The sequence below is a fragment of the Pseudomonas sp. A214 genome (genome assembly GCF_900156295.1).
Lineage (GTDB): Bacteria > Pseudomonadota > Gammaproteobacteria > Pseudomonadales > Pseudomonadaceae > Aquipseudomonas > Aquipseudomonas rhizophila.
The window spans coordinates 978,903-1,035,990 of sequence record NZ_LT707062.1; the positions used below are offsets into that span (position 1 = coordinate 978,903).

Here is a 57,088-nt window from a genome sequence, read left to right on the forward strand (position 1 = left end):
TTGGCTTACGAGCCGGGCTGGTGGTGGCCTGCTCGATTCCGCTGGTATTGGCGATGGTCTTTGTGTTCATGGAATACAGCGGCATCACCATGCAGCGGATTTCCCTCGGTGCGCTGATCATCGCCCTCGGTCTGCTGGTGGACGACGCGATGATCACCGTGGAAATGATGGTCACGCGCCTGGAGAAAGGTGAAACCAAGGAGCAGGCCGCGACCTTCGCCTACACCTCAACGGCCTTCCCGATGCTCACCGGGACCCTGGTGACCGTGGCCGGGTTCGTGCCCATCGGCCTGAACGCCAGCTCCGCCGGCGAGTACACCTTTACCCTGTTTGCAGTCATTGCCGTGGCGATGCTGGTGTCGTGGATCGTCGCGGTGCTGTTCGCCCCGGTGATCGGCGTGCACATCCTCAGTACCCATGTGAAACCCCACAGCAACGAGCCAGGACGGATCGGCCGGGCTTTCAATGGCGGCTTGCTGTGGGCGATGCGCAATCGCTGGTGGGCCATTGGCATCACCGTGCTGCTGTTTGCGTTGTCGGTGTTTTGCATGCGTTTTGTGCAGAACCAGTTCTTCCCGTCTTCGGACCGCCCGGAAATTCTGGTGGACTTGAACCTGCCGCAGAACGCTTCGATGGACGAGACCCGCAAGGCGGTCGATCGCCTGGAGGCGACGCTCAAGGGCGACCCGGACATCGAGCGCTGGAGCACCTACATCGGTGAGGGCGCGATTCGTTTCTACCTGCCGCTGGACCAGCAGTTGCAGAATCCGTACTACGCGCAACTGGTGATCGTCAGCAAAGGCCTGGAATCGCGCACGGCCCTCACCGAACGCCTGCAAAAGCGTCTGCGCGAGGACTTCGTCGGCATTGGCAGCTACGTGCAGGCCCTGGAAATGGGCCCGCCGGTGGGGCGGCCGATCCAGTACCGGGTCAGCGGCAAGGACATCGACCAGGTGCGCAAGCACGCCATCGAACTTGCCAGCGAACTGGACAAGAACACCCACATTGGCGAAATCATTTATGACTGGAACGAGCCGGGCAAGGTGCTGCGTATCGACATTGCCCAAGACCGGGCGCGGCAACTGGGCTTGTCTTCGGAGGACGTGGCCAGGCTGATGAACAGTATCGTCAGCGGTTCGCCGGTGACCCAGGTCAATGACGACATATACCTGATCAACGTGGTCGGTCGTGCCGAAGACGCCGAGCGCGGTTCGCCGCAGACCCTGCAGAACTTGCAGATCGTCACGCCGAGCGGCACCTCCATTCCGCTGCTGGCGTTCGCCACAGTGCGCTATGAACTGGAACAACCCCTGGTGTGGCGTCGCGACCGCAAGCCCACCATTACCATCAAGGCCGCGGTGCGCGATGAAATCCAGCCCACCGATCTGGTGAAGCAACTGCAACCGGCCATCGATCAATTCGCTGCCGGTCTGCCGGCGGGCTACAAGGTCGCCACCGGGGGGACGGTGGAAGAAAGCAGCAAAGCCCAAGGGCCGATCGCCAGCGTCGTGCCGCTGATGCTGTTTTTGATGGCGACCTTCCTGATGATCCAGCTGCACAGTGTGCAGAAGATGTTCCTGGTGGCCAGCGTCGCGCCCCTTGGGTTGATCGGCGTGGTGCTGGCGCTGGTGCCGACGGGCACGCCCATGGGTTTTGTGGCGATCCTCGGGATACTGGCACTGATCGGCATCATCATCCGCAACTCGGTGATCCTGGTGACCCAGATCGATGAGTATGAACGTGACGGGTACGAGCCCTGGGATGCGGTGGTGCAAGCCACCGAACATCGGCGTCGGCCGATTCTGCTCACCGCGGCCGCCGCGAGCCTGGGGATGATCCCGATTGCCCGGGAAGTGTTCTGGGGGCCGATGGCCTACGCGATGATCGGCGGGATCATCATCGCCACCCTGCTGACGTTGTTGTTCCTGCCGGCGCTGTATGTGGCCTGGTACAAGATTCGCGAGCCCAAGCGCGACTGAACAGGCGGTGAATCATTGGGGCTGCGGTGCAGCCCCATCGCGAGCAGGCTCGCTCCCACATTGGATCTCGGTTGTACACCACGTGTGGCCGCTGAGATCTACTGTGGGAGCGAGCCTGCTCGCGATGCGGGTGCCTCATCACCTCTATTTACGCAACAACCGCAACCCATTGAACACCACCAGCAAACTCACCCCCATGTCGGCAAACACCGCCATCCACATGGTGGCAAACCCGGCAAAGGTGAATCCCAGAAAGATCGCCTTGATGACCAGCGCCAAAGCGATGTTCTGTTTCAGGATGCTCGAAGTCTGCCGCGACAGGCGGATGAACGCCGGGATCTTGCGCAAGTCATCGTCCATCAGGGCGACATCGGCGGTCTCAATGGCGGTGTCGGTGCCCGCCGCCGCCATGGCGAAGCCGATCTCCGAGCGCGCCAGGGCAGGGGCGTCGTTGATGCCGTCGCCCACCATGCCGACCCGGTGACCCAAGGCATACAGATCCTCGATGGCTTGCAGTTTGTCGCCTGGCAACAGATCGCCTCGCGCCTGATCCATGCCCACCTGTGCGGCAATCGCCTCGGCGGTATGAGCGTTGTCGCCGGTGAGCATCAGGGTCTTGATGCCCAGCTCATGCAACTGCTGGATGGCTTCGCGGCTGGAGTCCTTCACCGTGTCGGCGACGGCAAACAGCGCCAAGGGGCCTGAGTGGTCGAGCAACAGCACCACGGACTTGCCTTGTTTTTCCAGGGCGAAGAGCTTCTCTTCCAGCTCGGCAGAGCACAGGCCCAGGTCTTCCACCAGACGGTGATTGCCCAAATGATAGGTCTGGCCGTTGATATCGCCGCGCACCCCGCGTCCCGGCAGCGCTGCAAAGTTATCCACAGCGTGCGGCGCCTGCTGTTTATCCACAGCTGCGTTGGCGATTGCGTGGGAGACCGGATGGTCGGAACGGGCGGCAAGACTGGCGGCCAAAGCGGGTGCCGTCGCTTCCACTGTCGGGTCGAGTGGAACGTAGTCGGTCTGCACCGGCTTGCCATGGGTGATCGTGCCGGTCTTGTCCAGGGCCAGATAGTCGAGCTTGTGGCCGCCCTCCAGATACACGCCGCCCTTGATCAGAATGCCTTTGCGCGCCGCTGCGGCGAGGCCGCTGACAATGGTCACCGGGGTGGAAATCACCAGCGCACACGGACAGGCCACCACCAGTAACACCAGCGCCCGGTAGATCCAGTCGAACCAGATCGCCCCCATGAACAGCGGCGGGATCACCGCCACGGCCAACGCCAGGGCGAACACCGCCGGGGTGTAGATTTTCGAGAACTGATCGACGAAGCGCTGGGTCGGAGCGCGGGAGCCCTGGGCCTGCTCCACGGCGTGGATGATTCGCGCCAGGGTGGAGTGGTCGGCTGCGGCGGTCACGGTGTACTCCAGTTCACCGGCCTGGTTGATGGTGCCGGCGAAAACCTTGTCGCCCACGGTTTTTTCCACCGGCAGGCTCTCGCCGGTAATGGGCGCCTGATCGATGGTAGAGCGACCGGCGACGATGTCCCCATCCAGACCCACCCGTTCGCCTGGACGAACCCGCACCCGTGCACCGAGGTTGATGGCCTTGACCGCTTGCACCTGCCAGGTGCCATCGGCCTGTTGCACGGTGGCCTGTTCCGGGGCCATCTGCATCAGGCCGCTGATGGCGTTGCGCGCCCGGTCCAGGGACTTGGCCTCGATCAATTCAGCCACCGTGAACAGGAACATCACCATCGCCGCTTCCGGCCATTGGCCGATCAGCACCGCACCGGTCACCGCGATGCTCATCAGTGCGTTGATGTTCAGGTTGCGGTTTTTCAGAGCGATCCAGCCCTTCTTGTAGGTACCGAGACCGCCGCTGAGGATCGACACCAACGCCATTAGCGCGACCACCCACTCCGGTGCGGCGCTGGTGAAGTGGATCACCTCGGCACCCAGGGCGGTGACACCCGACAGCGCCAGCGGCCACCAGGGCTTGGCCGGGGCGGGCAATTCGCTGGTTTCTTTTTCCTGGCCCGGGGCCAACGGCTCGGCCTGCATGCCCAGGGACTGGATCGCATCAATGATCGGCGAGTCGTTGGGCAAGTCGTGAGTCACGCCCAGCACGCGATTGATCAGGTTGAATTCCAGTTGCTGCACGCCTGCAAGTTTGCCGAGCTTGTTCTGGATCAGCGTCTGTTCGGTGGGGCAGTCCATGGCCTGGATGCGAAAACTGCTCAGCCGAGCGCCGTCCGTCGGCGCCTTGCCGAGCTTGACCACCGACGGTGCCGCTTTGGCTGAGCAGCAGGAATGCCCGTGGTCATGGCCGTGGTCGGGCTTGTGGGTATGAATGGAATCGCTCATCGGGTTACGTCCGTGAAAAGTGCCTGTTGCACAGTAAAGACCCTGTAGCCACTATAGGGTCAAGCACCTGTTTTGGAGGTAACGCCATGAAGATCGGCGAACTGGCAAAAATCACCGACTGCCAGGTCGAAACCATTCGCTACTACGAGCGCGAAGGCTTGCTGCCGGAGCCGGCCCGCAGTGATGGTAATTATCGGGTCTACACCCAGGCTCATGCCGAGCGGCTGACGTTCATCCGCAACTGCCGCACCCTGGACATGACCCTGGAAGAAATCCGCAGCCTCCTGGCTCTGCGCGACAGCCCTCAGGATCAGTGCGAAAACGTCAACGCGCTGATCGACGAACACATCCACCACGTCAAGGCGCGCATCGACGGTCTGCTGGCCTTGCAGACACAACTGATCGACCTGCGCCATCGTTGTGGCGAAGGGCCGGACCTGGATCAATGCGGGATTTTGCAGCGCCTGGAAGTGAGTGGCGCGGTGGCGCCGGAGGTGGAGCATTCACATGTGGGCAGGAGTCATGGGCATTGAGCCGATCTTGAACATATGAAGATCCAATGTGGGAGCGAGCCTGCTCGCGATAGCGCAGTGTCAGTCACATGGATTTCGCATGTGAAGACGCTATCGCGAGCAAGCTCGCTCCCACAGGGGGAGAGGTGGCGTGGCTTAGACCGCCATCGGCGCCGTCATCGGCGCGTGGTGCTGGTAGCCCTCGAGGGAGAAGTCGCTCGGCTCTACTAGCTCCAGCCACTCAGGCTGGTACACACCGGTCTTGGCGAACTCCGGCACGCGCTCGGAAATCACCAGTTTGGGCATCGGGAACGGCTCGCGCTTGAGCTGCTCGTTGAGCATGTCCAGGTGGTTTTCGTAGACGTGGGCGTCGCCGATGAAATAGGTGAACCAGCGTGGCGTGTAGCCGGTCAGGCGACCGATCAGGCTCAGCAGCGCGGCGCCTTCGGTGAGGTTGAACGGCGTGCCCAGGCCCAGGTCGTTGGAACGGATGTAGAGGGTCAGGGAGATTTCCTTGGTCTCGACATTCGGGTGGAACTGGTAGAGCAAATGGCACGGCGGCAGGGCCATTTCATCGAGCTGGGCGCAGTTCCAGCCGTGGAACAGGATCCGCCGGCTGCCCGGGTCCTTGATGATGGTGTCGACGCACTGGCGCACCTGATCGATGGCTTTGTACAGCACCACGTAGGCCTGACCGTTTTCTTCGCCTTCGGCGATCTGCCGGTAACCCTGGGCCAGGGTCTGTTCGATGGCGGCCGGGTTGCTCAAAGGGATTTGTTTGTAGGCCGGCCACTTGCGCCATTGCACGCCGTAGATCTCGCCCAGGTCGTCTTCGCCCTGGCGAAACGGGTTGGCCAGCCATTGGGCGTTTTCGTTGGCGTTCTGATCCCAGACCTTGCAGCCCAGGGCACGGAATTCGGCGGCGTTGTTGACCCCACGGAGGAAACCGCACATCTCACCGATGGCTGACTTGAAGGCCATTTTGCGCGTGGTGATGGCCGGGAATCCGTCCTTCAGGTCATAGCGCAACATGGCGCCGGGAAAGCTGATGGTGTTTACACCCGTGCGGTTGGCTTGCTTGGTGCCGTTCTTGATGACGTGGGCCACCAGATCGAGATATTGCTTCATGGGTTACCTGTGTCCTTGAACCCAGGGCCAGCGCCCCGGGGTTCGAATTTAAATCTTGGCCGCCGCAGCCGGCGCACGATGATAGGCCAGCCAGATCAGCGCCAGGCCACCAATGATCATTGGCAGGCACAGCAACTGGCCCATGGTCAGCCAGTTCCACGCCAGATAGCCGAGTTGGGCGTCTGGTACGCGGACGAATTCAACGATGAAACGGAAGATCCCGTAGAACAGCGCGAACATGCCCGACACGGCCATGGTCGGCCGTGGCTTGCGCGAGAACAGCCACAGGATGGCAAACAGTGCCACGCCTTCGAGCGCGAACTGGTACAGCTGCGAAGGATGACGGGGCAGCTGCGCCGGGTCGCTGAACGGCGGGAAGACCATCGCCCATGGCACGTCGGTGGCCTTGCCCCACAATTCGGCGTTGATGAAGTTGCCGATGCGCCCGGCCCCCAGGCCAATCGGCACCATTGGCGCGACGAAGTCCATCAGCTCGAAAAACGACTTGTTGTTGCGTTTACCGAACCACAGCGCTGCCAGCATCACGCCGATGAACCCGCCGTGGAACGACATGCCGCCCTTCCAGACTTCGAAGATCAGCGTCGGATTGGCCAGGTACGCGCTCAGGTCGTAGAACAAGACGTAACCCAGGCGTCCGCCAACGATCACGCCCATGGATAGCCAGAACACCAGGTCCGAGAGCTTTTCCTTGTTCCAGGTTGGATCGAAGCGGTTGAGCCGGCGCGACGCCAGCAGCCAGGCGCCGCCGATGCCGATCAGGTACATCAGGCCGTACCAGTGGATTTTCAGCGGGCCGATGGCCAGGGCCACCGGATCGATCTGCGGGTAAGGCAGCATTGATATTCCTCGTAAACGTCAAAAATATCCGGGCGACGCTGCCACCTCGGGATTAAGCCAGGATTGCGTCAGAGCAGAAAACTCAAGCCCACGCTGAACAGCAAAGCGGCGAACAGCCGTTTGAGCAAGCGCGGTGACAGGCGATGGGCCAGTCGCGCGCCGAAGCGGGCGAAGACCATGCTCGTCAGGGCAATGCCCAGTAGCGCCGGCAAATAAACAAAACCGAGACTATGAGCCGGCAGCCGCGGATCTTGCCAGCCCAGAATCATGAAACTTAATGCACTGACCAGGGCAATCGGCAAACCGCAGGCCGATGACGTCGCCACCGCCTGTTGCATCGGCACGCTGCGCCAGGTCAGGAACGGCACGGTCAGCGAGCCGCCGCCGATGCCGAAAATCGCCGAGGCCCAGCCGATCACCGTCCCCGCCACCGTCAACCCGACCTTGCCCGGAACTGTGCGGCTGGCCTTGGGCCTCAAGTCCAGGCCCAGTTGTACGGCGACAATCAGGGCGAACACGCCGATGATTTTTTGCAGGTTCGGACCGGAAATCGCTTCGGCAGTGACGGCACCGAAACCGGCACCGATCAGGATTCCAACGGTCATCCAGGCAAAAATCGGCCAGCGCACCGCGCCTTTGCGCTGATGCTCGCGCACGGCATTGACCGAAGTGAAGATGATCGATGCCAGGGACGTGCCGACCGCCAGGTGCGTCAACACCAGTGGGTCGAAGCCCTGCAAGGTAAAACTGAATACCAGCACCGGGACGATGATGATCCCGCCACCCACGCCGAACAGTCCGGCCAGCACGCCGGCACAGGCGCCGAGCAGCAGATAGAGCACAAATTCCACCAGCGTCCCTCGCCCATCCTAGAAACAAGAGCGGCATGGTAACGGATCCATGGCCTTGGGCTCCACTCAAGGCGATGGATGCCGGGGCGATGTCTGGGTAGAGTGAAACCCACAACAGCTGTGCTCGGCTTTATTTTTAATGGGACTATCTGATGTGCCTGATCGTATTTGCCTGGCGCCCCGGCCACGCCCGGCCACTGATCGTGGCGGCCAACCGCGATGAGTTCTACGCGCGCCCGACCTTGCCCCTGGGGCAATGGCCTGACGCCCCTGATGTCCATGCCGGCCGCGATCTGGAAGCCGGGGGGACCTGGCTTGGCGTCGGCGCCGATGGCCGTTTCGCTGCCCTGACCAACATTCGCGACCCGGCCCAGCCACCCGGCTTCAAGTCCCGTGGTGAACTGGTGGCGCGATTTTTGAGCGGAAATCTTTCAATTGCCGATTATTTGAGCGAAGTGGTGCCCCGTGCCGGTGAGTACGGCGGGTTCAACTTGCTGTTGGGCGATGGCACCGAACTGTGGCACCACAATGCCCGCGATGCCCGGCCACAGCGACTGGCCGAGGGTGTCTACGGTTTGTCGAACGCCGGGCTGAACACGCCATGGCCCAAGCTGCTCAAGGCCCGGGCGGCGCTGGTCGAGGTACTGGACGACCCGCAGCCCCAGGCCTTGTTGGCGCTGCTGAACGACCCGCAGCCGGCCCCGGTAGCCGAACTGCCGGACACCGGCGTAGGGCTGGCGACCGAGACACTGTTGTCGAGTGTGTTCATCGCCAGCCCTGCTTACGGGACGCGAGCGAGTACCGCGCTGATTGTCCATGCCGATGGGACGCGGCATCTGGTCGAGCGCAGTTATGGGCCGCTTGGGGGGCATTTGGGGGAGGTAGATGTCAGGGTTTAGTCTTGTGGTGCTTGTGCCGGCCCCTTCGCGAGCAAGCCCGCTCCCACAGTAGATCTTCAGTGAACACAAACGTTGTGAACAACCGAGATCCCCTGTGGGAGCGAGCCTGCTCGCGATGAGGTCGCTAAAGATTCAGAGCGTCTTGTTCGAAGCCGGATTGATCATCCGCGCCAACCCAAGGTTCTTCAGCGCCAGTTGCAAGGAGCTGTGGATCACCTGCGGATTATCGATCGTCATCACTTCGGCCAGCAGTTCCTGGGCCTTGCTGAGGTTGATCTGACGCAGCATCCATTTCACTTTCGGCAGGTTGGTGGCGTTCATCGACAGGCTGTCAAAGCCCATCGCCATCAGCAGCACCGCCGCCGCCGGGTCCCCGGCCATTTCACCGCAGATGCTCACTGGCTTGCCTTCGGCATGGGCGTCGCGGACCACATTCTGCAGGGCTTGCAGCACCGCTGGGTGCAGATAGTCGTACAGGTCGGCAACCCGCGGGTTGTTGCGGTCCACGGCCAGCAAATACTGGGTCAGGTCGTTGGAGCCGACCGACAGGAAGTCAACCTGGCGCGCCAGTTCCTTGGTCTGATACACCGCCGCCGGGATTTCGATCATCACCCCCACCGGCGGCATGGGCACGTCGGTGCCTTCGTCGCGCACTTCGCCCCACGCCCGGTGGATCAGGTGCAAGGCTTCTTCCAGCTCATGGGTGCCGGAAATCATCGGCAACAGGATGCGCAGGTTGTTCAGACCCTCGCTGGCCTTGAGCATGGCGCGGGCCTGGACCAGGAAGATTTCCGGATGGTCGAGCGTCACGCGTATACCGCGCCAGCCAAGGAAGGGGTTGTCTTCCTTGATGGGGAAGTAGGACAGGGATTTGTCCCCGCCGATGTCCAGGCTGCGCATGGTCACCGGTTGCGGATGGAAAGCGGCCAACTGTTCGCGATAGATCGCCAACTGTTCCTTTTCGCTGGGGAAGCGCTGGTTGATCATGAAGGGCACTTCGGTGCGGTACAGCCCCACACCCTCGGCGCCGCGCTTCTGCGCCCGGGCAACATCGGCCAGCAGCCCGGTGTTGACCCACAGCGGCATGCGGTGGCCGTCGAGCGTCACGCAAGGCAGGTCCCGCAGCGCATCCAGGCCCAGGGACAGTTGCTTTTCTTCCTCCACCACATCGGCAAACTGCTTGCGCAGCAATTCGGTGGGGTTGGTGTAGACCTCGCCGTGGTAGCCATCGACGATCATCTGGATGCCGTCGACCTTTGAATACGGCAGGTCCACCACGCCCATGACCGTCGGAATGCCCATGGCGCGGGCCAGGATCGCGACGTGGGAGTTGCCCGAACCCAATACCGAGACCAGCCCCGCGAGCTTGCCTTCCGGCACCTCGCCGAGCATGGCCGGGGTCAGTTCTTCGCTGATCAGGATGGTGTTATCGGGATAGACCAGGGTCTGCTGGCGTTCCTGTTGCAAGTAGGCCAGCAGCCGGCGACCGAGGTCCTTGACGTCGGAGGCACGCTCGCGCAGGTAGGCGTCGTCCATCAGTTCGAAACGGTTGACGTGGTCGGTCACCACCTGGCGCAACGCGCCCTGGGCCCACTGACCGGTCTTGATGACCGTGGTGACCTCGCTGCCCAGGGAGGCGTCGTCGAGCATCATCAGGTAAACGTCGAACAGCGCGCGCTCTTCGGGGCGCAGCTGCGTCGCCAGTTTCGCCGACAGGGCGCGCATGTCGGCCCGTACGCCCTCGATGGCCGTCTTGAACAGGCCCAATTCGGCGGGGATGTCGACGATGGTCTTGTCCGGCACTACGTCGAGGTCGGCGGGCGGCAACATGACCACCGCCGTACCCACTGCCGCGCCGGGTGAACCTGGCACGCCGACGAACTTGGCTTCCTGGATGCCCTTGCCCTGGCGGCCCAGGCCGCTGATCGACCCGGTGGCTTCGGCGTGGGCGATAACCCCGGCCAATTGCGCGCTCATGGTCACGAGGAAGGCTTCTTCACCTTCGTCGAACTGGCGACGCTCCTTCTGCTGGATGACCAACACGCCGACGACACGGCGGTGGTGGATGATCGGCGCCCCGAGGAACGAGGCGTAGCGTTCTTCGCCGGTCTCGGCAAAATAACGATAGCGCGGGTGATCCGCGGCATTTTCGAGGTTCAGCGGTTCTTCGCGCGTGCCGACCAGGCCGACCAGACCTTCATTGGGCGCCATGCTGACCTTGCCGATCGAGCGCTTGTTCAAGCCCTCGGTGGCCATCAGCACAAAACGGTTGGTCTCGGGGTCCAGCAGATAGACCGAGCAGACTTGGCTGCCCATGGCCTCTTTGACGCGCAATACAATAATCCCCAACGCCGCCTTGAGATCCTTGGCGGAGTTAACTTCCTGGACGATCTTGCGCAGCGTATTGAGCATGGCTCGGGGTCGAACTCCGTCGTCAGTCGCGCGTCAGCAGGCGCGGGGCAAGCTCTTTGAGGGCGCGTCGGTATACCTCGCGCTTGAATGTCACCACCTGGCCCAACGGATACCAATAGCTGACCCAGCGCCAGCCATCGAACTCCGGTTTACCGGTCAAATCCATCCGCACCCGCTGCTCGTTGGAGATCAGGCGCAGGAGAAACCATTTCTGCTTCTGGCCGATGCACAGCGGTTGGCTATGCGTTCTGACCAGGCGTTGCGGCAAACGATAGCGCAACCAGCCCCGGGTGCAGGCGAGTATTTCGACATCTTCTCGCTCAAGCCCCACTTCTTCGTTCAACTCGCGGTACAAGGCCTCTTCGGGCGTCTCCTGAGGGTTGATCCCACCCTGGGGAAACTGCCAGGCGTCTTGATTGATACGGCGAGCCCATAGCACCTGCCCTGCATCATTCGTAAGAATGATCCCCACATTGGGTCGGAAACCATCGGGATCGATCACGGCAACAACCTCGCAAACGCATGTCGCCGCATTGTTCCACAAAGGTTGTGAAAGCAGCAACGAGCCTTCCTACCTTATGTGCACTCTTGTGAAAAGTCCGTATTCTGGACGCCTTTCTTCAGATTCTTCAGCGAGTAACTGCAATGCGGCTGGCTTTATTCGACTTGGACAACACCTTGCTGGGCGGCGACAGTGACCACGCCTGGGGCGATTACCTGTGTGAGCGCGGTTTCCTCGACGCCGTTACGTACAAGGCGCGCAATGACGAGTTCTATCAGGATTACCTGGCCGGCAAGCTCGACAACGCCGAGTACCTGAATTTTTGCCTGGAAATCCTTGGCCGCACGGAGATGGAGGTGCTGGCACAGTGGCATCTGGACTACATGCGCGACTGCATCGAACCGATTGTGTTGCCCCAGGCGATCGAGCTGTTGAGTAAACACCGTGAGGCCGGTGACAAGCTGGTGATCATCACCGCTACCAATCGCTTCGTCACCGCACCGATCGCCGAGCGCCTGGGAGTCGAAACCCTGATCGCCACCGAGTGTGAAATGATCGACGGGCGCTACAGCGGGCGCAGTACCGACATTCCGTGTTTTCGTGAGGGCAAGGTGATGCGGCTCAATCGTTGGCTGGAGGAGACCGGCCATTCGCTGGACGGCAGTTACTTCTACAGTGACTCGATGAATGACCTGTCGCTGCTGGAAGTGGTGACCCATCCGGTGGCCGTGGATCCAGACCCGAACCTCAGGGCCGAAGCCCAGAAGCGGGGTTGGCCGGTGATTTCGTTGCGCGGCTGATATCTTCATCGCGAGCAGGCTCGCTCCCACACTGGATGTGCATCGTTCACAAACCCCTGTGGGAGCGAGCCTGCTCGCGATAGGGTCGACGCGGTCTAACGCCTTAAACCGGCTTGGCCCCCATCAACCCCGCAATGGCGACAAAGCAGACAAAACTGAACAGCGCTAAGGCAAAGGTAAATTTCCCGCTCCCTCCCGGCGCCTTGCGCAGTTTGTTCAATCGCACCAACAGCCAGAACCCCGCCAGCGCCGCCACGGTGTAGAGCACACTGGAAGCCAGCAACCAGGTCTGCCCCAGTGGCCAGCCGATCTGATGCACCATCCACCACCCCGTGAACGGCAGGCTCACCAGCGCCAGGGCCATCACCAGCCAGACAAACACCCGCGGGCGTTGCAATGTGCGCGCGGCCGCCGTGGCATCGCCGTTGCGGCGCGTCCTCCAGACCCAGATGGCCAGCCCCAAGGCGCCCGCCAAGAGCAATACTGTGGCGACGACATGGGCGATCTTCAGCGCGGTTAACGTTTCCATCGTTGGATTTCCTTGAGTCTTGCCGGGCAGTCTAGCTCTGCTTTAGCCCAGGAACAGCTGATACGCCGGGTTATCGCTTTCATCCCAGTACGGATAGCCGATTTCTTCCAGGGCTGCCGGTACCAGATGACGTTCATCGTGCGGTACTTGCAGGCCCGCAACCACACGACCATCCGCCGCACCATGGTTGCGGTAGTGGAACATCGAGATATTCCAGCGTCCGCCCAGCTTGTTGAGGAAGTTGAACAGCGCCCCCGGACGTTCCGGGAATTCGAAGCGCAGCACGACCTCGTCGATGACGTGGGCCGCATGCCCGCCCACCATGTGGCGAATGTGCAGTTTGGCCAGTTCGTTGTCGGTCAGGTCCACCACCGGGAAGCCTTGCTCGGTCAGGCTGGCGATCAGCGCGCTGCGCGGGTCGTTTTCCGGGTGCGTCTGCACGCCCACGAAGATGTGCGCTTCGCTGCCCGTGTTGTAGCGATAGTTGAATTCGGTGATCTGGCGCTTGCCGACGGCTTCGCAGAAGGCCTTGAAGCTGCCTGGCTTCTCGGGAATGGTCACTGCGATGATCGCCTCGCGGCCTTCGCCCAGCTCGGCACGCTCGGCCACGTGACGCAGACGGTCGAAATTGACGTTGGCGCCGGAGTCGATGGCCACCAGGGTCTGCCCGCTGACGCCGCGCGATTCCACATACTTCTTGATCCCGGCCACGCCCAAGGCGCCGGCAGGTTCGGTGATCGAGCGGGTATCGTCGTAGATATCCTTGATGGCCGCACAGATCTCGTCGGTACTGACGGTGATGACTTCATCCACGTAGTGCTTGCAGATGTCGAACGTGTGCTGGCCGATCTGCGCCACGGCAACGCCGTCGGCAAAGAGCCCCACGGTCGGCAGCACCACTCGCTCGCCAGCAGCCAGGGCGGCTTGCAGGCAATTGGAATCGTCCGGCTCGACGCCGATCACCTTGATGTCAGGCCGCAGGTATTTCACGTAGGCCGCGATCCCGGCGATCAGCCCGCCGCCGCCCACCGGGACGAAAATCGCATCCAGACGCCCCGGATGTTGGCGCAGGATCTCCATCGCCACCGTGCCCTGCCCGGCAATGGTGTGGGGATCGTCATAGGGGTGAATGTAGACGTAGCCCTTTTCGTCGACCAGTTTCAGCGAATAGGCCAGGGCTTCGGGGAACGAATCACCGTGCAACACCACTTTGCCGCCTCGGGAACGTACGCCTTCGACTTTGATTTCCGGAGTGGTCTTGGGCATCACGATGGTGGCTTTGACGCCCAGCACCTTGGCCGCCAGGGCCAGGCCCTGGGCGTGGTTGCCCGCCGAAGCCGTGACCACGCCGCGTGCGCGCTCTTCGTCGCTGAGCTGGGTCAGCTTGTTGTAGGCGCCGCGAATCTTGAACGAGAACACCGGCTGCAAGTCTTCGCGCTTGAGCCAGATGTTGTTGCCCAGCCGCTCGGAGAGCTGGCGGGCAGTCTGCAATGGGGTTTCCACGGCAACGTCGTAAACGCGCGAGGTGAGGATCTTTTTGACGTACTGTTCAAGCATCGGAAAGCATCACTGAGCGGGTTGGGCAGGGCCAAGGAGTCTAACCCGGCTTTTGGCTGGGCGACCACACGAATCCCAAGGTTTTGTTGGGTTATACTCGCGTCCCTCTTTACTCCCCGTCCGCTTTCGGAGCCCGCATGACCCAGGATCAACTCAAACAGGCCGTGGCCCAGGCCGCTGTCGACCTCATCCTCCCGAAACTGGATGACAAGAGCATCGTTGGGGTCGGCACCGGCTCGACGGCCAATTGCTTCATCGACGCACTGGCGCAGCACAAAGGTGCGTTCGACGGCGCGGTCGCCAGCTCCGAAGCCACCGCCGCGCGCCTGAAGGGCCACGGGATTCCGGTCTATGAGCTCAATACCGTGAGCGACCTGGAGTTCTATATCGACGGCGCCGATGAAAGCGACGCGCACCTGAACCTGATCAAGGGCGGCGGCGCGGCCCTGACCCGCGAGAAGATTGTCGCGGCCGTGGCCAAGACCTTCATCTGCATCGCCGACGCCAGCAAACTGGTGCCAGTCCTCGGCGCGTTCCCGCTGCCGGTGGAAGTCATTCCGATGGCCCGCAGCCATGTGGCCCGCCAACTGGTGAAACTGGGCGGTGACCCGGTGTACCGCGAAGGCGTGCTGACCGATAACGGCAACATCATCCTGGATGTCCATAACCTGCAGATCACCAACCCGGTGGAACTGGAAAGCCAGATCAACGCCATCGTCGGTGTGGTCACCAATGGCTTGTTCGCGGCTCGCCCGGCGGATGTGTTGTTGCTGGGGACGCCTGAAGGGGTGAAGACCCTGCGGGCTGAGTAAGCCGGCCAGATAACCTGCTCTTTCAGTGATTCAGCCCCTGTGGGAGCGAGCCTGCGGTTTCTTGAAAACGTAGAACAGGTTCGGTTCGCTCACCACATACAAGTTGCCATCATCGTCCATGGCAACGCCCTCGGCCTGAGGGACGGTTTTTTGCAGCCCTTGACGGCCCTTGCTCAACGACAGCGTGCTCAACGGGCGGCCGTCGATGTCCAGCTCGATAATCAATCGCGACTCATCGGACAGCGCCAGTAAATGGCCGCTGCGCTCGTCGTATTGCAGGCTAGAAAGATCGCGTACGAACAGTCCGGCATCGCGCTTGGGGTTGTTGATTACATGGACAGCGTAGGATTTGTCCGGTTTGTGATGGGGAAAGCCCCGCACTTCATAAATCAGCATCGGATCGCGCTCCTTGGCCACGAACAACCGTTTGCCCACTGAGTCGTAGGCCAACCCTTCAAACCCTTTGTTACCGTTCAGGTGCAGGCCAAGCGTCATTTGCTCTGCGTCGGCGCCGTCGAGGAATTGGGTATCGTCGTCCAAGTGAATCTTGATCAGCCGCTGCTGACGCTCGTCGGTGATGACGTAAATGTCCTCGCTGATGAACTCCACCGCCTCCGGGTCGCCGAAGCCAATCAGGGCGATGCGCCTAAGAATCTTGCCGTCCAATGACAGCTCGATCAGTTCGGCATTCTTGTTGGTAACGGTAAAGAGGCTCTTGCGGATCGGATCGTATGTCAGCGCCGAAACGTCATTGTCCAGGCCTTCAATCACCCGCGCCTCGACCGTCACCCGATAGTGGTCCAGGGCAATGGCCTGTTCGCTGGGGGGCTGCCAGAGGGCGTTGAGGTTGAACCAGGCGCGCTCGAACAGGCGCAGGTATTGAGCTGCTGCGATCAAAGCGATCAATACGATCATTATCAGCAGCAGGATCAAGGGCTTCGGGCGGGCAAGTCGACGCATGTGGGTGGGCTCGGATGAGAACAGGTGGTTGGAAATACCACGGCTGCCTGAACTGAAGCTTAATGGCCGGATGCCACACCCTACGGCGAAGGATGAATTACCTTACAGAGTTGCGCTATCAGCGTTGTTTTTCGAAACGATAGAACAGGTTCGGCTCGCTGACCATGTACAGGTTGCCGGACTCATCGAGGGCTACGCCTTCTGCGCGGGGGATCGTATCTTTGATGCCGTTGAAACCGCCCAGCAAGGTCATGAAGCTGACCTGTTCCCCTGCATCGTCCAGCTCCAGCAACAGATGGGAGTCGGCCGACAGCAGCAGCGAGTGCCCCGTGCGAGGATCGATCGCCAGCGCCGACAGGTTGCGCAGGTCCAGCTCGTCGCTGGCATGGATCTGTTTGTCGCCCTTGAGCAGTTGGCTGCCGTCGCTTTTCCAGGTGAACAACGCTGGCGGACGCTCTTCACCCAAGGCCAATTGCTGGTTGCGTGGATCCCAGGCGACGCCTTCGAAGCCCTTGTTCTGGTTCTTGGACGGGCCGAGATCGTAGTGGGGGAAATCCGTGCTGTTCAGTTCGCGAGTATCGGCATCGACCTGGATGATCGACAGCGTGTGTTTTCGTTCATCGGTAATAGCCATCAGGCCATTCTCCATGTAGGCCACGCCTTCAGGATTGCTCCAGCCCACCAACGGCATTTTGCGCAGCACGTCACCCTGCAGGGTGAGTTCCACCAGAAACGGATGCTTACCCATGATCGCGAACAGGGTTTTGGTCTGTGGGTTATAGGTCAGGTCGGACGCTTCATCCTCTTCCATTCCTGGCAGGACCTTGGCATCAATCACCGCGTGGTAGTCCGGCAGCCAGATGCTTTCCTGGCGCTGGGCGGGGCTCTCGAGACGTTCCGATGCCCACAGCAGGCCCCGGTCATCCCAGTGCATGGCATACGCCAGCCAGTAAAAGGCCCCGGCTGCTAACAGCGACCAGGCATACCAGGGCAGCGAGAAGCGAGCGCGGCGGACGGGGCTGGAGGAGGGCCGAGCTAGAGGAGTGGCCATCAGGGGATGTGTTCCAGGTATTCGGGTTAGGAAAATGAATGGCTCAGACGCCGTATTCCCTGGAATTATCCGGATGGCATGTGAAAAAAATGGTAAATGGCGAGAGCCGTCCATCCATGTGGACACGAGCCGGCTCGCGCCCACGCGGGACAGCGCCTTGCGGTTAACGAACGCTGCTTTCGAAACGGCTCGCGCCTGGCAATTCCAGTACCAGTTCATCCCCGACGTTCAACGGTCCTACGCCCGCCGGAGTGCCAGTGAGGATTACGTCGCCGGCCTGCAATGAGAAGCAGCCAGCCATGTATTGGATCATCGGCACGATGGGGTTGAGCATCAGGCTGCTGTTGCCGTCCTGGCGCACTTCACCGTTGATGGTCAGGCGAACCGGGATGTCGGTCAGGTCGGCAAAGGTGCCGCTGGACACGAAAGGTGCCAGCACCGCCGCACCGTCGAAGGATTTGGCGACTTCCCAGGGCAAGCCCTTGGCCTTGAGCTCGGCTTGCTTGTCCCGCAGGGTCAGATCCAGGGCCGGGGCGAAGCCGGAGATGGCATCCAGCACTTCCTCGGCACTGGGCCGGGTCGACAGTGGCTTGCCGATCAGCACGGCAATTTCAGCTTCGTAGTGCACCGCACCACGGTCAGCGGGGATGCTGAAACCGCCTTCCAGCGGCACCGCGCAGCTGCCGGGCTTGATGAACAGCAGGGGTTCGGTAGGTACCGGGTTATCCAGTTCCTTGGCGTGTTCGGCGTAGTTGCGGCCAATGCACACGATTTTTCCCACCGGGAAATGAATACGGGTACCGTCGACATACTGGTGCTGATAGCTCATTACCGACTCCTGCTTCTGGGATTCATCAGGTATTTTTTGCATTAAACCGCGAAAATCTTGCCCGGGTTCATGATGCCGTTCGGGTCGAACACTGCCTTGACGGCCTTCATGTATTCAATTTCTACCGGCGAGCGACTGTAGGTCAGGTAATCGCGTTTGGTCATGCCTACGCCGTGTTCGGCGGAGATCGAGCCGTTGTATTTCTCGACGGTTTCAAAGACCCATTTGTTCACGGTCGCGCACTTGGCGAAGAATTCGTCCTTGCTCAGGTTCTCTGGCTTGAGGATGTTCAAGTGCAAGTTGCCGTCGCCGATGTGGCCAAACCAGACGATCTCGAAATCCGGGTAATGTTGGCCGACGATAGTGTCGATGTCGCGCAAGAAGCCCGGGACTTTCGAAACGGTGACCGAGATGTCGTTCTTGTACGGTGTCCAGTGGGAGATGGTTTCCGAGATGTACTCGCGCAACTTCCACAGGTTTTGCAGTTGGGTTTCGCTTTGGCTCATCACCCCATCGAGCACCCAGCCCTGTTCGACACAGTGTTCGAACGTTTCCAGGGCGTGGTTGGCGACTTCTTCGGTGGTGGCTTCGAACTCCAGCAGGGCGTAGAAGGGGCACTCGGTTTCGAATGGCGCCGGTACGTCGCCCCGATCCAGGACCTTGGCCAGGGCCTTGTCGGAGAAGAATTCGAACGCCGTCAGGTCCAGCTTGCCCTGGAAGGCATGCAGTACGGGCATGATCGAATCAAAATCGGCGGTCCCCAGGACCATGGCGGTGAGGTTCTTCGGAGCCCGGTCCAGGCGCATGGTGGCTTCGACCACGAACCCGAGGGTGCCTTCGGCGCCGATGAACAACTGCCGCAGATCGTAGCCAGTGGCGTTCTTGATCAGGTCCTTGTTCAGTTCCAGCAGGTCACCTTTACCGGTGACGACTTTCATGCCGGCTACCCAATTGCGGGTCATGCCGTAACGAATGACCTTGATTCCGCCGGCATTGGTGCCGATGTTGCCGCCAATCTGACTGGAACCGGCCGAGGCGAAGTCCACCGGGTAGTACAGACCGTGCTCTTCAGCCTTGTTCTGCAGTTGTTCAGTGACCACACCTGGCTGGCAGACGGCTGTGCGATCGGTAAGGTTCACGTCGAGGATCTGGTTCATGTAATCGAATGACACGACCACTTCGCCGTTGGCCGCTACGGCCGCAGCGGAAAGCCCGGTACGCCCGCCCGATGGCACCAGCGCGACCTTGTGCTCATTGGCCCAGCGCACAATGGCCTGAACCTGTTCGGTGGTCTTGGGGAAGACGATGGCGCTCGGCGCCGGGGCGAAGTGCTTGGTCCAATCCTTGCCATAAGCGTTCAGGGAGTCGGCATCGGTCGAGACTTTGCCAGGCTCAACCAGGGTCTTCAGCTCATCTATCACGGCAGGATTGGTCATCGACAGAACTCTCGAACAATTCATGGTCATCCTGAGAACGCTTCACGTCGCAGGAATGAGTGTTTAGCGGGGTGCGTATGCTAGCATACCGACCCCGCAGCGTAGTGCCCATTGGCTGTTCTGCGGCGACGGCTGTCATGCCGGTCGGACCAGCATGCGCTGTCCGATTCCCTGCCATTTTTCTCCGGGACACAGGTTTACGCAGATGAGCAAGACTTCTCTCGATAAGAGCAAGATCAAGTTCCTTCTTCTCGAAGGCGTCCACCAATCGGCTGTCGACGTCCTCAAGTCGGCGGGCTACACCAGCATCGAGTACATCACCAGTTCTCTGCCGGAAGCCCAGCTCAAGGAAAAGATCGCCGATGCTCACTTCATCGGTATTCGCTCCCGTACCCAATTGACCGAAGAGATCTTCGACCACGCCAAGAAACTGGTGGCGGTCGGCTGCTTCTGCATCGGCACCAATCAGGTGGACCTCAATGCGGCGCGCGAGCGCGGTATCGCGGTGTTCAACGCGCCATACTCCAACACCCGTTCCGTTGCTGAACTGGTGCTGGCCGAAGCGATCCTGCTGCTGCGCGGCATTCCCGAGAAGAACGCTTCCTGCCACCGTGGCGGCTGGATCAAGAGCGCGGCCAACTCCTTCGAAATCCGTGGCAAGAAGCTGGGTATCGTCGGTTACGGCTCGATCGGCACGCAGTTGTCGGTGCTGGCTGAAGGCCTTGGCATGCAGGTGTTTTTCTACGACACCGTGACCAAGTTGCCGCTGGGCAATGCCACCCAGGTCAACGACCTGCACGAGCTGTTGGGCATGTCCGACATCGTGACGCTGCACGTTCCGGAAACCGCCGCCACCCAGTGGATGATCGGCGAGAAGGAAATCCGTGCCATCAAGAAAGGCGGGATCCTGATCAACGCCGCTCGTGGCACCGTGGTCAAGCTCGACGCCCTGGCCGAAGCGATCAAGGACAAACACCTGATCGGCGCCGCCATCGACGTATTCCCGGTGGAGCCGCGCTCCAACGACGATATCTTCGAAAGCCCGCTGCGCGGCCTGGACAACGTGATCCTGACCCCGCACATCGGCGGTTCTACTGCCGAAGCCCAGGCCAACATCGGCCTGGAAGTGGCGGAAAAGCTGGTCAAGTACAGCGACAACGGTACTTCGGTATCGTCCGTGAACTTCCCGGAAGTGGCCCTGCCGGCTCACCCTGGCAAGCACCGCCTGCTGCACATCCACGAGAACATCCCGGGTGTGATGAGCGAGATCAACAAGGTCTTCGCCGAAAACGGCATCAACATTTCCGGTCAGTTCCTGCAGACCAACGAGAAAGTCGGCTACGTCGTGATCGACGTCGATGCCGAATACTCCGATCTGGCGCAAGAGAAACTGCAGCACATCAACGGCACTATTCGTAGCCGGGTGTTGTTCTAAGCAGATCAGGCTTGCAATAAAAAACGGGAGCCTCGCAGGGGGCTCCCGTTTTTTTCTGTCGAACACATAACCTGTGGGAGGGTTTTGTGTTGTGTCGACCTGTGCCGGTTTATTTCACGTTTACCGTGATCTTCTCGGACACGATCGTCGGATCGAACGGCATATGGCCGCTGTCGCCCAGGATCAGCTGCAAGGTGTGCTTGCCCGGTGCCAGTTTGATCGTAGCCTCGGTTTGCGCCTTGCCGAAATGCATGTGGTTGGCATCGGTGGGAATCGGCGCGCCCGCGGCAGGCAGTTTGTCGACATCAATCAGCAAATGATGGTGCCCGGTATTTTTGGTTACATCACCCGCCGGGGCCAGCGCGATGTTCTTGACGCCGAACTTGACCTTGAACTCCTGGCCAACGGTGGCACCGTCTTCCGGGGAAACGATGAATACCTCTGCACCCTTGGGAGCAGGGGTTGCGGCGGATGCCAGCATCGAAGCTCCCAGCAACAGGCCGGCCAAGGCGGCACGTGACATAAAGCTTTTCATTTTTTTCTCCAGTTTTTCCATGAAATCCGCGTGGTCATGACAACTTCATGACCATTCGTTGTCGAAGCCTGCAACAACCATAGCAAAGCGAACCTGAAACGAGCGTCGCTTGTAACAATACAAAGGAGTGACCATGCGTTTTCTGCCTGGGCTGATCTGCCTGCTACCCCTCTTGAGCCCTCTGGCCCATGCCGAACTGATCGACGACATCAACGACCGTGGCGAATTGCGCATCGCTCTGGAAGCCAACACCAGCCCTTTCAACTTCAAGAAAGACGGCAAGCTCACCGGCTTCGAAGTGGAACTGGGTCAGATGCTGGCCGGCGAGCTCGATGTTCGCGCCGACTTTGTGGTCACCGATGCCAGCGATCTGCTGGCCGGTGTGGAAAGCGGCAAATACGATGTCGCCATCAACCACATAGCAATGACCCCGGAACTGGCCGAACGTTTCGACACAAGCACCGCTTATAGCCAACCGGATGCGCAACTGTTGGCGCGCAAGGACGACTCGCAACGCCCGATGGTCATGGCACAGTCGTTCCAGCCGGAAGAAAAGAGCGGCCCGCCGCCGAGCCTGGTGATTCCGTTCCAGAAGGGCAATCCGGCGTTCAAGGCCAGCCTGGACAACGCTTTGGCGCGTATCAAGGACGACGGGCGGCTTGAGCAGTTGTCACAGAAGTGGTTGGTCAAGCAGGAGTAACAATGGGGCGGTGGGCGACGGCGGTGTGTCAGTCGCATCAATGTTGCTGATCCGCCGTCATCGCGAGCAGGCTCGCTCCCACATTTGGATCATTGATGGTTCGCCATTTATGTTCGCAGTTGACCCGTGTGGGAGCGAGCTTGCTCGCGATGGCGCCCTCAAATCCTAAGCAGGTCTACGCCAGACACTCGCCAACCAAGGCTGCTGCTCTCGCGGCAGCCCAGCCGGTCGGTAGTAATGCTCAAGCTCTACAAAGCCCGCTTCTGTGAGCAAGGTGCGCCAGGCCGCAAGGTCGTGGTAGGCGCCGAAGCGCTGGCCGTTCCAGCCTTCCTGGTTTTCGCCCCGGGGGTTGGAACTGAACAGCACGCCGCCGGGCTTGAGGGTGGCGTGCAATTGCTTGAGCACCCGTGGCAGTTCCTGGACGGGGACATGAAACAGCACCGCGTTGGCGAAAATCCCGTCAAAGCGTTCGACCGGCAGGTCGAGTTCCAGGAAGTCCTGCTGCCACACCTCACAACCGCTGTCCTGGCGCGCCATCCGGGCAAATTCCTCTGAACCGTCGAGGCCGACCGCGACATGGCCCATGGCCGTGAATGTGCGCAGGTCGCGCCCCGGGCCGCAGCCGAAATCCAGGATGTGCAGCGGTGCCTGGCCCTGGATATGGCGCAGCAGGGCGTCGATGTTCTGGCTGACATCGTGGTCGCGGGTGCCGTCGCGAAAGCTCTCTGCCACGGCGTTGTAATGGCCCAGGGTCGTGGCGGTGATGGCGTGCAGGTCGTCGGTGGTGTGTTTCATGGGTGTGGGTTTGGGTGAGGAGTGTCAGCCGACTATACCGCAAGCCCGCTGATCTGCCTGTGGGAGCAAAGCTTGCTCGCGACTGCAGTCGTCCAGTTGGTATCCATGTTGGATGGAATACTGCTATCGCGAGCAAGCTTTGCTCCCACAGGTCAACTGCTCCCATAGGTCAGCGTTTATTCAAGCCGCGCGCCAGGCGGTCACCACCCAATTGGATCACGGCGACCAATGCCACCAGCAACACGATCACCGTGAGCATGATCTGGCTGTCGAAACGTTGGTAGCCGTAGCGGTAGGCGATGTCGCCCAGGCCGCCGGCGCCGATCGCTCCGGCCATGGCCGAGGAGTTGATCATGGTCACCAAGGTGATGGTAAAGCCACCAACGATGCCCGGCAGGGCTTCGGGCAGCAGCACATGCCAGACAATGTGCCAACGCCGGCAACCCATGGCCTGGGCCGCTTCGATCAGGCCATGGTCGACCTCGCGCAGGCTGACTTCGGCGATGCGGGCAAAGAACGGCGTGGCGGCAATGGTCAGCGGTACTACCGCGGCCCACACGCCATAGGTGGTGCCGACGATCAGCCGGGTGAATGGGATCAACGCCACCATCAGAATCAGGAACGGTATCGAGCGGAACAGGTTCACGAACGCGCCCAGGGCCCGGTTCAAGGCCGGCGCTTCATAAATTCCACCCTTGCCGCTCGTGACCAGGATCACCGCCAGCGGTATGCCCGCCAGCAAGGCGATCAGCGACGACACGCCAACCATCAGGAACGTGTCGATAAAACCCTGCAACAACCGGTCAAACCACATAACCCAGCACCTCTACCCGTTGTGCCCAATTGCCCGCCCGTTGACGCAATTCCTCGGCGCCCCATGACGAACCGCTCACGGCCAGCAGCAATTGCCCCAGCCCGTGGCCCTGAATGCGCTCGATGCCGCCGTGCAGCAGCCGCACCCGTCCACCGAGGGCACTGAACAAGGCGGCGAGATCCGGTTCTTCTCGATCTATGCCGCTGAATTGCAGGCGCAGCACGATAGCCGCATCCGCCGATGCCGGCTGCCCCTGCAAGCGACTTTGCAGCTCTTGCGGTATGGCGTGTTGCAACGGCGCCAGCAGCGTCCGACTGACCTCGTGTTGCGGGCTGCCGAATACTTCCCAGACCGGGCCCTGCTCGACCATGCGTCCTTGCTCGAGCACCACCACCCGGTCGCAGACTTCACGGATCACCGCCATCTCGTGGGTGATCAACACGATGGTCAGGCCCAGTCGCTGATTGATCTCGCGTAGCAAACCGAGGATCGATTGGGTGGTCTCCGGGTCAAGGGCCGATGTGGCTTCATCGCACAACAGGATCTGCGGGTCATGGACCAGTGCCCGGGCAATCCCCACCCGCTGCTTCTGACCGCCCGAAAGTTGCGCCGGATAGGCCTTGTGCTTGCCTTGCAGGCCGACCAGCTCCAGCAGCTCGCGGACTTTGCGCTGGCGCTGTTCCTTGGGCACGCCGGCGACTTTCAGCGGCAGCTCAACGTTCTGCCACACGGTCTTGGCCGACATCAGGTTGAAGTGCTGGAAGATCATGCCGATGCGCCGGCGCAATTCCACCAGGCGGTCCTCATCGAACTCGCCGATGTCTATCTGATCAATCAACACCCTGCCGCTGGTGGGTTGTTCGAGGCGGTTGATGGTGCGGATCAGCGACGACTTGCCGGCGCCGCTGCGGCCGATGATGCCGAACACCTCGCCGCGCTGGATCGCCAGGTCGATCCCTTGCAGCGCGGCCACCGGACCCTGGGCACCGTTGTAGGTCTTGCCCAGGCCGATGAAGCGCACAAGGGCGCGGTTCAACTCCGGATGCAGCTCGGTCTGGTCGGCGCTTTGGGGCGTGGGAGCTTCGTGTCTGAGTCGAGCATTGACGGCGTTCATGGTCAGCCTTCCCATCCGGCCTGGTAGAGCTTGCCATGGGCCTTGTCCAGGGCAGCGCGCACGACAGGTGAGTGCTGATAGATGTCGACGAATTTGATCAGCCTTGGGTCGGTTTTGCTCTTGGGTTGGATCACGAACTGGATGACGTACTCCTTGTGATCGAGGCCGTCGAACAGCAAGGCAGACGTGGCGTCGAAGGTCTTCGCCAAGCGGATGTAGGCGGGATAGCCCTGTACCAAGTCGGCGTCGTCATAGGCGCGCACCAGTTGCACGGCTTCGACTTGCAGGATTTTGATTTTTTTCGGGTTGGCGACGATATCGTCTTCGGTGGCCTTGTAACCCACTCCCGGCTTGAGGGTGATCAGCCCGGCTTTGGCCAGCAGTTGCAGGCCGCGACCGCTGTTGATCGGGTCGTTGGCAATGGCGACGCTCGCGCCTTCGGGCAGCTCGTCGAAGCTTTTGTATTTTTTCGAATAGAGCCCGACGTTGTTGATGATCCCCGGCGCAAAGGGCACCAGGTCGAACCCGGCGGCGGCCTTGGCATTTTCCAGGAACGGAATGTGCTGGAAGTAATTCACGTCGATATCACCGGAGGCCAGGCTGACGTTGGGCGCGATCCAGTCGCTGAACTCCACCAACTCGACCTTCAAGCCTTGCTTGCCGGCTTCTTCTACGGCGGCTTCCAGGGGAATGGCAAATGCGGCTGTGGTGCCGATCTTCAACGGTGCGTCGGCGGCAAACAGCGTCGAGCTGAACAGGCCGAGGGCCAGGGCCAGTGCTTTGACTGGCAGGGTCAGGAGTTGCTTGGTCATGTCGGATATTCCAGTCATTAATGGGCGGTGCATATTTTTTGTGGCGAACAGAGCTCTGTGGGAGCAAGGCTTGCCCGCGATGAAGTTGATGCGGTCGCTCAAAAACCGAGGTGTCTGCATCGCGAGCAAGCTTTGCTCCCACAAGGTCAGTGTCGGTAGGTCGAACCGGTGTGTCGTTCGGGCAAATGGGCCTCTGCGTGAAACAGCTTTTCGCGCAGGGTGCCGTTGTCGTATTCGGTCTTGTACGAACCGCGTCGCTGCAACTCGGGGATCACCAGGTCGATGAAGTCCACGTAGCTTTGCGGCGTGACGATGCGGGTCAGGTTGAAGCCGTCGAGGCCGGTTTCGGCGATCCACGCCTCCAGTTCATCGGCCACCTGTTCGGGCGAGCCGATCAGGGTGATGTAGCGACCGCCCAGGGCGTGTTGGTCCAGCAATTTGCGCCGGGTCCAGTCGTTGTTCTGCAGGATCTTGGTGGCAGACTGGATGGCGTTGCTCTTCACGTACTGGATCGGTTCGTCCAGTTCGTACGCGGAAAAATCGATTCCTGTCGAGGCGGAAAAATGCGCCACCCCGGCTTCGGCGCTGGCGTAGCTCAGGTACTCGGCATGCTTGGCCCAGGCGGCCGCTTCGGTCTCGCCGACGATCACGTTAAGGCCCATGAACACTTTGATGTCCCCGGGGTTTCGTCCGGCCCGGGCGGCGCTGGCGCGAACCTTGTCCACCTGGGCCTTGGTCGCGGGTTTGTTCTGGCCGCTGATGAACACGCACTCGGCATGCCGCCCGGCAAACAGCAGGCCGCGCTCGGAACTACCGGCCTGGAACAGCACCGGCGTGCGCTGGGGCGAGGGTTCGCAGAGGTGATAGCCCTCGACCTGGTAGAACTCGCCCTGGTGCCGAACCTTGTGCACTTTCTCCGGCCGGGCATAGATCCGCTGCTCGCGGTCGTTGAGCACCGCGTCGTTTTCCCAACTGCCTTCCCACAATTTGTAGAGCACTTGCAGGTATTCATCGGCCTGGTCGTAGCGGCGGTCATGCTCGACCTGCGCAGTAAGCCCCATGGCTTTGGCGGCGCTGTCCAGATAGCCGGTGACGATGTTCCAGCCGACCCGGCCGCGACTCAGATGGTCGAGGGTGCTCATGCGTCGGGCAAACAGGTAGGGTGGTTCGTAGGTCAGGTTGGCGGTGAGCCCGAAGCCGAGGTTTTTCGTCACGGCGGCCATCGCCGAGATCAGCAGCAACGGGTCGTTGACCGGCAGTTGGATCGACTCCTTGAGCGTGACGTCCACCGACTGTTGGTACACGTCGTAGACCCCGACGATGTCGGCGATGAACAGCCCGTCGAACAATCCACGCTCGAGCAACTGCGCCAGGGCGGTCCAGTATTCAATCGTGTTGTACTGGGTCGAGGTGTCCTGGGGATGAGCCCACAAACCATGGTTGATGTGCCCGATGCAGTTCATGTTGAACGCGTTGAGCAGGATCTTTTTCCTGTCGGCCGCCATCAGATAGTCCCCCGCAGCGGCGGTTTTTCATCGTTGAGGTAGAAGTTGCCCACCGCGTGGTATTTCCAGCGCACCGGGTCATGCAGGGTGTGCACCCGGGCGTTGCGCCAGTGGCGGTCGAGGCCATGTTCGGCCAGGGTCGCCTGGCTGCCGGCCAATTCGAACAGGGTGCTGCCGGCGGCCAGGGAAATCTCGGTGCTGATGGCGCGGGCTTCGGCTACGGCAATCGAGGCGGCGGCGACCGTGTCGGCCTGGGTGTCGGCCTGGGCCCGGTCGAGAAACTCACCGGCACGTTCCAGCAGGGCTTCGGCGGCGTGCAGGCGGATGCTCAGTTGGCCGAAACTCTTGAGGGTGTGCGGGTCTTCGGTGGCGACGTCGCTGGTGGCGTCGATCCAAGGCCGGGTTTTGCTGCGGACAAAATGCAGGGCGTCCTCATAGGCGGCGCGAGCGATGCCGGTGTCGATGGCGGCGTGAAGAATCTGCGCCAGTGGCCCCACCGGCGTCGGGCGTTCGAAGGCGCTATGGAAGGGCACGACGTCTTCGGCGGTGACATAAACGTCCTCGAACACCACCGATCCACTGCCGGTGGTGCGCTGGCCGAAACCGCTCCAGTCGTCGATCACCGTCAGGCCTCGGCTGTTGCGCGGGACGAATGCCAGTTGTTGCACGCCGTTTTCATCCACCACCGACGTGGGGATGCGCTGGGCGTAGATCGCCCCCGTGGCGTAGAACTTGCGACCGCTGATGCGGTAGCCCTCACCGTCGCGGCGCAGTTGCGTGATGCGGTCGTGGGCGGTCTTGGTGCCGAGCTCCGCCAATGCATTGCCAAAACGTTGGCCGGCCAGGACTTCGGCATACAGGCGTTGTTTTTGCGCTTGGCTGCCGTTTACCCGTAGCACTTCCAGGGCGTAGAAATGATTTTGCGGAATCTGCCCCAGCGAGCCGTCGGCCTGAGCAATCAGCGCGATGACTTTGGCCAGGGTGACGTTGGACACACCGGCGCCGCCATAGGCCTTGGGCACGCTGATGCCCCACAGGCCAGAGCGGGAGAAGGCCTCCAGTTCCGGGTACGGCAAGCGGCGCTCACGGTCGCGCAGGGCGCTGTCGCGCTTGAAGTCATCGGCCAGGTCGCTGGCCACGATCAGGGCTTGTTCATCGCTGGTGATCACCGCGACGTGTTGAGAAAACGTCATGTACTGCTCCAGAGGTCGGGTCGTCAGATCCAGGAATGCCGGGCCGGCAAGGTGCCGTTCAGGTGGTAGGCGCCTACCGCGTGATACTTCCAGCGCACCGGGTCGTGCAGGGTATGGACCCGTGCGTTGCGCCAGTGGCGGTCGAGATTGAATTCGGCGAGGGTGGCGCGGCTGCCGGCCAGTTCGAACAGTTTTTCGCTGGCTTGCAGGGCGATCTCGGTGGTGAGCACCTTGGCCTCGGCCACGGCAATCGAGGCGCGGGCAGCCGATTGCGCGGTGATGGGCGCGGCGCTGACCTGGTCCAGCACTTGTCCGGCCTTGCGCAACAACGCTTCGGCGGCGTGCAGTTCGATTTTCAGCTTGCCGATGTCGGCGATCACATAGAGGTCGTCACTGGCCCGGTCGACCTTGGCATCGATCCAGGGCCGGGCTCGTTCTCGGACGAAGGCGATGGCATCGTCGATGGCGCCACGGGCGATGCCCGCATCGATGGCGGCCTGGATCAGTTGGGAAATCGCGCCTTGCACGCTTGGCGTTTCGTTGATGCGCCAGTTCTCCAGCACCAAGTCGGCATCCACTCGCACATTGTTCAGCAACACGGTGCCGCTGGCCGTGGTGCGCTGGCCGAACCCTGACCAGTCGTCGACGATCCGCAGGCCCGGGGTGCCGCGCCGCACGAACGCCAGCACCTGCCGACCCTCGTCATTCAGCGCCTTGACCGCGACCCAGTGGGCAAACAGCGCGCCGGTGGAATAGAACTTCTGACCATTGATGACAAACCCGTCACCGTCAGCGGTGATCCGGGCCTTGAGTTCAAGGGTATTGCGAGTGCCACGTTCCGGCCCTGCGTTGCCGATGCGCCAGCCTTCGAGCACGCTCTGCAGCAGGATTTTTTTCTGCCGTTCGGTGCCGGTGCCGAGAATCAGTTGGAGTACGCCGAATTGGTTTTGCGGGATCTGCCCGAGGGCCGGGTCAGCGGCGGAAATGATCGCGAACACCTCGGCCAGGGTGACGAAAGAAACCTGCGGGCCGCCGTATGCCCGGGGAATGGCGATGCTGCCCAGTCCGCTACGGGTGAATTGCTCGATTTCTGCCCAGGGTAGCTTGCGTTGCTGGTCACGACGCGCGGCCTGCTGACGGGCGACCTGCGCCAGTTCATGGGCGGCTTTGATGGCCTCGGCATCGTTGCGCAACACCTGTGCGGGCAACAGCTGCGGTGCGATGTCCAGATCGCTCTGGATCTTTGCTTGCGCCAAATCCGACATTACAGCCACTCCGTGGCTGCAGGCAGTGCCCTGGCATACTGCGCTGGGGTGATTGTGTTCCGTTCCATACCCACCTCACATCTCAAGAAACGCCGCGATGAATGCGGCGAGCGAAAATCAAGAATGTCCGGTGGTCCGGTTTATATACCCTAAACGTGTGTAATTTATTTTTGAACTAACTTTTAGGAATAACAATAGAGGGCTTTGTGCCGAGCGATGTTGTGGCGAGGGGATTTATCCCCGTTGGGCTGCGCAGCAGCCCCAAAGCAGTCAACACAGCAACCTGCTGCACCGCGATTGCATAGTGGGGGCTGCTTCGCAGCCCAGCGGAGATAAATCCCCTCGCCACAACAGCTTGCTCAGAGTATTCATGTTCGGCGGCGCGTTTCGGCGGCCATGAGCGCCTCTTTCGGAGAAGTGCTCAGGTAGGGATTGGCGCAACCGATCTTTAACGTTCGTGGCGGCGCCCACTGGGAGTTGTTGCCCACGCGGTCGAGGATGCAGTAGGTCACTTCCAGGCGCAGGTCTTCCCCCGCCTCCAGAATGATCTGCGGCGGTACCCAGATGTTGATCGGCTGCCCAACCTCGCAGGGCTTGATGCGGGGCAGGTCCATGCGCACGTCGCCCCAGCGCAAGGTAATCGCATCGTCAGCAGCCATGTTCAGATAGGGCTCTATGGTCAGTGGTACACCGCGTTTGACCTGACTCGGGTTCACGCCGTTGCGGCGAATCGCATCAGGAATCCGCACTGGCGCCAGGCCCTGGTTTTCATCACCGCTCAGGGCCGACGGTTGGCCACCGGGACAGTCCAGCTTGACCTGCACCCGTTGCGTTGCTGACAGCGCCGGGCCGCGCCCTACTTGCATCACGCGGTAATGGATGCGCGAGGTCCCGTTTACAACGAAGCTCTCGGGTACTCGCAACGTAACGCTAGTTTGCACGTCGGCCTGGGACAACAGGCGGGAGCCGACGTAGCAGTTGTCCCAGAACAGCTCGATCAGATCGCCCGCGTCCATGCCGGGGTAAGGGGCAATTGCCACTTGCAGGTGCGCAGCGCTGGTGATGTTGATGCGGGTACGCAGAGCGTTGACCAGGGTAGGCGCAGCCAGTTCAGGAATATTCGACGTACATGTCATGGTGTTCTCCTTGATGCTTTAAAACGAAGTCCGTTTCGGGAAGATCAAAAGCGCTTAATCATCGCGATATATTTTTATTGCGCAGCATGGACCCTGTCTGCGGTTCATCGCGCAGAACTAAAATAGTTCGCATCGCCTGTGGGTCACTAGATAAGGGTTCAGCAGTTTCAGTGTCAATAGCGGAACTTGCTTAATAATTAATTGTATAAGGCTTCAGAAATGTCCTACGCATCGAAGTTAAGAATACGTTGCGTTGTGCGCCATTTTCCTCGGGTTCATTGGTTTGGAAGGGAGGTGCGGCAGGAAGTCGGATAAATAGCGTAGCCCAAAGAGAAGTGTTGCCGGAGATATGTATATACCGCACGTCAACGGGGTGGCTGTGTTAAGTCAACTGGAAGTTTCAGTTTGTTACGCTGGGCTGTTAGTTGTTCCACTTCCATCCTTGGAAGTGGGACAATATCAATAACTTACTGGTCGCCGTGTCCGGCCGAGAGGAACTTGCTGAGGAACTGTCGAGTGCGTTCCTCCCGGGGGGCTGCAAACAAGGCCTTGGCTTCGCCTTGCTCGACGATCACACCTTTGTCGAAAAACACCACGCGGTTCGCTACGTCCCGGGCGAAGCCCATTTCGTGAGTCACAATGACCATGGTGCGCTTTTCTTCGGCCAGGCCACGAATCGTCGCCAGCACCTCGCCCACCAGCTCCGGGTCCAGGGCCGAGGTTGGTTCGTCGAACAGAATCACCTCGGGCTCCATCGCCAGCGCCCTGGCAATCGCCACGCGCTGTTGCTGGCCACCGGAAAGACGCCGCGGGTAGGCGTCCTCCTTGCCCGCCAGCCCGACCTTGGCCAGCAGTTTACGGCCTAAAACCTCAGCGTCGGCACGGGGGATCTTCTTCACCACCAGTGGGCCTTCGATGACGTTCTCCAGCGCGGTGCGATGGGGGAACAGATTGAAGTTCTGGAACACAAAACCCACTTGCTGGCGCAAACGACGTACCAGGTTCTGTTGCTGGTTCAGCGGGCGACTGCCATCGATTTCGATGTCGCCGACCTTGATCCGGCCACTGCTGGGTTCTTCGAGGAAGTTCAGGCAGCGCAGGAAGGTGGTCTTGCCCGAACCGCTGGGGCCGATGATCGCCACCACTTCGCCTTCTTCGATCTTCAGGTCGATGCCATTGAGCACCACTTGACCCTTGAACTGCTTTGTCAGTTTTTCCACGACAATCATGGGTCAGGACTCCTGGTCATGCCGATTGACCCGGGCTTCCAGGACGTTCTGCAGGTGCGCCAGCACGCTGGCCAGAATCCAGTAGATCAGCGCGGCGGCAAGGTACATGGTGAAGATTTCGAAAGTGCGGGCAGTGATCAACTGCGCCTGACGGAACAGCTCCGGCACCTGGATGGTCGCCGCCAGTGCGGTGTCCTTGACCAGGGAAATGAAGCTATTGCCCAGAGGAGGCAAGGCCGTTCGCGCCGCTTGCGGCAGGATGGCCCGGCGCAGGGTCTGGGCGCGGGTCATGCCGATACTGGCCGCGGCTTCCCACTGGCCGCGCTCGATGGAGCTGATGGCGGCCCGCAGGATTTCACACGCATAGGCCGCCATGTTCAGCGAGAAGCCGATCAGCGCCGCCGGCAATGGATCCAGCTCGATGCCCAGTTGGGGCAGCCCGTAATAGATCACGAACAACTGCACCAGCAGCGGCGTGCCGCGAAAAAACGATACGTAGATGCGGGCGATCCAGCTCACCAGTTTGAAGCGCGACAGGCGCATCAATGCCAGGCCGAAGCCCAGCAGCAAGCCGAAGAACATGCCGCCCAAACTGAGGATGACCGTGTAATACGCGCCCTTGAGCAAAAAGGGCGCGGAGTCCAGCGCGAGTTGAAAAGCCTCTTCCATTATTGGGTGACGTCAGCGTTGAAGTACTTCTGCGAAATTTTCGCCAGGGTGCCGTCGGCCCGCAGTTTGTCGATGGCCTTGTTGATTGCGTCCAGCAGCTCAGGCTCGCCTTTGCGCAGGGCGATACCGGCTTCCTGGCGGGAGAACGGCTCGCCGGCTACAGCGGTGTCCTTGGCCTTGGCGGTCAGCTCCAGAGCAGCCAGCCGGTCTACCAGAATGGCGTCGATGCGGCCTACACGCAGGTCCTGGTATTTGGTTGGGTCATCGTCGTAGGTGCGGATAATAGCCTTTGGCTGGTTTTCCTTGAGCCATTGCTCATAGTTGGTGCCCAAGCCAACGCCGACTTTCTTGCCGGCCAGGTCATCGGCGGTCTTGATGGCGTCTTTGTTCTTGGTCAGAACCAGCGCCTGGATGCCGGAAACAGTGTAGGGCTGGGAGAAGTCATACTTCTTCTTGCGCTCCTCGGAGATGGTGACCTGGTTGATCACCGCGTCCAGGCGCTTGGATTCCAGCGCTGCGAGAATGCCGTCCCATTTGGTCGGTTGCAGTTTGACCTTCACGCCCAGCTCCTTGGCCAGGGCTTCGGAAAACTCCACTTCGAAACCGGCCAGCTTGCCGTCGGCGTCCACGAAACTGAACGGTGGGTAAGTGCCTTCCAGGCCGACGTTGATCACGCCCGCGTCCTTGATCTTTTGCAGCTGCTCACCGGCAACGGCCTGGCCCAGCAGGCCGGCGCTCAATGCCAGGCCCAGCGAACCCACCAACAGGTTGCGACGTAATGCGGAAAAATTCATGACAAGCCCCTGTGTTTTCTTATGAAGAGGTTATTTTGGCTGAGATAAGGCGTAGCCGCGATCCGAAAAGATTGCCACATCCTGCCTTAAAGCAGCCTGGGCGTCTCGCGGCAAATGCGCCTGTGGCGAGACTATAGGGTGGTGTTTATAGATTGGAAAATAATATTAAATCATTCAAATATTCGAGTATGGAATGAAAAAAGTCCCCTGTGAGAGCGAGCCTGCTCGCGATAACCAGTCAATGTTGTTTTGGCTGACACGGCGCTATCGCGAGCAGGCTCGCTCCCACATTGAGAACTTCACTACGCCTGGAACGCCGCGTTATACGCAAACAACGCCGGTGCGCCGCCGGTATGCAGGAAGATGATCGGGCCCTCGTCGAAGCGGTCGCGACCCACCCCATCGAGCAGGCCGGCCATCGCCTTGCCGGTGTAGACCGGGTCCAGCAACAGGCCCTCCAGGCCAGCCAGCAATTTGACTGCCGCCAGCGTACCGGCATTGGGTTCGCCGTAGCGGGGGGCGAAGTATTCATCCCACAGGTTCACCTTGAAGGCCTCTGGAAGCGATACATCGAGCAACTGGGCGGTGCGTTCGGCCAAGCCCTGGACCTTGGGGCGCTGGTCTTCTTCGCTGCGAGACACCGTTATGCCAATCACGGGAAGTTGCCCCAGCGTTTCACTGAGCGCCAGCGTCAGGCCGCTGTGCGTCCCGGCGCTGCCCGAAGCCAGCACCACGGCAGCGAAATTCAGGCCGGTGTCCTTGATTTGCTCGGCCAGCTCAAGCCCGGCGCGTACATACCCCAGCGCACCCAGAGCGTTTGAACCGCCAATCGGTACCAGATAGGGCTTCTTCCCATTGCTGCGCAGGCGTGCGGCGAGGGCTTGCAACTGCTCGTCGGCGTTATCCAGGTTTTCTACCAATTCGACCTTGGCGTCGAACAGCTCCAGCAGCAGCCGGTTGCCGTTGCTCAGGTAGTTGCTGTCTTCGGTGCCTATGGGATTTTCCAACAGGGCCACACAGCCCAGGCCCAGCTTTGCCGCCAGCGCGGCGGTCTGGCGCACATGATTGGACTGGATCGCCCCGGCGGTGATGAGGGTGTCGGCACCTTGAGCCAGGGCGTCGGCGGCCAGGTATTCGAGCTTGCGCAGCTTGTTGCCGCCCAGCGCTAGAGGCGTCAGGTCATCGCGCTTGATATAGATATCGCGACCGAGCCAGGAGGAAAGACGGTCGAGTTTTTCCAGGGGAGTTGGATGACCGAGCAGGTCGAGACGGTTAAAGCGCGCCAGCTGTTGTTTGATCATGGGGTCGTACTGGTTGCAGGAAATCCATGGACTATAGGCACGCCGATATTGATGGGCAACCGCCAATCCTTTGCCGGGGCGTAAATGGGGACGCATGAGAGGTGAGCAGCGAAAACCTGTGGCAGCGAGCTTGCTCGCGATGGCGGTGGTTCAGTGGGTACATCCATTCGCTGACACACCGCGATCGCGAGCAGGCTCGCTCCCACAGGGGCTGTGTTATGTCTGTTGAACACTGAACGAATGCTCTCCAGGCAACGTCATACCCTCCCGTAGGCTAGCGTAGGAAACATGCCATCCAGCCGTGCGATTAGTCCTTAGCTACCTATTCATGTTTAACTTGAACGTTCATTCAAGTTAAACCGTCGGTTTGCTGCCCGCTCACAACAGGAGGCTTGCCTTTGCCGAGTCCGTTTTCGATTTTCACGATTCCGCTTTCCGGGGTACATCGCTCATGAGTGCCTCGTCCCTTCCACCCAGCGGCCTGGTCCGCATGAATCCGCCGGTTTTTTACTTTGCCGCGACCTTCATTCTGCTGTTCGGCCTGGTGGTCATCGCCGTGCCGGAGCAGGCGGGTGCCTGGCTGCTGGCGGCGCAGAACTGGGCGGCCAATACGGTCGGCTGGTATTACATGTTGGCGATGACCCTGTATCTGGTCTTCGTGGTGGTCACCGCCTTGTCCGGCTACGGCAAGATCAAGCTCGGTGCCGACCACGACGAGCCCGAATTCAGTTACCTGTCCTGGGCTGGCATGCTGTTCGCTGCCGGTATCAGCATCACGCTGTTTTTTTTCTGTGTCTCCGAACCGCTGACCCATCTGGTTCAGCCACCGCAAGGCGAGGCCGGTACCGCAGATGCCGCGCGCCAGGCCATGCAGATCCTGTTTCTGCACTGGGGCCTGCACGGCTGGGGCGTGTTTGCTTTCGTCGGCATGGCCCTGGCGTACTTTGCCTACCGGCACAATTTGCCGCTGGCCCTGCGTTCAGCGCTGTACCCGCTGATCGGTAAACGTATTAACGGTCCCATCGGCTACGCGGTGGACGGCTTCGGCATCATCGCGACCGTGTTCGGCCTCGGCGCGGACATGGGGTTTGGGGTGCTGCATCTCAATTCCGGGCTCGATTACCTGTTCGGCATCGCCCATACCCAGTGGATTCAGGTCGGCCTGATCGTGCTGATGATGGGCGCGGCAATCATTGTGGCGGTGGCCGGTGTCGATAAAGGCGTGCGGGTCATGTCCGACATCAACATGCTGCTGGCCTGCGCATTGCTGCTGTTCGTGCTGTTTGCCGGACCTACCCAACATTTGCTCAACACGTTGATCCAGAACATCGGCGATTATCTCGGCGCCCTGCCGATGAAGAGTTTTGACGTGTATGCCTACGACGAGCCCAGCGACTGGCTGGGCGGCTGGACGGTGTTCTACTGGGCCTGGTGGATTGCGTGGTCGCCGTTCGTGGGGTTGTTCATTGCGCGCATTTCCCGTGGGCGCACTATCCGTGAGTTCGTGTTTGGCGTGCTGCTGATTCCCCTTGGCTTCACCCTGGCGTGGATGTCGATCTTCGGTAACAGCGCCATTGACCAAGTGCTGAACCACGGCATGAGTGCCCTGGGTATGTCGGCCCTGGAAAACCCGTCGATGAGCCTTTATTTGCTGCTGGAAACCTATCCATGGAGCAAGACCGTCATCGCGGTCACCGTGTTTATCAGTTTTGTGTTCTTCGTCACGTCAGCCGACTCCGGCACCGTGGTGCTTTCCACGTTGTCGGCCAAGGGCGGCAACCCCGATGAAGACGGGCCCAAATGGCTGCGGGTGTTCTGGGGGGCGATGACTGCCCTGGTGACCAGCGCATTGCTGTTCTCCGGCAGCATCGATGCCTTGAAGTCGGCAGTGGTGCTGACGTCCTTGCCGTTCTCGCTGATTCTGCTGCTGATGATGTGGGGCCTGCACAAGGCGTTTTACCTCGAGTCCCAGAAGCAGATTGCGCAGTTGCATTCGCTGGCGCCGGTGTCGGCTTCTCGACGGGGTACGGGCGGCTGGCGACAGCGCTTGAGTCAGGCGGTGCATTTCCCGTCCCGCGATGAGGTGTACCGTTTTCTCGACACCACGGTGCGCCCGGCCATCGAAGAGGTGAAGGCGGTGTTCGCCGAGAAAGGTCTGACAGTGGTGACCCAGCCAGACCCGGCCAACGACAGCGTCAGCCTGGAAATCGGCCACGGCGAGCAGCATCCGTTCATCTACCAGGTGCAGATGCGCGGCTACTTCACGCCGTCCTTCGCCCGCGGCGGCATGGGCTCCAAGGAACTCAACAACCGCCGTTACTACCGCGCCGAAGTGCACCTGAGCGAAGGCAGCCAGGACTACGATCTGGTGGGTTATACCAAGGAGCAGGTCATCAACGACATCCTCGACCAATACGAGCGGCACATGCAGTTCCTGCACCTGGTGCGCTGATCAGGCGAAACCTCAGACCAGGCCGCCGTTGGCTCGCAGGATTTGCCCGTTCACCCAGCCGGCGGCCGGGCTGACCAGGAAGGATATGATGCTGGCGATGTCCTCCGGCTGGCCGAGGCGTTCCAGGGGCGGCATTTTGGCGAAGTTCTGGATCTGTTCTTCGCTCTTGCCATGCAGGAACAGTTCGGTAGCAACCGGGCCGGGCGCCACGGCGTTGACCGTGATCTGGCGGTCGCGCAGTTCCTTGGCAAACACCTGTGTCAGTGACTCGACGGCGGCCTTGCTGGCGATGTACACCGAATAACCGGGCAGGTTCAGGCCAACGGTGCTGCTGGAAAAATTCACGATCCGGCCACCGTCGTTCAAACGGGTTGCGGCTTCGCGCAGGGTGTTGAAGGTGCCGCGGGTGTTGATGGCGAACGTCTGGTCGAACAACTCGTCACTGTGCTGGGCCAAGGGCATCACTTGCAGGGTACCCGCGTTATTGATCAGCACATCCACCTTGCCCAGTTGCGCTTCGGTTTCATCGAACATCCGCCGGACGTCGACGGCAGAGGACACATCTGCCTTGATCGCTATGGCTTGGTGACCGGCCTGGCGCAATTGCACCACCAGCTTCGACGCTTCGGCGGCGCTGTTGGCGTAGTTAATGGCGACGGCAAAGCCATCGAGGGCCAATTGCTTGGCGATTTCGGCACCGATGCCGCGGGAAGCGCCGGTTACGATGGCAACTTTGGCGGTTGGAGAGGGCATAGGAGGGCTCCTTTTGAAGTGGATGACGCCAGATTCACATGTTTACCCTCAGCGATAAATGCCCGACGGCTGCCTTGACTGTTCAGTAATTACAAACAATACCCGCGCTGCATGACGCCTCGTTGATTGGCCGATGCGTGGCCAATCTGCGGCAGATCACCTGCGCCGGCAGCCAGCCCCCACACCTGATATGCGAACTTTCGGCCTGACGAATGCGTCTGTGAGGTGTTAGCTTGCCCCTTGTACCAGCCACCCGAACAGAGAGCCTTTCGATGACCTACACCGCTGCCGAAAACCGCTACGAGTCCATTCCTTACCGCCGTGTCGGTCGCAGCGGGCTGGTGCTGCCGGCGCTGTCGTTGGGGTTGTGGCACAACTTCGGCGACAGCACGCCGATCGACACGCAGCGTTCGCTGCTGCGTACGGCGTTTGATCTGGGTATCAATCACTTCGACCTGGCCAACAACTACGGCCCGCCCTACGGCAGCGCCGAGATCAATTTTGGTCGGTTGCTGCGCGAAGACTTCAAGCAGTATCGCGATGAGTTGATCATCTCCAGCAAGGCCGGTTGGGACATGTGGCCGGGTCCTTACGGCCAGGGTGGTGGTTCGCGCAAGTACGTGTTGGCCAGTCTGGACCAGAGCCTGCAACGCCTGGGCCTGGACTATGTGGATATCTTCTATTCCCACCGCTTCGACCCCGACACCCCGCTGGAAGAAACCGCTAGCGCGCTGGCCACGGCTGTGCAGCAGGGCAAGGCGTTGTACATTGGCATCTCTTCGTATTCCGGGGTGAAGACTCGGGAAATGGCTGCGCTACTCAAAGAGTGGAAGGTCCCACTGCTGATCCATCAACCGGCCTACAACCTGCTTAATCGCTGGGTGGAAAAGGACCTGCTGGACGCCACCGATGAACTGGGCACGGGTGTGATTGCCTTTACGCCGTTGGCCCAGGGCCTGCTGACCGACAAGTACCTCAAAGGCATTCCGGCCGATGCGCGGGTCAATCGCCCGGGTGGTGGTTCGTTGCAGGCTTCGCACCTGTCGCAGGAGAACATCGCCCATGTACGCGCCCTCAATGAAATTGCCCAGCGTCGCGGGCAAAGCCTGGCGCAAATGGCCCTGGCCTGGACCCTGCGCGACGCACGGGTAACCTCTGCGCTGATCGGCGCCAGTCGGCCGGAGCAGATTATCGAGAACGTCGGGGCGTTGAAGAACCTGAGTTTTAGCGCTGAAGAACTGGCGCAGATCGACCGGTTTGCCCAGGAGGGCGGGATCAATCTGTGGGAGAAGCCTTCGTCGGCGGAGTAGTGACTTGAGCCAATCAGCCGATCCGCCAGAAATGGCCGGCTGTACACAAAACCCTGTGGGAGGGAGCTTGCTCCCTCCCACAGGTGTTCGCTCGTCGGCGAGGTGTGCCTAGTTACTGATCGCCAGGATGCTCGCCTGGTACGCCCCTACAAACACATCGAAATCCCCCACTTCGTTCTGCTCAAGCTCGGCTTGCTGAGCCAGGGATTGACGAGCGTTTTCTTCGAATGCGCTCTGTTCCTGGGCAGGCAACGGCTCGGCGCGGAAGAATTCGGCGTGGGCCTTGCTCTGGCGCAGGGAGAACTGGGCGAAACTTTCCTGGTGTTCTGCCATGGCCGCCAGCACTTGGGCGGAGGGGGTCAGTGACGGGTCCCGCACCTTCGCCAATTGCGCGTCCAGTGCCTGGCGGTGGGCGTCGCCCCCCTGGCTCTCGTCGAGCAGCGAGGCCAATGGCGCGATCTTCTCCAGAAGCTCGATAGCCCAGGCTTGCATGTCCACCGATTGCCCTTGGCGTTGCAATTGCAAACCTGGCCGACGGCCTTCCTTGACCACGGTCAGGAAGTTGTTCGTCGCATTGCTGCATTCGTTGTTTTCCAGGAGCGGACTGTCGTTCAGACCGCAATACAGCAGGAACGCATCGAGGAAGCGCGATTCGGTGAGGTCGATGCCCATCGGCAGGAAGGGGTTGATGTCCAGGCAACGGACTTCGACGTACTGGATGCCTCGAGCCATCAACGCCTGGATCGGGCGCTCGCCGGTATAGGTCACGCGTTTTGGGCGGATGTTGGAGTAGTACTCGTTTTCGATCTGCAAAATATTGGTGTTGAGCTGCACCCACTCACCATTCTTATGCGTGCCGACTTCGACGTAGGGCGCGTACGGTGTCGCCACCGCCTTGCGCAGGCTGTCGGTATAGCTTGCCAGGTCGTTGTAGCAGGGGGTCAGGCCGGCCTGGGCGTTGCTTTGGTAACCCAGGTCGCTCATGCGCAGGCTGGTGGCGTACGGCAGGTACAAGGTGTCCGGATCCAATTGTTCCAACTGGTGCGGACGGCCGCGCAGAAAGCCGGCATCCAGAGCCGGCGAGGCACCGAACAGGTACATCAGCAACCAGCTGTAGCGACGGAAATTACGGATCAGCGCGATGTAGGCCGATGACTGGAAATCACGATCGCTCGCTTCAACGGCTTCGGCCTGACGCAGCAGCGGCCAGAGTTTTTCCGGCAGGGAAAAGTTGTAGTGGATCCCGGCGATGCATTGCATGGTCTTGCCATAGCGCAGGGCCAGACCCTGGCGGTAGACATACTTGAGCCGACCGATGTTCGAGGTGCCGTAATACGCGATCGGGATGTCCTCCTCCGCTGGCAGCGGGCACGGCATCGAAGGGCTCCACAGGTACTCGTTGCCGAGTTTGCTGTAGGCAAACCGGTGGATCTTGTCGAGGCTGCGCAAGGTATCGGCCACGTCAGCCTGGGCCGGGGTGATGAACTCCAGCAGCGACTCGGAATAGTCGGTGGTGATCTGCTCGTTGGTCAGCGCCGAGCCCAGGGCCTCGGGGTGCGGGGTCTGCGCCAGATGCCCTGTGTCCGTGACGCGCAGGCATTCACGTTCGATGCCGTGCAGGCACTGCTCGAGCAGGGAGAGGTTGGCGCGCTCGCCGAGCAGAGCCAGGCGGCGGTTTAAAAGGTCGCTCAAGTTGAATTCCTTCACGCGTCAGTCGCCCCAATATGGGGGTGGTCACGACGGTCTACAAGGGTGAAGTTAAAACTGGCGTTTTCGCCTGGTTTTTGTGTGGCCAAAGACAATTCGTCGCGGCCCCTCTGTGGGAGCGAGCCTGCTCGCGATAGCGGTATGTCGGTCAACTTTACATTGACTGCTCCACCGCTATCGCGAGCAGGCTCGCTCCCACAGGGGATATCGATGCCGCATTCGCAGCGCCGAAATTAACCCAAATCGATGACAGGGAGCTATAGGACTGCGAACGTGCCTTGTGCTTTTGCGACCAGTTTGTCGCCTTGCATCACCTCGGCCTCAACCACCAGCGTGCGCCGACCCGGGTGGATGACCCGGGCCGTGCAGAGCACCTCACCGTCGGAGACGGCGCGGATGTAGTTGATCTTGCATTCGATGGTCGCACTCTGCTGGTCAAAACCGTGGACACTGGAACAAGCCAGGCCCATGGCGATGTCCACCAGGCTGAACAGCGCGCCGCCGTGCAGCTTGCCGCCACGGTTGCGTAGCGGTGGCTCAAGGCTCAGGGCGACTTGCGCCACCCCGTCCCCCAGGCTGTGCAGACGGCAGCCGAGCAGCTTGAAAAACGCGCTTTCCACCAACCCGGCTGGCGCGTCCATCAGCGTTTCTTCAACTGCTTGGCGTTGGCGAACAGCGAGGCCATGGCGTTGTTCGCCGGGGCCGCAGTGGCGGTTTCCTTGCGCGGCTCGGTGTTCTGCGACTGGCGCGGTGTCGAGCCCGGACGAGCGCCGCGGGCACCGTCGACTTTCTCGCCCGGTGTGTCACTCATGCGCATCGACAGACCGACGCGTTTGCGCGGGATGTCGACTTCCATGACTTTCACTTTCACCACATCACCGGCCTTCACCGCTTCGCGCGGATCTTTGATGAATTTCTCCGACAGCGCGGAGATGTGCACCAGACCATCCTGATGCACGCCGATGTCGACGAAGGCACCGAAATTGGTGACATTGGTCACCACGCCTTCGAGGATCATGCCCGGCTGCAGGTCCTTGAGGTCTTCGACGCCGTCCTGGAACTCGGCGGTCTTGAACTCGGGGCGTGGGTCGCGGCCGGGTTTCTCCAGTTCCTGAAGAATGTCGGTCACGGTGGGCAGGCCGAAGGTTTCGTCGGTGAATTTTTTCGGGTCCAGGCGCTTGAGAAACGCGGCGTCACCGATCAGCGAACGGATGTCGCGGTCGGTCTGGGCGGCGATGCGTTGCACCAGCGGATAGGCCTCAGGGTGGACAGCCGACGAATCCAGCGGGTTGTCGCCGTTCATGACCCGCAGGAAGCCGGCGGCCTGTTCGAAGGTTTTTTCACCCAGGCGCGGGACTTTCTTCAATGCGGCGCGGGTCTTGAACGCACCGTGTTCGTCGCGGTGGGTGACGATGTTCTGCGCCAGCGTGGCGTTGAGGCCCGAGATGCGCGCCAGCAGCGCTACCGAAGCGGTGTTCACATCCACGCCCACGGCGTTCACGCAATCCTCCACGACGGCGTCCAGGCCCCGGGCCAGTTTCAACTGGGAAACGTCGTGCTGGTACTGGCCGACACCGATGGATTTCGGATCGATCTTCACCAGTTCCGCCAGCGGGTCCTGCAGGCGACGGGCGATGGACACCGCCCCGCGAATCGACACGTCCAGGTCCGGGAACTCCTTGGAGGCCAGTTCCGACGCCGAATAAACCGAAGCGCCGGCCTCGGAAACCATGACCTTGGTCATCTTCATGGTCGGGTATTTCTTGATCAGTTCGGCGGCCAGTTTGTCGGTCTCCCGGCTGGCGGTGCCGTTGCCGATGGCGATCAGGTCCACCGAATGCTTGGCGCATAGCGCGGCGAGCACGGCGAGGGTCTGGTCCCACTTGTTATGCGGCACATGGGGGTAGACCGTGGCATGGTCCAGCAGCTTGCCGGTGGAGTCCACCACGGCCACTTTGCAACCGGTACGCAGGCCCGGGTCCAGGCCCAGGGTGGCGCGCGGCCCGGCCGGTGCGGCCAGCAGCAGGTCGTGCAGGTTGTGAGCGAAGACGTTGATCGCTTCTGTCTCAGCGTTGTCGCGCAGCTCGCCCAGCAGATCGGTTTCCAGGTGGGTGTAGAGCTTGACCTTCCAGGTCCAGCGCACCACTTCGGCCAGCCATTTGTCGGCGGCGCGGTTCTGGTTCTGGATGCCGAACTGCTGGCCGATCATGCCTTCGCACGGGTGCATGGTGCCGGGCAACTCATCGCCCACCTTCAGCGCGGAGCTGAGAATGCCTTCGTTGCGGCCGCGGAAAATTGCCAGGGCGCGGTGGGACGGCATGCTCTTGAGCGGTTCGTCGTGCTCGAAGTAGTCGCGGAACTTGGCGCCTTCCTCTTCCTTGCCGGCGATCACGCGGGCGCTGAGGGTAGCCTCCTGCTTGAGGTAATTGCGCAGTTTTTCCAGCAGGTTGGCGTCTTCGGCGAAGCGTTCCATAAGGATGTACTTGGCACCTTCCAGCGCGGCTTTCACGTCCGCCACACCTTTTTCGGCATCGACGAAACGCGCGGCTTCGGTTTCCGGGGACAGGGTCGGGTCGTTGAACAGGCCGTCGGCCAGCTCGCCGAGGCCGGCCTCCAGGGCGATCTGGCCCTTGGTGCGGCGTTTTTGCTTGTAGGGCAGGTACAGGTCTTCGAGACGGGTCTTGGTGTCGGCCAGCTTGATGTCACGCTCAAGTTGCGGGGTCAGCTTGCCCTGTTCCTGAATGCTGGCCAGGATGCTGACGCGCCGCTCGTCGAGTTCTCGCAAGTAGCGCAGGCGCTCTTCCAGATGACGCAATTGAGTGTCATCGAGGCTGCCGGTCACTTCTTTGCGGTAACGGGCGATAAAGGGCACCGTGGAGCCCTCATCCAGTAGCGCGACGGCCGCTTCGACCTGTTGTGGGCGTACGCCGAGTTCCTCGGCGATGCGGCTGTTGATGCTGTCCATAAAACCACCTGAAAAATTGTGAAATCAGACTCGTCACCGCAGAAACCGGGCTCGGCGAGACTGGTTGAGCGGCCTGGCGTGCGCCGCTGCCTGGGTCAAAAGGCTGCCTGTTGACCCGCGAAATTCAGAAAGTGCTGCCTGGCAAGGGAAAAAACGATGGGTCGGGATCACGATCCGACATTCCCTGGCACAAAAGGCCGCGCATTATAACCAGCGTTGCGTTCTTAGGGGGCGTCGTGGTCTGTAGGCTCGATACCCGGATGACTGGAGATAGAGGAAAAATCTGCTAACAATGCACACGGTGCGTATAACGGCAGCTAGGCCATAATGCGCGCCGAGATCAAAGGAGCTTCCTATGAGCAGCACTGCACAAACTGCTGAAGGCGAAAAAATTCTTATTGTTGACGACGATCCGGGGCTGAGCAGCCTGCTGGAGCGCTTTTTCGTCAGCAAGGGCTACCGTGCCCGCACCGTACCGAACACCGAGCAAATGGATCGGCTGCTGGCCCGTGAGGTCTTCAACCTGGTGGTCCTCGACCTGATGCTGCCAGGTGAAGACGGTTTGACAGCCTGCCGTCGCCTGCGTGGCGCGAACAACCAGATCCCGATCATCATGCTCACGGCCAAGGGCGATGAGCTGAGCCGTATCAAGGGTCTGGAACTGGGCGCTGACGATTACCTGGCCAAGCCGTTCAACCCGGACGAGCTGATGGCCCGGGTCAAGGCGGTGTTGCGTCGTCAGTCGGCCCCGGTGCCTGGCGCCCCGGGCAGCGAAGATGAAAGCGTGACCTTCGGCGACTATGAACTGTCCCTGGCCACTCGCGAGCTCAAGCGCGGCGATGAAATACACATGCTCACCACCGGTGAGTTCGCCGTGCTCAAGGCCCTGGTGATGAACGCCCGTCAGCCGCTGACCCGCGACAAGCTGATGAACCTGGCCCGTGGCCGTGAATGGGATGCGCTGGAGCGATCCATCGACGTGCAGATTTCCCGTCTGCGCCGGATGATCGAGCCTGATCCTTCCAAGCCGCGATATATCCAGACTGTCTGGGGCGTGGGTTATGTATTCGTGCCGGATGGCGCCGCCAGCAAGTGATCGGTGATTTGTAGGAGCGGGTGGCCTGGCGGGTTGAATTTCTTCCTGCAGGCGACTCGCGGTCCGTTATTGTGCGAGCATCGCTCGCTCCTGCAAGTGTGTAGCGGCTATTCATGAAAACCCCCGTTTGGTTCCCCCAGAGCTTCTTCTCCCGCACCCTCTGGCTGGTGCTGATTGTCGTGCTCTTTTCCAAGGCACTGACGCTCGTCTACTTGCTGATGAACGAAGATGTGCTGGTGGACCGGCAGTACAGCCACGGCGTTGCCTTGACCCTTCGAGCCTATTGGGCCGCCGACGAAGCCAACCGGGAGAAGATCGCCGAAGCGGCGACCCTGATCCGGGTGGTTGGCGCTGGCGTGCCGGAAGGCGAACAACACTGGCCTTACAGCGAGATCTATCAACGGCAGATGCAGGACGAACTCGGCGCCGATACCGAAGTGCGCTTGCGTATGCACTCGCCTCCGGCGCTGTGGGTCCGTGCGCCGAGCCTGGGGGATGGCTGGTTGAAGGTACCGTTGTACCCCCACCCGTTGCGCGGCCAGAAAATCTGGAACGTGCTTGGCTGGTTCCTGGCCATCGGCCTGTTGTCGACCGCTTCGGCGTGGATCTTCGTCAGCCAGCTCAATCAGCCGCTCAAGCGTCTGGTCTACGCGGCCCGACAATTGGGCCAGGGCCGTAGCGTGCGATTGCCCATCAGCGACACTCCCAGTGAAATGACCGAGGTGTACCGCGCTTTCAACCAGATGGCCGAGGACGTCGAGCAGGCCGGACGCGAGCGTGAACTGATGCTTGCGGGCGTCTCCCACGACCTGCGCACACCGTTGACCCGTTTACGGCTGTCGCTGGAGTTGATGGGCGAGCACACCGACCTGACCGATGAAATGGTCCGCGATATCGAAGACATGGACGCGATTCTCGATCAGTTCCTGGCGTTCATTCGCGACGGTCGGGACGAGTCCGTGGAAGAAGTCGATCTCAGCGAGCTGGTACGGGAAGTGGCCGCGCCCTATAACCAGAACTGCGAAAAAGTGCACCTGCGCCTGGAGCCGATCCAGCCGTTCCCGCTGCGCCGGGTGTCGATGAAGCGATTGCTGAACAACCTGATCGGCAATGCCTTGAATCACGCCGGCACGGGCGTCGAAGTGGCGGCTTATGTTTCCGGTGATACCAGCGCACCTTATGTGGTGCTCAGCGTCATGGACCGTGGTGCCGGGATCGATCCGTCGGAACTGGAAGCCATTTTCAACCCCTTCACCCGGGGCGACCGTGCCCGGGGCGGAAAAGGCACGGGATTGGGCCTGGCCATTGTCAAGCGCATCGCTTCGATGCACGGCGGCAATGTCGAATTGCGCAACCGCGCCGGCGGTGGTCTGGAAGCGCGGGTGAGGTTGCCGTTGGGGCTGTTGTTGCCTAGGGATGCGGTATAGGGATACACCCGTTTGCTCAAGAACTGATGTGGGAGCGAGCCTGCTCGCGATAGCAGTGGATCAGCAGCATTGATGTTGACTGACACGCCGCCATCGCGAGCAGGCTCGCTCCCACCTATGAGTTAACCCTTACCCTTGGTCCGGGTCATGTTCGGCCCGCCGTTTTTTTCCAGATGCTCGATGATGATCCCCGCCACGTTCTTGCTCGTGGTGGTTTCGATCCCTTCCAGGCCCGGCGAGGAGTTGACCTCCATCACCAGCGGCCCGTGATTGGAACGCAGGATGTCTACACCCGCCACGGCCAGGCCCATGACTTTAGCGGCGCGCAGGGCAGTCATGCGCTCTTGCGGCGTGATCTTGATCAGGCTCGCGCTACCGCCGCGATGCAGGTTGGAGCGAAATTCCCCGGGTTTGGCCTGGCGCTTCATCGAAGCGATCACCTTGTCGCCGACCACGAAGCAGCGAATGTCCGCGCCGCCGGCTTCCTTGATGTATTCCTGGACCATGATGTTCTGCTTCAGGCCCATGAACGCTTCGATCACCGACTCGGCGGCCGTCGCGGTTTCACACAGCACTACGCCGATACCCTGGGTGCCTTCCAGCACCTTGATGACCAGTGGCGCGCCGTTGACCATGGCAATCAGGTCGGGAATGTCGTCGGGAGAGTGGGCAAAACCGGTCACCGGCAAGCCGATCCCACGGCGCGACAACAATTGCAGCGAGCGCAACTTGTCCCGGGAGCGGGCGATGGCCACGGACTCGTTGAGGGGAAATACTCCCATCATTTCGAACTGGCGCAACACGGCGCAACCATAGAACGTTACCGACGCACCGATGCGCGGGATCACCGCATCGAACCCTTCCAGCGGCTTGCCACGGTAGTGGATCTGCGGCTTGTGGCTGGCAATGTTCATGTAGGCGCGCAGGGTATCGATCACCACCATTTCATGGCCACGTTCGGTCCCGGCTTCAACCAGGCGACGAGTGGAATACAGACGCGGATTACGCGACAGCACAGCGATCTTCATGCAACACCTGTGGCAGAGGTAGTGGACACCGGGAACACCGGCTTGTCTTGAACGTATTTGATGCCCGGATTGACCACCAACTGGCCGTCGATCAAGGCTTTGGAACCCAATAACAGGCGATATCGCATGGACTTGCGGCAGGCAAGCGTGAACTCGACTCGCCAGATCCGATCCCCCAGTGCCAGCGTCGTGCTGATCACGTAGCGAACCTGAGCGTGGCCGTTGGAGCTTTTTATCGTTTTGCGCGCCACCAATGGGGCTTCGCAGCGACGATGGCGCAACTGCACCACCGTTCCCAGATGCGCGGTGAAGCGCACCCATTTTTCACCGTCGCGCTCGAACGGCTCGATGTCGGTGGCGTGCAGGCTGGAGGTGCTGGCGCCGGTGTCGATTTTTGCCCGCAGGCCCGCGACACCCAGATCCGGGAGCGCCACCCACTCGCGTAGACCGACAACGGTCAGATGGTCAAAAGTCTTCAATAAAAAAACCTGCGATCAGTACATCGGATCGTGGAGCCCGCGAATCGCGGTATTCACGCAGAATAATCACAAAATGGCGACAGTTATCTACACACCTGTTTCCGCTCGTAACCGATACCGGCCCGCATCGTGCCGCAAGTCAGTTCGGTCGACATTCTATCTGTCGGACCGAATTCGTGCGCTCGACAAAAACGGTAGTACAGTTCTGACTATTGGCTGAAAGAGGAATTGCAGTGGCACAAAAAAAGGAAGAAGACGACAAGGTCCGTCTCGATAAATGGTTGTGGGCAGCGCGATTCTATAAAACCCGCGCCCTGGCCAAGACCGCCATCGAAAGCGGCAAGGTCCATCACCGGGGCGAACGTTGCAAGCCGGGCAAGGAGCCTCGCATCGGCGACGAATATGTCATTCGCACCGGGTTCGACGAAAAAACCGTGGTTGTCCAGGCCCTGTCGATCGTGCGCCGCGGCGCGCCGGAAGCGCAGGCGCTGTATCGCGAGACCGAAGCCAGTATCGCCCGGCGCGAAACCGCAGCCGCCCAGCGCAAGGCCGGCGCCTTGGGGGTCAGCACCGATGGCAAGCCCAGCAAGAAGCAGCGTCGGGATCTGTTCAAGTTTCATGGCAGCAATAGCGAATAAAAGATCGGCAATTTGAGGCCGCAGTGCCTGTGGCTCGGATGCGCAGTCCGCCCCATCCCGTCCGACAAACCCTGGCCTTGCTTGGAACCCACCCGGAATGTCCATAAAATGCCTGTCATCCTTTGTCATCACCTCAGATACCAGACCCTATGACTGATTTGCCGGATACCGACTACACCCAACGCTTCATCTTCGATGACAGCGACACTCGTGGCGAACTGGTAGCGTTGGAGCGTAGCTACGCCGAAGTTCTTGCCAAGCATCCCTATCCGGAACCGGTCGCCCAACTGCTCGGTGAACTGATGGCGGCTGCGGCGCTGCTGGTCGGCACCTTGAAATTCGATGGCTTGCTGATTCTCCAGGCCCGTTCCGAAGGCCCGGTGCCATTGTTGATGATCGAATGCTCCAGCGAACGCGAGATCCGTGGCCTGGCCCGTTATCACGCCGAGCAGATCGCCCCCGACGCGACCCTGGCCGACATGATGCCCGATGGCGTGCTGGCGCTGACGGTCGATCCAACCCACGGCAAGCGCTACCAGGGTATTGTCGATCTCGATGGCACGTCTCTGGCTGAATGCTTCACCAACTACTTCGTCATGTCGCAACAGACCAACACTCGCTTCTGGCTCTATGCCGACGGGCGGCGTGCCCGTGGTTTGCTGCTGCAGCAGTTGCCCGCCGATCGCCTTCGCGACCAGCAAGAACGTGACGCCAGCTGGCAGCACATCACCGCTCTGGCCAGTACCCTGAGCGCCGATGAGCTACTGAGCCTGGACAACGAAACCGTGTTGCATCGTCTCTACCATCAAGAGCAGGTCCGCCTGTTCGACGTTCAGCCGTTGCGCTTCCAATGCAGCTGCTCTCGTGAACGTTCCGGCAATGCGCTGGTCAGTCTGGGTCTGGAAGATGCGCAGCAATTGGTGATCGAGCATGGTGGCGCCATCGAGATCGATTGCCAGTTTTGCAACGAGCGCTACCTGTTCGACGCTGCGGACATCGCCCAATTGTTCGCCGGTGCGGGTGTCGACACACCGTCAGATACTCGTCACTAAAACGGTTCAGCGCAGGTAAATCTCCTGGCAAACGCCGGATTTACGCCGTACTGACGGGAGGGCCCTACTTTTTTTGGGCTTTTCTGGCATAATCCGGCCCACTTTTTTCGGGTAGTAGTGCGCGACTTCCTACTACAAAACGTTTGGAGCACTCGGCCACAGGCCGACGGGGAATCTCATGACGCAAGCCAATAACGCCGTGTACACCGATCTGAGTGTCGATGATCTGGTCAAAGAAGCCCTCAGTCGCGGTGAAGGCGAGCTTGCCGATACTGGCGCGCTGGTTGTTCGCACCGGTCATCGTACCGGTCGTTCACCGGTTGACCGTTTCATCGTTGAAGAGCCGACCACCCAGGACGCCATTGCCTGGGGCCCGATCAACCGCAAGTTCCCGGCCGACAAGTTCGACGCCCTGTGGGACCGCGTAGCAGCCTATCTGGGCGAGCGTGAGCGTTTTGTCTCCCATGTTCATGTAGGTTCCGACCCTGCGCACTACCTGCCGGTCAAGATGACCACCGAGACTGCCTGGCACAACCTGTTCGGCCGCTGCCTGTTCATCAACCCCGAGCAGTACAACGCCGGTGGCAAGGATGAATGGCAGATCCTCAACGCGCCGAACTTCGTCTGCGAGCCTGAGCGCGACGGCACCAATTCCGACGGCACCGTGATCATCAACTTCGCGGCCAGGAAAGTACTGATCGCCGGCATGCGTTACGCCGGTGAAATGAAGAAAGCGCTGTTCTCCGTCCAGAACTTCCTGCTGCCAGCGGTTGACGTACTGCCTATGCACTGCGCCGCCAACATGGGCGAAGAGGGCGATGTAACCCTGTTCTTCGGTCTGTCGGGCACGGGCAAAACCACGCTGTCCGCCGATGAAAGCCGTTACCTGATCGGTGATGACGAGCACGGCTGGGGTGTTGGCGTGGTCTTCAACATTGAAGGCGGTTGCTATGCCAAGTGCATCGACCTGTCCGAGAAGAACGAGCCGGTTATCTGGAAAGCCATCCAGCACGGCGCCGTACTGGAAAACGTCGTTCTGGACCCGGTCACCAAGAAAGCCGATTACGCCGACGACAGCCTGACCCAGAACAGCCGCGCCGCGTACCCGCGTGAACTGATCGAAAAACGCGCACCGAAAAACCTCGGTGGCGAGCCAAACGCAGTGATCTTCCTGACTTGCGACCTGACCGGCGTACTGCCGCCGGTGTCGATCCTCAGTGAAGAACAAGCGGCCTACCACTTCCTGTCCGGCTACACCGCACTGGTGGGCTCGACTGAAATGGGTTCGGGCAGCGGCATCAAGTCGACGTTCTCCACCTGCTTCGGCGCTCCATTCTTCCCACGTCCTGCCGGTGAATACGCTGAGCTACTGATCAAGCGTATCCGCGGCTTCGGCTCCAAGGTCTACCTGGTCAACACCGGCTGGACCGGCGGTGGCTACGGCGTCGGCAAGCGCTTCAACATCCCGACCACCCGTGCGGTGATCGCGGCAATTCAGAGCGGCGCGCTGATCGGTGCTGAAACCGAGCACCTGGACATCATCAACCTGGACGTGCCGTTGGCTGTTCCGGGCGTTGAGACTGGCCTGTTGAACCCACGCAACACCTGGACCGACAAGGCTGCCTACGACGAAGCCGCCAAAGCATTGGCTGGCTTGTTCATCGAGAACTTCAAGAAGTTTGAAGTGAGCGACGCGATCAAGGCCGCTGGGCCGCAGCTGTAAGGCTTGGTTCGCGAATGAAAAAACCGCCCTTTTCAGGGCGGTTTTTTTATGGACGGCTTTTGAGGGGGCGGATGCAATGCTGTGCTGCTCCCGGCTCGAAAGCAGCCATTATTCCACCTGGAATCACGGTAAACAGCCAGAATAATGCCACTTAATGCGTGCCGTTCGGCTACACTCCTTCCACTTCCTGCGTCTCCCAGCGCTGAGCCTTGATTGCCTTGTAGAGCATCCCAATGGTCAGTGGCACCTTGCTGCCACGGCCCTTGGCCCTGCGCTTTTGAAACACATCAAATCCTTCCGGCTGAAAGTAGCGGTACGCGTCGTAGTCAATGAGGTCGAGGGCGAACCGCTCCTCCAATGCTTCCATCAGATGCCGAGCGTCCGCGCCGTCACAGCCCAAGTCGAGATTGATGGCGGTGTCCAGACGGATTGTCTTGCGCTCCGGCAGGCCGATTTCTTCATGGAGCAGTTCCATGAGCTGGCGCATGGCGTGGTCGTCAGGAAAATCTGGGGCGAGGTACATGAAAAAATGTCCGGGCTGAGGGTGGCGTCTGTATAGGTGGAAAGTTTAGGGCGAAATCTTTGCCCGTTGGAAAAAGAAGAAATATCCCACGACCGTCTCGGAACTGTCCGGGAGGCTTCGACAGCCGCGAGCGGTAGCGGCTCTTGGTTCAGTCAGCCAGCGGTCCTGGGGCGCGTCGTGAGGCCGCCTCAAGGTCCATCAACCCTCTGCCGTAGGCTTCGCTGTTGGCGTAGATGCCAGTGCGGTTGGCTGTCGCCAGCAGATGTTCGCGCACTTGCTGTGCGTTGAGCTGCGGGTAGAGGCTTTGCAGCGCAGCCAGTGCGCCACTGACCAACGCGGCGGCCGGGGATGTGCCGGCGGTTTGCACGTAACGGCCATCCTTGCCCACGGTAAGCAGGCCTGCCTGTGGACCTGCGTCGCCGCCGGGTACGGCGATGCACCAGGCGGCTGCGACGCCGCAATAGTTGGATTTTCCATTGATGGTGCTGCCATCGTTTTTCAACGCCACGACCGCGATCCAGCCTTTCTCCAGTTCCGGCAATGCTGCCGGTAACCCAGGTTCGGCCAAGGGCTCGCGCTTGAGCTCATTGCCGGTCGGGAAGACAAATACGGCGCCGTCTTCCACCAGTTTTCGGGCAGCGGTCAGGGAGTCGGGCATCACCTGGTTGTAACGTGCTTCAGTGATTTCGGTGGCGGGGATGGCGTTGGCCCACGAGTTATTGAACAGGCGCGCGCCCTTGTCGAAACCGCTTTGCCAGGACTGTGCGATTTCGCTGTCGAAAAAAAACGGTTCGTTGTCGTCGCCGAAACGGAAGGGGATCAACCTGGCCTCAAACGCGATGCCATGCATGCCCTGATCGTCCTTGTTGGCGGCGAGGATACCGGCCATTTGCGTGCCGTGCCCGACCCGGTCAAGGGTACCGGGACGGTTTTCGACATGGTCGAATCCGGGGTCACCCAGCCTGCCCTCGAACTCCGTCAGCCTGCTGTTCAGTCCAGAGTCGATCAGCGCCACGGTCACGTTCCGGCCGGTGCCACCCCGGGCATACAGAGCTGAGGCTCTGACGATGGCCAGACCTTGCTGGGCGCGGTATTCCGGTGTTTCGAACACGGTGGTTCGCATGTCGGGTTGTGCTGGAATGGTCAAGCAACCGGCCAGCAGTGAGGCCGACGTTAGCGCCAGGGTGCGTAGCGCGGAAAATGGATGTGACATGGTTCAGTCCTTGAGCGGAGTCTTGAGCGCCAGGCTTCCAGGCCTGTAACGCATGAGTGGATGGCGCACCTTACCTTGCAAGCGAAACGGGAACGAGGCATCAAAGTGCCTGGATTTGTATCGCCTCGTGGCAAAGCACAAAGGCGCTGAGGCTGTATCATCCGGTATCGTTTTTCCCCCAAACCTTTTCTCGACTCCCTGCGCCGTCCGGCTAGGCTTTTGGCATCGCAGCAGTCAAGGAGTGACCGCCTATGCACAGCACCCTGGAACAGGTTTTCGGTTATCCGCAGTTTCGCCCCGGTCAGGAAGCTGCCGTCAGCGCAGTACTTGCCGGTCGGTCGGCAGCGGCCATTTTTCCTACCGGCTCGGGCAAGTCCCTGTGCTATCAATTGCCGGCCCTGCTATTACCGCATCTGACCCTGGTGGTCTCGCCGCTGCTGGCACTGATGCAGGACCAACTGGCGTTCCTGCATCGCCATGGCATTGCGGCGGCGAGTATCGATTCAGTCCAGCGTCGTGACGAAGCCAGCGAGGTCATGGCACGGGCCCGTTCGGGCGAGTTGAAGATTCTGATGATTTCGGTGGAGCGGCTGAAGAACGAGCGCTTTCGCAATTTCCTGCAGCAGGTACCGATCTCGTTGCTGGTGGTAGATGAGGCCCACTGCATCTCCGAATGGGGGCATAACTTTCGTCCCGACTACCTCAAGCTCCCCGACTACCAGCGTCAGTTCGACATTCCCCAGGTGTTGCTGTTGACGGCCACCGCAACGCCCAAAGTCATCGCGGACATGCAGGCGAAGTTCGCCATCGCCCCCGACGATGTGGTCACCACCGGCTTCTATCGACCTAACCTCAACCTGCTGGTGGAACCGGTACGCGGCGCGGATAAGCGGCGGCGACTGGTGCAATGGCTGGGCGAGCGAGCCGGACAGCCGAGCATCGTCTATGTCACCTTGCAGCGAACCGCCGAGCAGATTGCCGAGCACCTGAGCCAGCATGGGATTGAGGCCCAGGCTTATCACGCCGGCTTACCTCATGAACAACGCGAAGCCATCCAGCGCCGGTTCATGGGCGGGCAGTGCAATTGCATCGTTGCGACCATCGCCTTCGGCATGGGTATCGACAAGAGTGATATCCGCAACGTGGCGCATTTCGACCTGCCTAAATCCATCGAGAACTACAGCCAGGAGATCGGCCGGGCGGGGCGTGACGGGTTACCGTCCGATTGTCTGGTCCTGGCCAACCGTGACAGCCTCAACGTGCTGGAAAACTTTGTTTATGGCGATACGCCGGAGCTGGCGGGTATTCGGTGCGTGCTTGATGAGTTGAAGGCTGCAACTGCCGATGGCCAATGGGAGTTTTTGCTGGGGCCGCTGGCGGACAAGAGCAACATCCGGCAACTACCGCTCAAGACGCTGCTGGTGCAATTGGAACTGCGCCGGCTGATCGCGCCGCGTTATGCCTATTTCGCGGAGTATCGCTTCAAGTTTCTGATCGAGCCGCAGGCATTGCTCGAGCACTTCGAAGGGGAGCGTCAGGCGTTCGTCTCGGCCATCATCCAGACCTCCAGCCGTGCTCGTACCTGGGCCGCGGTGGATTTCGACGGGATGTACCAGCTGTATCACGCCGAGCGTAACCGCGTGGTCAAGGCGCTGGATTACTTTCAGGAAAAGGGCTGGGTCGAGCTGGAAAGCAAACAGATGACCGAGGTGTATAACGTGCTTGAAGCAGGGTTCGACGTTCAGGCGCTGAGCGCCGAGTTGCACGACTATTTCACCCGGCACGAGCGTGGGGAGATCGCGCGGATCCACGCGATGCTCGAACTGTTCGCCACCGATCATTGCCTCGGTTATCGGTTGGCCCAGTATTTCGGCGATGAAAGTGCACCGCAGCGCTGTGGTCATTGTTCGGTGTGCCATGGACGCGTTGCCCGTCTGCCGGAGCCACCACCATTACCAGTACTGGTGGACAGAGACTTCAACGCACTGTGTGGCGACTTTATCAACAGGCACGAGCAGCATACCGGCAGTGCACCCTCTGCGGAGCGGGTGACCCGGTTCCTCTGCGGCATCAGCGTGCCGTTGTTCACCAAACTGAAGGCACGGACGATTCCAGGATATGCGCAGCTGGAGGATTACCCGTACGCCGAAGTTCGCCACTGGGTTCAAGCGGCTTTGTAATCCGCATCCATCCGATGAATGCCCGCCATCACACGAATAAATTTCAAAAATATTCTGCGGCTGACTAAGGTGAGGGCTGTCTTTGGATCGCCAACAAGAGAGCAAACATGAGCCAGACACCCTTCGATATTCAGCGCGCCGCCGTAGTCGGTGCAGGCACTATGGGGCGGGGCATCGTGATGTGCCTGGCCAACGCCGGCGTGACGGTGCAGTGGGTCGACAACAACCCGCAGATGCTGGAACAGGCGTTGGCTGCCGTGGCCGATACTTATGCCCACAACGTGCGCCAGGGCCGTATCGACCAGGGTGAAGCCGATGCCCGAATCGCCAGGGTGACGCGGGCAGATGACTACGCGGCGATCCGCAATGTGAATCTGGTCATCGAGGCGGTTTACGAGAACCTTGAGCTCAAGCAGAAGATCTTCCGCGAGCTGGACGGCTTGCTCAAGCCGCAAGCCATTCTGGCGAGCAACACCTCGGCGCTGGACATCGATGCGATTGCCGCCGTCACCCGCCGCCCCACCCAGGTGTTGGGTCTGCACTTCTTCAGCCCGGCGCACATCATGAAGTTGCTGGAAATCGTTCGTGGGGCGCAAACCTCCAAAGCGGTGCTGGACGCAGCCCTGGTATTGGGCAAGCGCATGGGCAAGGTCAGCGTGGTGTCGGGCAATTGCCACGGGTTCATCGGCAATCGGATGCTTCACCCCTATGTGCTGGAGGCGCGCAAGATGCTGCTGGAAGGGGCGTTTCCCCATCAGGTTGACGCGGCATTGCAGGGTTTCGGCTTCGCCATGGGGCCGTTTCGCATGTACGACGTCGTCGGCATCGACCTGGAGTGGCGCGCTCGGGAACTGGCGGGCAAAGGTCAGGATGCACCCGAGGTGCAAGTGGACAACCGTTTGTGCGAACTGGGTCGGTTCGGCCAGAAAAGCGGCGACGGGTACTATCACTACGAAGCCGGCAGTCGCCAGGCCGAGCATGATGTAGAGGTCGATGCGCTGGTGCAGCGAGTCAGTGAAACGTTGGGTTTTCAGCGTCGCGAGATCGGCCCCGAGGAAGTCCTCGAGCGTTGCTTGCTGGCGCTGGTCAATGAGGGCGCGAAAATCCTGCAGGAAGGTATTGCCGAGTCGGCTCATGACATCGACCTGGTATATCTCAACGGCTACGGCTTCCCCGCGGACAAGGGCGGCCCGATGGCCTGGGCCGACCATCAGGGACTCGAAGACATCCATGCACGGTTGCTGGAACTCGAAACGAAGCAGGGGGACCACTGGAAGCCCGCGCGTCTGATCGGGGAGCTGGCGGCCCAGGGCAAGGGATTCGCACAACACCAGGCCTCAAAACCCTGAACAACGCATGACCCATTGAGCAACCGTAAAGGACACCTGATGCCCCAACGTAGCGAATACCCGCACCTGCAACCGATCACCACACGCTGGCACGACAACGACGTGTACGGTCACGTCAACAACGTGACTTATTACAGTTTTTTCGACACGGCGGTGAACACTTATCTGATCGAGGTCGGCGGCCTCGATATCCACGATGGGGAGGTGGTGGGGTTCGTGGTGAGTTCGGCTTGCGACTACTTTGCCTCGATCGCCTTTCCCGACCGGATTGAAATCGGTCTGCGGGTGGGGAAGCTGGGCAGCAGTTCAGTGCAGTATGAGCTGGCGGTGTTCAAGGCGGGGGAGGAGGAGGCCTGCGCGGCGGGGCGCTTTGTGCATGTTTTTGTGGAGCGGTCTTCGAATCGGCCAGTGGCGATT

The 57,088-nt window shown here is 60.7% G+C and carries 50 protein-coding genes (2 of these 50 only partly in view); 17 read left to right on the top strand and 33 right to left on the bottom strand.

The window, feature by feature from the left end:
- Positions 1-1,979, top strand: partial view of an efflux RND transporter permease subunit gene (locus BW979_RS04315; protein WP_076383256.1) — the 3' portion only. It extends 1,069 nt beyond the left edge of the window; the window shows 1,979 of its 3,048 coding nt (coding positions 1,070-3,048); its start codon lies beyond the left edge, outside the window; its stop codon occupies positions 1,977-1,979.
- 144 nt (positions 1,980-2,123) lie between these two features.
- Here the strand turns inward: BW979_RS04315 and BW979_RS04320 are convergent, their stop codons facing one another.
- Positions 2,124-4,343: a heavy metal translocating P-type ATPase gene (locus BW979_RS04320; protein WP_076383257.1), complete on the bottom strand. Its 2,220-nt coding sequence runs from the start codon at positions 4,341-4,343 to the stop codon at positions 2,124-2,126.
- 86 nt (positions 4,344-4,429) lie between these two features.
- Between BW979_RS04320 and cadR the strand changes: the two genes are divergently transcribed.
- The gene (gene cadR, locus BW979_RS04325; protein ID WP_076383258.1) at positions 4,430-4,876 is read left to right on the top strand and encodes a Cd(II)/Pb(II)-responsive transcriptional regulator; all 447 of its coding nucleotides are present in this window, start codon (positions 4,430-4,432) and stop codon (positions 4,874-4,876) included.
- A 135-nt stretch (positions 4,877-5,011) separates the two neighbouring features.
- Here cadR and BW979_RS04330 read toward each other — a convergent pair whose 3' ends face one another.
- The 3 genes from BW979_RS04330 to BW979_RS04340 all read right to left on the bottom strand — a co-directional run bounded on the left by BW979_RS04330 (position 5,012) and on the right by BW979_RS04340 (position 7,692).
- Positions 5,012-5,983, bottom strand: a complete 972-nt coding sequence (locus tag BW979_RS04330; protein WP_047226810.1) for a thymidylate synthase — start codon at positions 5,981-5,983, stop codon at positions 5,012-5,014.
- A 48-nt stretch (positions 5,984-6,031) separates the two neighbouring features.
- Positions 6,032-6,841, bottom strand: coding sequence for a prolipoprotein diacylglyceryl transferase (lgt, locus tag BW979_RS04335; protein WP_076383259.1), 810 nt, complete (start codon positions 6,839-6,841; stop codon positions 6,032-6,034).
- Positions 6,842-6,909: 68 nt separating this feature from the next.
- Positions 6,910-7,692 carry a sulfite exporter TauE/SafE family protein gene (locus BW979_RS04340; protein ID WP_076383260.1) on the bottom strand — a complete coding sequence of 261 codons (783 nt, stop codon included), beginning with the start codon at positions 7,690-7,692 and terminating at the stop codon, positions 6,910-6,912.
- A 152-nt stretch (positions 7,693-7,844) separates the two neighbouring features.
- Here BW979_RS04340 and BW979_RS04345 point away from each other — a divergent pair, with 152 nt between their 5' ends.
- Positions 7,845-8,591 (top strand): NRDE family protein, encoded by a 747-nt coding sequence (locus BW979_RS04345; protein WP_076383261.1) that lies wholly within the window; start codon positions 7,845-7,847, stop codon positions 8,589-8,591.
- Positions 8,592-8,723: 132 nt separating this feature from the next.
- Here the strand turns inward: BW979_RS04345 and ptsP are convergent, their stop codons facing one another.
- Positions 8,724-11,003, bottom strand: coding sequence for a phosphoenolpyruvate--protein phosphotransferase (gene ptsP / locus BW979_RS04350; RefSeq protein WP_047226814.1), 2,280 nt, complete (start codon positions 11,001-11,003; stop codon positions 8,724-8,726).
- Positions 11,004-11,025: 22 nt separating this feature from the next.
- On the bottom strand, positions 11,026-11,505 hold the full coding sequence (locus BW979_RS04355; RefSeq protein WP_003186867.1) for an RNA pyrophosphohydrolase: 480 nt from the start codon (positions 11,503-11,505) through the stop codon (positions 11,026-11,028).
- A 143-nt stretch (positions 11,506-11,648) separates the two neighbouring features.
- Here BW979_RS04355 and BW979_RS04360 point away from each other — a divergent pair, with 143 nt between their 5' ends.
- A complete protein-coding gene (locus BW979_RS04360) occupies positions 11,649-12,305 on the top strand; it encodes an HAD family hydrolase (protein WP_076383262.1) in 657 nt (218 codons plus the stop codon).
- A gap of 103 nt (positions 12,306-12,408) precedes the next feature.
- Here the strand turns inward: BW979_RS04360 and BW979_RS04365 are convergent, their stop codons facing one another.
- Both BW979_RS04365 and ilvA read right to left on the bottom strand, forming a co-directional pair.
- Positions 12,409-12,834 carry a DUF2269 domain-containing protein gene (locus BW979_RS04365; RefSeq protein WP_076383263.1) on the bottom strand — a complete coding sequence of 142 codons (426 nt, stop codon included), beginning with the start codon at positions 12,832-12,834 and terminating at the stop codon, positions 12,409-12,411.
- 42 nt (positions 12,835-12,876) lie between these two features.
- Positions 12,877-14,391 (bottom strand): threonine ammonia-lyase, biosynthetic, encoded by a 1,515-nt coding sequence (gene ilvA, locus BW979_RS04370; RefSeq protein WP_047226817.1) that lies wholly within the window; start codon positions 14,389-14,391, stop codon positions 12,877-12,879.
- Positions 14,392-14,528: 137 nt separating this feature from the next.
- On the opposite strand from ilvA, the gene rpiA reads away from it, so the two are divergent.
- Entirely contained in the window at positions 14,529-15,203 is a 675-nt protein-coding gene (gene rpiA / locus BW979_RS04375; protein ID WP_047226818.1) for a ribose-5-phosphate isomerase RpiA, read from the top strand.
- A 30-nt stretch (positions 15,204-15,233) separates the two neighbouring features.
- Here rpiA and BW979_RS04380 read toward each other — a convergent pair whose 3' ends face one another.
- The 4 genes from BW979_RS04380 to BW979_RS04395 form a co-directional block, all read right to left on the bottom strand.
- Complete coding sequence (locus tag BW979_RS04380) at positions 15,234-16,163, bottom strand: SdiA-regulated domain-containing protein (RefSeq protein ID WP_076383264.1); 930 nt, start codon at positions 16,161-16,163, stop codon at positions 15,234-15,236.
- A 118-nt stretch (positions 16,164-16,281) separates the two neighbouring features.
- Entirely contained in the window at positions 16,282-17,214 is a 933-nt protein-coding gene (locus BW979_RS04385) for an SdiA-regulated domain-containing protein (protein WP_076383265.1), read from the bottom strand.
- Between the two features lie 163 nt (positions 17,215-17,377).
- Entirely contained in the window at positions 17,378-18,043 is a 666-nt protein-coding gene (locus tag BW979_RS04390; RefSeq protein ID WP_047226821.1) for a fumarylacetoacetate hydrolase family protein, read from the bottom strand.
- A 41-nt stretch (positions 18,044-18,084) separates the two neighbouring features.
- Positions 18,085-19,479, bottom strand: coding sequence for an FAD-binding oxidoreductase (locus BW979_RS04395; RefSeq protein ID WP_076383266.1), 1,395 nt, complete (start codon positions 19,477-19,479; stop codon positions 18,085-18,087).
- A gap of 205 nt (positions 19,480-19,684) precedes the next feature.
- On the opposite strand from BW979_RS04395, the gene serA reads away from it, so the two are divergent.
- On the top strand, positions 19,685-20,914 hold the full coding sequence (serA, locus tag BW979_RS04405) for a phosphoglycerate dehydrogenase (protein ID WP_047226823.1): 1,230 nt from the start codon (positions 19,685-19,687) through the stop codon (positions 20,912-20,914).
- 109 nt (positions 20,915-21,023) lie between these two features.
- On the opposite strand, the gene BW979_RS04410 is transcribed toward serA, so the two are convergent.
- Positions 21,024-21,449, bottom strand: a complete 426-nt coding sequence (locus tag BW979_RS04410; RefSeq protein ID WP_076386517.1) for a DUF4399 domain-containing protein — start codon at positions 21,447-21,449, stop codon at positions 21,024-21,026.
- A gap of 133 nt (positions 21,450-21,582) precedes the next feature.
- Here BW979_RS04410 and BW979_RS04415 point away from each other — a divergent pair, with 133 nt between their 5' ends.
- Positions 21,583-22,149 (top strand): transporter substrate-binding domain-containing protein, encoded by a 567-nt coding sequence (locus BW979_RS04415; RefSeq protein ID WP_076383268.1) that lies wholly within the window; start codon positions 21,583-21,585, stop codon positions 22,147-22,149.
- A gap of 165 nt (positions 22,150-22,314) precedes the next feature.
- Here the strand turns inward: BW979_RS04415 and BW979_RS04420 are convergent, their stop codons facing one another.
- From BW979_RS04420 to BW979_RS04475, 12 genes are all read right to left on the bottom strand, one after another.
- Positions 22,315-22,944: a class I SAM-dependent methyltransferase gene (locus tag BW979_RS04420; protein WP_047226825.1), complete on the bottom strand. Its 630-nt coding sequence runs from the start codon at positions 22,942-22,944 to the stop codon at positions 22,315-22,317.
- Between the two features lie 169 nt (positions 22,945-23,113).
- Positions 23,114-23,758 carry a methionine ABC transporter permease gene (locus BW979_RS04425; protein WP_025211262.1) on the bottom strand — a complete coding sequence of 215 codons (645 nt, stop codon included), beginning with the start codon at positions 23,756-23,758 and terminating at the stop codon, positions 23,114-23,116.
- Complete coding sequence (locus BW979_RS04430) at positions 23,748-24,872, bottom strand: methionine ABC transporter ATP-binding protein (protein WP_076383269.1); 1,125 nt, start codon at positions 24,870-24,872, stop codon at positions 23,748-23,750. The genes BW979_RS04425 and BW979_RS04430 overlap by 11 nt, the downstream gene beginning before the upstream one ends.
- 2 nt (positions 24,873-24,874) lie before the next feature.
- On the bottom strand, positions 24,875-25,684 hold the full coding sequence (locus BW979_RS04435) for a MetQ/NlpA family ABC transporter substrate-binding protein (protein ID WP_047226827.1): 810 nt from the start codon (positions 25,682-25,684) through the stop codon (positions 24,875-24,877).
- Between the two features lie 146 nt (positions 25,685-25,830).
- Entirely contained in the window at positions 25,831-27,189 is a 1,359-nt protein-coding gene (locus BW979_RS04440; protein ID WP_076383270.1) for an LLM class flavin-dependent oxidoreductase, read from the bottom strand.
- Complete coding sequence (locus tag BW979_RS04445) at positions 27,189-28,382, bottom strand: SfnB family sulfur acquisition oxidoreductase (RefSeq protein ID WP_076383271.1); 1,194 nt, start codon at positions 28,380-28,382, stop codon at positions 27,189-27,191. The genes BW979_RS04440 and BW979_RS04445 overlap by 1 nt, the downstream gene beginning before the upstream one ends.
- A gap of 23 nt (positions 28,383-28,405) precedes the next feature.
- Positions 28,406-29,647: an SfnB family sulfur acquisition oxidoreductase gene (locus BW979_RS04450; RefSeq protein ID WP_047226830.1), complete on the bottom strand. Its 1,242-nt coding sequence runs from the start codon at positions 29,645-29,647 to the stop codon at positions 28,406-28,408.
- A 368-nt stretch (positions 29,648-30,015) separates the two neighbouring features.
- A complete protein-coding gene (locus BW979_RS04455) occupies positions 30,016-30,783 on the bottom strand; it encodes a hypothetical protein (RefSeq protein WP_076383272.1) in 768 nt (255 codons plus the stop codon).
- A 467-nt stretch (positions 30,784-31,250) separates the two neighbouring features.
- On the bottom strand, positions 31,251-32,012 hold the full coding sequence (tcyN, locus tag BW979_RS04460; RefSeq protein ID WP_076383273.1) for an L-cystine ABC transporter ATP-binding protein TcyN: 762 nt from the start codon (positions 32,010-32,012) through the stop codon (positions 31,251-31,253).
- Between the two features lie 3 nt (positions 32,013-32,015).
- On the bottom strand, positions 32,016-32,681 hold the full coding sequence (gene tcyL / locus BW979_RS04465) for a cystine ABC transporter permease (protein ID WP_047226833.1): 666 nt from the start codon (positions 32,679-32,681) through the stop codon (positions 32,016-32,018).
- Positions 32,681-33,475 carry a cystine ABC transporter substrate-binding protein gene (gene tcyJ / locus BW979_RS04470; RefSeq protein WP_047226834.1) on the bottom strand — a complete coding sequence of 265 codons (795 nt, stop codon included), beginning with the start codon at positions 33,473-33,475 and terminating at the stop codon, positions 32,681-32,683. The genes tcyL and tcyJ overlap by 1 nt, the downstream gene beginning before the upstream one ends.
- A gap of 302 nt (positions 33,476-33,777) precedes the next feature.
- Positions 33,778-34,776 (bottom strand): D-cysteine desulfhydrase, encoded by a 999-nt coding sequence (locus BW979_RS04475; RefSeq protein ID WP_076383274.1) that lies wholly within the window; start codon positions 34,774-34,776, stop codon positions 33,778-33,780.
- Positions 34,777-35,266: 490 nt separating this feature from the next.
- Here BW979_RS04475 and betT point away from each other — a divergent pair, with 490 nt between their 5' ends.
- Positions 35,267-37,228: a choline transporter BetT gene (betT, locus tag BW979_RS04480; protein ID WP_171061300.1), complete on the top strand. Its 1,962-nt coding sequence runs from the start codon at positions 35,267-35,269 to the stop codon at positions 37,226-37,228.
- Positions 37,229-37,240: 12 nt separating this feature from the next.
- On the opposite strand, the gene BW979_RS04485 is transcribed toward betT, so the two are convergent.
- The gene (locus tag BW979_RS04485; protein WP_076383275.1) at positions 37,241-37,981 is read right to left on the bottom strand and encodes an SDR family oxidoreductase; all 741 of its coding nucleotides are present in this window, start codon (positions 37,979-37,981) and stop codon (positions 37,241-37,243) included.
- A gap of 272 nt (positions 37,982-38,253) precedes the next feature.
- Between BW979_RS04485 and mgrA the strand changes: the two genes are divergently transcribed.
- Positions 38,254-39,291 (top strand): L-glyceraldehyde 3-phosphate reductase, encoded by a 1,038-nt coding sequence (mgrA, locus tag BW979_RS04490; protein WP_047226838.1) that lies wholly within the window; start codon positions 38,254-38,256, stop codon positions 39,289-39,291.
- A gap of 108 nt (positions 39,292-39,399) precedes the next feature.
- On the opposite strand, the gene gshA is transcribed toward mgrA, so the two are convergent.
- The 3 genes from gshA to BW979_RS04505 form a co-directional block, all read right to left on the bottom strand.
- On the bottom strand, positions 39,400-40,983 hold the full coding sequence (gene gshA / locus BW979_RS04495) for a glutamate--cysteine ligase (RefSeq protein WP_047226839.1): 1,584 nt from the start codon (positions 40,981-40,983) through the stop codon (positions 39,400-39,402).
- 272 nt (positions 40,984-41,255) lie between these two features.
- Positions 41,256-41,639: a PaaI family thioesterase gene (locus tag BW979_RS04500; protein WP_047226840.1), complete on the bottom strand. Its 384-nt coding sequence runs from the start codon at positions 41,637-41,639 to the stop codon at positions 41,256-41,258.
- Positions 41,639-43,963 carry a Tex family protein gene (locus BW979_RS04505; RefSeq protein WP_076383276.1) on the bottom strand — a complete coding sequence of 775 codons (2,325 nt, stop codon included), beginning with the start codon at positions 43,961-43,963 and terminating at the stop codon, positions 41,639-41,641. The genes BW979_RS04500 and BW979_RS04505 overlap by 1 nt, the downstream gene beginning before the upstream one ends.
- A gap of 355 nt (positions 43,964-44,318) precedes the next feature.
- Here BW979_RS04505 and ompR point away from each other — a divergent pair, with 355 nt between their 5' ends.
- Positions 44,319-45,059, top strand: a complete 741-nt coding sequence (ompR, locus tag BW979_RS04510) for an osmolarity response regulator transcription factor OmpR (RefSeq protein ID WP_025211284.1) — start codon at positions 44,319-44,321, stop codon at positions 45,057-45,059.
- 113 nt (positions 45,060-45,172) lie between these two features.
- Positions 45,173-46,486, top strand: a complete 1,314-nt coding sequence (locus BW979_RS04515; RefSeq protein ID WP_047226842.1) for an ATP-binding protein — start codon at positions 45,173-45,175, stop codon at positions 46,484-46,486.
- 122 nt (positions 46,487-46,608) lie between these two features.
- Here the strand turns inward: BW979_RS04515 and rimK are convergent, their stop codons facing one another.
- Together rimK and rimB are read right to left on the bottom strand one after the other, a co-directional pair.
- Complete coding sequence (gene rimK / locus BW979_RS04520; RefSeq protein ID WP_047226843.1) at positions 46,609-47,514, bottom strand: 30S ribosomal protein S6--L-glutamate ligase; 906 nt, start codon at positions 47,512-47,514, stop codon at positions 46,609-46,611.
- Positions 47,511-47,993 carry a retropepsin-like aspartic endopeptidase RimB gene (gene rimB, locus BW979_RS04525; RefSeq protein ID WP_025211286.1) on the bottom strand — a complete coding sequence of 161 codons (483 nt, stop codon included), beginning with the start codon at positions 47,991-47,993 and terminating at the stop codon, positions 47,511-47,513. The genes rimK and rimB overlap by 4 nt, the downstream gene beginning before the upstream one ends.
- A gap of 233 nt (positions 47,994-48,226) precedes the next feature.
- On the opposite strand from rimB, the gene BW979_RS04530 reads away from it, so the two are divergent.
- The 3 genes from BW979_RS04530 to BW979_RS04545 all read left to right on the top strand — a co-directional run bounded on the left by BW979_RS04530 (position 48,227) and on the right by BW979_RS04545 (position 51,406).
- Complete coding sequence (locus BW979_RS04530) at positions 48,227-48,631, top strand: RNA-binding S4 domain-containing protein (RefSeq protein ID WP_047226844.1); 405 nt, start codon at positions 48,227-48,229, stop codon at positions 48,629-48,631.
- Positions 48,632-48,780: 149 nt separating this feature from the next.
- Positions 48,781-49,683 carry an Hsp33 family molecular chaperone HslO gene (hslO, locus tag BW979_RS04535; RefSeq protein ID WP_076383277.1) on the top strand — a complete coding sequence of 301 codons (903 nt, stop codon included), beginning with the start codon at positions 48,781-48,783 and terminating at the stop codon, positions 49,681-49,683.
- A 178-nt stretch (positions 49,684-49,861) separates the two neighbouring features.
- On the top strand, positions 49,862-51,406 hold the full coding sequence (locus BW979_RS04545) for a phosphoenolpyruvate carboxykinase (protein ID WP_047226846.1): 1,545 nt from the start codon (positions 49,862-49,864) through the stop codon (positions 51,404-51,406).
- A gap of 169 nt (positions 51,407-51,575) precedes the next feature.
- On the opposite strand, the gene BW979_RS04550 is transcribed toward BW979_RS04545, so the two are convergent.
- Both BW979_RS04550 and BW979_RS04555 read right to left on the bottom strand, forming a co-directional pair.
- Positions 51,576-51,929, bottom strand: coding sequence for a DUF1493 family protein (locus tag BW979_RS04550; protein WP_047226847.1), 354 nt, complete (start codon positions 51,927-51,929; stop codon positions 51,576-51,578).
- A gap of 148 nt (positions 51,930-52,077) precedes the next feature.
- Entirely contained in the window at positions 52,078-53,142 is a 1,065-nt protein-coding gene (locus tag BW979_RS04555) for a S8 family peptidase (protein WP_076383278.1), read from the bottom strand.
- Between the two features lie 251 nt (positions 53,143-53,393).
- On the opposite strand from BW979_RS04555, the gene BW979_RS04560 reads away from it, so the two are divergent.
- From BW979_RS04560 to BW979_RS04570, 3 genes are all read left to right on the top strand, one after another.
- The gene (locus BW979_RS04560; protein WP_076383279.1) at positions 53,394-55,322 is read left to right on the top strand and encodes a RecQ family ATP-dependent DNA helicase; all 1,929 of its coding nucleotides are present in this window, start codon (positions 53,394-53,396) and stop codon (positions 55,320-55,322) included.
- 107 nt (positions 55,323-55,429) lie between these two features.
- A complete protein-coding gene (locus BW979_RS04565) occupies positions 55,430-56,671 on the top strand; it encodes a 3-hydroxyacyl-CoA dehydrogenase (RefSeq protein WP_076383280.1) in 1,242 nt (413 codons plus the stop codon).
- 39 nt (positions 56,672-56,710) lie between these two features.
- Positions 56,711-57,088, top strand: the 5' portion of a protein-coding gene (locus tag BW979_RS04570; protein WP_047226851.1) for an acyl-CoA thioesterase. It continues 42 nt past the right edge of the window; only the first 378 of its 420 coding nucleotides appear in the window; the start codon lies at positions 56,711-56,713; its stop codon lies beyond the right edge, outside the window.

Bases quoted from the DNA above. Each gene is read 5' to 3' on its own strand.
- ptsP (WP_047226814.1), bottom strand. From the start codon at position 11,003: ATGCTCAATACGCTGCGCAAGATCGTCCAGGAAGTTAACTCCGCCAAG.
- lgt (WP_076383259.1), bottom strand. From the start codon at position 6,841: ATGCTGCCTTACCCGCAGATCGATCCGGTGGCCCTGGCCATCGGCCCG.
- BW979_RS04485 (WP_076383275.1), bottom strand. From the start codon at position 37,981: ATGCCCTCTCCAACCGCCAAAGTTGCCATCGTAACCGGCGCTTCCCGC.
- BW979_RS04455 (WP_076383272.1), bottom strand. From the start codon at position 30,783: ATGACATGTACGTCGAATATTCCTGAACTGGCTGCGCCTACCCTGGTC.
- hslO (WP_076383277.1), top strand. From the start codon at position 48,781: ATGACTGATTTGCCGGATACCGACTACACCCAACGCTTCATCTTCGAT.
- tcyL (WP_047226833.1), bottom strand. From the start codon at position 32,681: ATGGAAGAGGCTTTTCAACTCGCGCTGGACTCCGCGCCCTTTTTGCTC.
- BW979_RS04505 (WP_076383276.1), bottom strand. From the start codon at position 43,963: ATGGACAGCATCAACAGCCGCATCGCCGAGGAACTCGGCGTACGCCCA.
- ompR (WP_025211284.1), top strand. From the start codon at position 44,319: ATGAGCAGCACTGCACAAACTGCTGAAGGCGAAAAAATTCTTATTGTT.
- cadR (WP_076383258.1), top strand. From the start codon at position 4,430: ATGAAGATCGGCGAACTGGCAAAAATCACCGACTGCCAGGTCGAAACC.
- tcyN (WP_076383273.1), bottom strand. From the start codon at position 32,012: ATGATTGTCGTGGAAAAACTGACAAAGCAGTTCAAGGGTCAAGTGGTG.
- BW979_RS04565 (WP_076383280.1), top strand. From the start codon at position 55,430: ATGAGCCAGACACCCTTCGATATTCAGCGCGCCGCCGTAGTCGGTGCA.
- BW979_RS04500 (WP_047226840.1), bottom strand. From the start codon at position 41,639: ATGGACGCGCCAGCCGGGTTGGTGGAAAGCGCGTTTTTCAAGCTGCTC.
- BW979_RS04450 (WP_047226830.1), bottom strand. From the start codon at position 29,647: ATGTCGGATTTGGCGCAAGCAAAGATCCAGAGCGATCTGGACATCGCA.
- BW979_RS04380 (WP_076383264.1), bottom strand. From the start codon at position 16,163: ATGCGTCGACTTGCCCGCCCGAAGCCCTTGATCCTGCTGCTGATAATG.
- BW979_RS04420 (WP_047226825.1), bottom strand. From the start codon at position 22,944: ATGAAACACACCACCGACGACCTGCACGCCATCACCGCCACGACCCTG.
- BW979_RS04445 (WP_076383271.1), bottom strand. From the start codon at position 28,382: ATGACGTTTTCTCAACACGTCGCGGTGATCACCAGCGATGAACAAGCC.
- BW979_RS04390 (WP_047226821.1), bottom strand. From the start codon at position 18,043: ATGAGCTATCAGCACCAGTATGTCGACGGTACCCGTATTCATTTCCCG.
- BW979_RS04330 (WP_047226810.1), bottom strand. From the start codon at position 5,983: ATGAAGCAATATCTCGATCTGGTGGCCCACGTCATCAAGAACGGCACC.
- tcyJ (WP_047226834.1), bottom strand. From the start codon at position 33,475: ATGAATTTTTCCGCATTACGTCGCAACCTGTTGGTGGGTTCGCTGGGC.
- betT (WP_171061300.1), top strand. From the start codon at position 35,267: ATGAATCCGCCGGTTTTTTACTTTGCCGCGACCTTCATTCTGCTGTTC.
- BW979_RS04320 (WP_076383257.1), bottom strand. From the start codon at position 4,343: ATGAGCGATTCCATTCATACCCACAAGCCCGACCACGGCCATGACCAC.
- ilvA (WP_047226817.1), bottom strand. From the start codon at position 14,391: ATGCTTGAACAGTACGTCAAAAAGATCCTCACCTCGCGCGTTTACGAC.
- rpiA (WP_047226818.1), top strand. From the start codon at position 14,529: ATGACCCAGGATCAACTCAAACAGGCCGTGGCCCAGGCCGCTGTCGAC.
- BW979_RS04410 (WP_076386517.1), bottom strand. From the start codon at position 21,449: ATGAAAAGCTTTATGTCACGTGCCGCCTTGGCCGGCCTGTTGCTGGGA.
- rimK (WP_047226843.1), bottom strand. From the start codon at position 47,514: ATGAAGATCGCTGTGCTGTCGCGTAATCCGCGTCTGTATTCCACTCGT.
- BW979_RS04440 (WP_076383270.1), bottom strand. From the start codon at position 27,189: ATGGCGGCCGACAGGAAAAAGATCCTGCTCAACGCGTTCAACATGAAC.
- BW979_RS04365 (WP_076383263.1), bottom strand. From the start codon at position 12,834: ATGGAAACGTTAACCGCGCTGAAGATCGCCCATGTCGTCGCCACAGTA.
- BW979_RS04475 (WP_076383274.1), bottom strand. From the start codon at position 34,776: ATGATCAAACAACAGCTGGCGCGCTTTAACCGTCTCGACCTGCTCGGT.
- BW979_RS04555 (WP_076383278.1), bottom strand. From the start codon at position 53,142: ATGTCACATCCATTTTCCGCGCTACGCACCCTGGCGCTAACGTCGGCC.
- BW979_RS04395 (WP_076383266.1), bottom strand. From the start codon at position 19,479: ATGACCAATCCTGCCGTGATAGATGAGCTGAAGACCCTGGTTGAGCCT.
- mgrA (WP_047226838.1), top strand. From the start codon at position 38,254: ATGACCTACACCGCTGCCGAAAACCGCTACGAGTCCATTCCTTACCGC.
- BW979_RS04435 (WP_047226827.1), bottom strand. From the start codon at position 25,684: ATGACCAAGCAACTCCTGACCCTGCCAGTCAAAGCACTGGCCCTGGCC.
- BW979_RS04415 (WP_076383268.1), top strand. From the start codon at position 21,583: ATGCGTTTTCTGCCTGGGCTGATCTGCCTGCTACCCCTCTTGAGCCCT.
- BW979_RS04345 (WP_076383261.1), top strand. From the start codon at position 7,845: ATGTGCCTGATCGTATTTGCCTGGCGCCCCGGCCACGCCCGGCCACTG.
- BW979_RS04560 (WP_076383279.1), top strand. From the start codon at position 53,394: ATGCACAGCACCCTGGAACAGGTTTTCGGTTATCCGCAGTTTCGCCCC.
- BW979_RS04385 (WP_076383265.1), bottom strand. From the start codon at position 17,214: ATGGCCACTCCTCTAGCTCGGCCCTCCTCCAGCCCCGTCCGCCGCGCT.
- BW979_RS04515 (WP_047226842.1), top strand. From the start codon at position 45,173: ATGAAAACCCCCGTTTGGTTCCCCCAGAGCTTCTTCTCCCGCACCCTC.
- BW979_RS04430 (WP_076383269.1), bottom strand. From the start codon at position 24,872: ATGAACGCCGTCAATGCTCGACTCAGACACGAAGCTCCCACGCCCCAA.
- BW979_RS04550 (WP_047226847.1), bottom strand. From the start codon at position 51,929: ATGTACCTCGCCCCAGATTTTCCTGACGACCACGCCATGCGCCAGCTC.
- BW979_RS04360 (WP_076383262.1), top strand. From the start codon at position 11,649: ATGCGGCTGGCTTTATTCGACTTGGACAACACCTTGCTGGGCGGCGAC.
- serA (WP_047226823.1), top strand. From the start codon at position 19,685: ATGAGCAAGACTTCTCTCGATAAGAGCAAGATCAAGTTCCTTCTTCTC.
- BW979_RS04425 (WP_025211262.1), bottom strand. From the start codon at position 23,758: ATGTGGTTTGACCGGTTGTTGCAGGGTTTTATCGACACGTTCCTGATG.
- BW979_RS04545 (WP_047226846.1), top strand. From the start codon at position 49,862: ATGACGCAAGCCAATAACGCCGTGTACACCGATCTGAGTGTCGATGAT.